Genomic DNA, 57,671 nt, shown 5'->3' with positions numbered 1-57,671 from the left:
GAAGATATACATCAAGTCTTGTCTTTTCACCATCCGGTGAAATCTCAACACTATAACCGGTCTCTTCATTTTCTGTAGATGTTATAGTTCCATTGCTACCATCTATCTGACCTGTATAAAGCTTAACAGAAGCCTCATCAAGTGAAAGATCAGCTCCTAAAGTATCTCTTATAATAAGATTAGAAGGGAGTATTTGCTTATTACCGTTAAAATAGACAGTATAAGAGATTTTTTTAGTTTCTTCATCAACTGATGCTATTTTTTCAATTATTTTATTAGTCCATTTTGTTGTGGCACTTACCTGTACCTCACTTACTGTATCACTCGTTGTTAAAGCAGCTGTATTTGTAACCGAGACCACTCCTCCATTTGTAGATGTAAATATTTCTCCATCATCTACTTTGGCTGAAAAAGTAATTGTTTCAGTAGCACTTTCTGAGCCTACATCAGTAATATCATCAAGATAAAACTTTATTACTCCATCTGAATATTCATAATATGGTTCATTAGAAGAATCCGCATAAAGCGTAATAGCTTCTGCACTTCCTTTGGCAAGTGTAACGGAACCATCTACAAGTGACAAACCTAAACTGCCGATATCATCAGTAACAATTACTTCTTTCATAGCCATTTTGTTTCTATTTACAGTAATTGTGTACTCTATTTCATGGGTATCATAATTAAAGGCGGATGCTATTTTCTCTATAACTGTACTCTTATATGTGCAGCTGGCAGTATCAGTAACGTTTGTCTGCTGATCAGAGTCTAATTGCACTGTATTTTTATATGTTGTACCATCGTTGTTTTCGGACCAGACTCCGCTCTGATCATCTTTAAGTATTGTTACAACTGTAAATGATGCACTTACTCCTTTTAACTTATCACCAAAATACACTTCCACATTTCCATCTGAATTAATAAAGTATTCACCTTCAGATAAAATATCTGTACTACTCTTTTGTGTCAAATTTAGTAAAGAGGTAGTTTCATTACTATCTGTCAAGGTCACATCACTGATAGAATCAAATTCCTGTCCATCTCCTATTAGCTCAGTTACTTTTGAGCTTGTAAGCTCCTGATAGTTTTTATTTACTACGATTTTCCATGTTATCTTATGTGTCGAAGCATCATAGGTCGAACAACTCTTTTCTATGGCAGCCTTAGTAACTACTCCTGCTCCTGATACAGCAACTTTATCTAATGTGGGTCCGGAAAGAAGTTTATATTCACCATTTCCTGTGTAATCATATTCATACTCAAGGAAAGCAATATTTCCCGGAATAACAGTATGGTTCGTCTGTAAAAATGATATATAGTCCTCTATTTTAGTTTTGTACGTAATTGTATATATATGGTTCCCTGAAAGCTTGTAATCATAATTGCCGTCAGTTTCAGTTCCTTTAAATCTTAAATACCAATTATAAGATTTGCCATTTTCAGAAGTGGATGCAGACGTATTGATTTCATAATCATCCGAAGTCAATGTAGTATTTGTTACTGTATCTACAACAACTACGCTTTTTTCATCCAAAGTCATTGTCGTAGAACTATCAGTAGAAAAAACATCATATACAGTTAATTTCTTCAGATTATAACCATTAGTATTAACAGTAATAGTCCAAGAAGCCACGCCGTCAGAATTCAGGATTCCACCTTCCTTTTGAACCCAGTTTGCAAGTTCTTTTGATACAGTTTCAGTTACTGCTTTAGAAACTATAGGACTTGAAGTATCATCTGCATCATATAGTTCAGCATTATTTTCGACATCTAAACTGATTGTTCCATTTTGCGTAGAACCACTGGATAAAAAATCAACATGGGTCTTGTATGTTATACATGTAGTCGCATCAGCCCCATTATCTGTAAAGTTATATGTTATTGTTCCATCTGATACGCTTGGTGTTGCTGCAGAACTATTTACCTTAAAAGAATCTGTCACATAGCTTTGATTAGAACTAAATGAATCTTTAAAAATATATCCATTAGTATATTCAATGGGATTTGAATCATTTTTAATTGTAACAGTCCATGTGATGTCATCATTCTCATCCAGGTTGCCGGCTTTTTTTGTGATAGTCGGGGTCTTGGGTTGATTTTCATTTATTAAAGGCATTACCGTTGTTGTGCCATTGGCGGTTGGTATTGTAAACTCATATTTTGTGTTACTACCTATCAAATCAGCATTTAAGCCAAACTCTATTTCAATGTAAACATCATATACTTCTTTATTTGATTCGTATGTTACATTTAAATCTACACTTCCACCACTTCCAACAGTAACCTGCCCAAATTCAACCTCCTTTCCATTATCATTTACATACACACTAAAAGTTTCGATTGATTCCAAATCAAAAGATGAATCACTTAAAGATGGTAACTTGTATGTATTTCCTTGACTTATATAGATCTTACCGGCATCATCTTGAAATTCTTCACTATAATTCAAAGACAAAGGACTCTTTAGTAAGTATTTAATTTTAAATTTATCTGAAAGCGAAATAGTACTATCTGATGTAACTTCATTTCCGTTTAATAAAAATTTTACCGAATCAACTAAATCATACTCATTTACCGGATTTTCATCTGTCGCAGTTTCATATGACACAATGGCATACGTAGAAAAATGGGTAGTATACAAGTATATACCATCTTCCTTTTTTTCATAATCAATCTCTTCGATTTTACTGGCATCATCAGAAATATAGAAAATTTTAAAATTTGAATTGGAATCAATAACTTCTGTGCTAAGTCTGACTGCAATAGTTTGACCATCAAAACTACTTATGGCTTCATCGTCCAATAACAAAGAAAAATCAAACGCTTTAATACCTGTAATCGATTCAAGCCTTTCGTTTTCATTATTTGTTTTAATTACTTCATCCAGTTTTTCTTTTAAAACATCAGAATCCGCTAATTGGGCAGCATCTCTTGAAGCAACGATAAATTCAGCATTTTCCGGTAATTCATACTCTCCGGCAACAAACTTAAATTCTACGCCATCAACTTCAGCTATTTTTTCTTCGGTAACTTCAGAGGCAATATTAACTGTTACTTCCTGCTCATTTTCTGAAGCCTCAGTTTTATCAGTTTCTTCTTTTTTGTTCTCAATAACCTGATCACCTACCTCTTCAGACTCTTTATCTGTTATGTTTTCTGCTTTCAAACGGTCATCCGATTCAATAACAGTTTCTGTATTTTCTCCCCTTTTTTTATCTTCTGTTTCATCTTCTTTATCAAGCTCTATATTTTCTTCTTTATCTTCTATCTCTTCTGTGTTTTCTCCAATGTTTTCTTCTCTATTTTCCGTCTCTTCTGTTTTATCTTCTGTGTTTTCTTTTCTATCTTCTGTTTCTTCTGTATTTTCTTGTTTTTCTTCTGTATTTTCTATATTATCTGTGTTTTCTTCTTTATCCCCTTCAGTATCTTCAGTCTGAATATATTTATTAGAATCAACAGTACTATCTGCATGTGATATTATGCCGGTTCCGAATAGATTCACGCATAAAGTAAGACATAAAATAATCTTTAAAAAATTCTTTTTCATTAACACAACCTCATAATTAATTTAAATTGCACGCTATCTATTATGGAAACTTAAAATGAAAAATAAGTGTTTGAATTGTGTAAATTGTGTGAAGTAATTCGGTGTACCGTCCACAAGTCGAATAATAAAAGCCGTTCCTATAACAAAAACGCTACTTTTATGAATAAATTTCAAGAACAAACCAACACCTAAGCACAAAATGATAGAAATTGAGCAATAAAAAACCATCAATGTTATTAAAAAAGTGGTAAAATATTTTACATATGCAAAAACTATTTTTCTAAAAGGAGTTACAGGTATGAAATTCTTTATTGACACAGCAAACATTGAAGAAATTAAAAAAGCAAATGACATGGGTGTTATTTGTGGTGTTACTACTAACCCTTCACTTATAGCAAAAGAAGGCCGTGACGTATATGAAGTTGTTAAAGAGATTGCTTCTATCGTTGATGGACCTATAAGCGGAGAAGTTAAAGCTACAACTACAGATGCGGAGGGAATGATTGCAGAGGGAAGAGAAATTGCCAAGCTTCACAAGAACATGGTAGTTAAAATTCCCATGACTGTTGAGGGACTTAAGGCATGCAAGGTTCTGTCAAGTGAAGGAATCAAGGTTAACATGACTCTTATCTTTACAGCTAACCAGGCTCTTCTTTGTGCAAGAGCAGGCGCCGCATTCGTAAGCCCATTCCTTGGAAGACTTGATGATATCAGTGTTCGCGGAACAGATCTTATTTCAGAGGTTGCAGAAATCTTCAACATTCACAACATCCAGACAGAGATCATTGCTGCATCAATTCGTCATCCTATGCACGTAACAGACTGTGCTCTTGCCGGTGCTGATATCGCTACAGTTCCTTACAAGGTTATTGAGCAGATGACTCATCACCCTCTTACAGATGCAGGAATTGAGAAATTCCAAAAGGATTATCTTGCAGTATTCGGTGAGTAATACTCTGCAATAATTAAGGCGACGCGTTATGCGTCGCCTTTTTCATACCTGATCCATTCTGTCAATGTTAGTGGTGTGTAATCGGATCGTTTACAAAAACAATTGATCATATTACAAGGAATAAAATCCTCTTTTTCACTTCCGATAGGAATATAGGAACTATTTCTTATCATATCAATAATCTTTTGCATAAGCATCTCATCTCTTGACTCATGAACATGACCGTAAAGCATATATGTTTTGGGATCACCGTTGTGACGTTTCCTGTACTGTCCTTCATAAAAAGGCATAGGATAATGACAGCATATTACTTTCTTTTGTGAATCTGTAATCTCCCTGTAATTATCTATCCATTCAAATCTTCCGGCATCAAATCCCGGCTTTCCTACATACTTATCGTGATTTCCAATAATCAGACATAGTTTCCCTTTAAGCCTATGTATAAGATCATTGGTCTCTTCTACATTTCCAAGAGACAAATCTCCCAGTATAACAACTGTATCCGCATTTGTAACTTTTTCATTCCATTTGCGGATCATATATTCATTCATTTCATTAACATCTAAAAAGCCGCGCTTATCCATTTTGGTATTAAGCGCAGCGTGATAAAAATGACAATCCGCAATATAATAAATCATCTAAGATCACCACCATCATCGTGTTTTAGGAGTTCTTTGGGCTGATCTGCCGCTGTGGTTGCGAGTTCGTCGCATCTTTCATTTTCCGGATGTCCGTTATGTCCTTTTACCCATTTCCATGTAATGTTATGTGGTTTTGTTGCTTCCAGCAGTCTCTTCCATAGCTCCACATTTTTTACAGGCTTGTTACCGGAGGTTTTCCAGCCTTTTTTTATCCAATTATCAAGCCAGTGGTCAGTAAAAGGTTTAAGAACATACTGAGAGTCTGAAATAACAACAACATCACAGGGCCTGTTGAGACATTCAAGTCCTGTGATAACACCTAAAAGTTCCATTCGGTTATTAGTAGTTTTATCAAAGCCTGCACTAAGCTCTTTTTCATGCTTAACACCTTTGGTGTCAATATATCTGAGTATAGTTCCAAAGCCACCCGGGCCATCCGGGTTTCCCCTGGCTGATCCATCTGAATACAATTCAACTTTCAAAATATTACCTCTTTTGCTTGTTTATAATATCGAAATACATATCCTGCCGAAGTTTAACTCCAGGTTCCATCCTTTAAAAACTTATCAGCAAGTGCCTGAGCTTTGTCTACTATATTTTCATCATAGCCAAGTACTCCCAGAAGTTTTATGGCATTTCTGTTAGTAGCAGGTCCCGGCTTTATCTTATAATCAAAATGAACGTCTCTTTCAGAAACATTTCCTTCAAAATGATATATACCAAGATAGTCACTTAAAAGAGTAGTCAACTCAATATCATGAGTTGCTGCAAAACAAGTAACATTACAAGTTACAAAGGTCTTAAGAATCTCTGTTGAAGCAGCAATTCTCTCTATGGTATTGGTTCCTCTTAAAACTTCATCTACAAAGCAAAGAACTTTATGTTTGGAAATGGCGGCAGCATCAAGAATTCTCTTGATTGACTTAATCTCAACAATGTAATAGCTGTCGCCCTCAAAAATATCATCCTTAAGTGCCATAGATGAATAAACTTCATATAAAGGAGCCCTGTACTCTTTTCCCAGAACTGTATGAATAGTCTGTGCAAGAACCGTATTAATAGCGCAGGTTTTAAGAAATGTTGATTTACCTGATGCATTTGAACCGGTGATCAAAATCCCCTCTTTTGTAGAAATATCATTGGCAACAGCGTTTTCTATGAGAGGATGAATCAGCTCTTTTGCATCATATGTTTCACCTTCAAATGAAGGGATGCAAAAGTTTCCTTTATAAGACTCTCTAAAGCAGGCAACAGAAATATATGCCTCAATTCTTCCTGTAATAGTAAGAATCTCATCAAGATCATCCCTGTGAAGGCTTATTTCTTTATACATCTGATTAAACTTTATCAGGTCAATATGTGTGGCTATACGAATATAATCCAGAATAAGCTCCGCAGGGTTACCGCCGGAATTCATTCTGCTCTGCGACATAAGTATGTATGAACCCTTTGTAAATCCCTTAAGCCCGGACGCAGCCTTTTTTAGTTTTTTAATATCTTCTCCTAATTCCGGATAAGTAATCTTCTCAAAAAAACTAACAGATCTGATTACTCTTAAAATATATCTGTAAGAAGCAAGATATGGCTCAATATCACCTTTAACAGCAAAATATCTGATAAGATTAATAACAACAAGTACAACCAATGCCAAAAATCCAACAGTAAAATTAACAAAACAAATGCAAATAGAAAGTGCCATAAGTATAAGCATCAAGTAGTGTTCTTTATTACTGAACTTTGCAGCATCTTCAAGATAATCTATGTAATCATAAATTGAATATCTGATGTTTCTTCCAATTTTGGAAAATAATAGCTGCAGCCCTATTCTGGCATCTTCATCTTTTTGAAAAAAAGAAACCTTTTTTTCAAGATCCTCAAAATCATCATCGGTAAGAGGAGTCCTTAGCATATGATACAAGTACTCTTCGCCTGTTGCACTAAGGCAATAATTCATTCTGGCAAAAACGCCGTCCATATTAAGGTCATTCCATGTCGTATCGTCAATCTGATAATCGGCCTTGTGATTTTTAAAGTATCCTGCAATGTGATCAAGATCATCAGACTTATAGTTTCTTTTTGGTGCTTCTCCAAAATTCTTTTTAAGCCTGGTTAAAAGAATCCTCTCAGAAGTTTTCTGATCCCTGACTCCCAGTAAATACGCAACCAAAGATATGCCCACAAGAAAAGATAAAAAAATTATGCTCTCCATAGATGTATATTTATCCTTTTATTTTACTTGAACTTTCTGATAGATTCTGTAACAAGCTTTGTAAATAACGGAGCTGTTTTATCAGCTGCCTCCTGAACTTCCTCATGTGAAAGAGGATTCTCTGAAAGTCCTGAAGCAAGATTACTGATACATGAAACGCCGCAAACTTTAAGACCCATGTGATTGGCTGCAATAGCCTCATTAACTGTACTCATGCCGACTGCAGAAACTCCAAGTCCCTGAAGAAGTCTGATCTCTGCAGGTGATTCAAATGATGGACCTGTAAGCTGACAGTATACGCCTTCCTTAAGATCAATACCATTTTCTTTTGCGGTATTTCTGATAATATCCTGAAGGTCCTTCTTATATACCTCTGACATATCGGGGAATCTCGGTCCAAGTTCATCAAGATTTGGTCCGATAAGCGGATTGGGCGCAAAAATCGAAACGTGATCCGTTATAAGCATAAGGTCGCCTGCCTTAAATCCCTGTCCGAGACCGCCTGCGGCATTAGTAAGGAATAAAATTCTGGCTCCAAGAAGCCCCATAAGTCTTGCAGGAAGAACCACATCTCCTATATCGTATCCCTCGTAAAAATGCACTCTTCCCTTCATGCAGACAATCTTTACATCACCAAGATATCCAAAAATAAATTTGCCGGCATGGCCCGGTACTGTTGAAACAGGAAATCCCGGAATATCCTTATACTCAATCTCAGTTTCAATTTTTATATTATCTGCAAATCCGCCAAGTCCTGATCCCAAAACAAGCGCTACATCAGGAACAAAATCTGTCTTTTTTCTAACTGCATCTTTGCAAGCCAATAATTTTTCATAATTCATAGATTTTACCTCGCATTTTCTTTTTATAAAACACTAAATCAGTATATCATACCAGGGAACTGTAGCGCTACAATACCGGCGCAGTTGTCTTCATATTAACTTGACCGGAGCTTTATCGGGTATCCGTCAGGCATAAAGTCCCCTTGACAACCGGTTGCATAGTGTTTTTTATGGCTTCGTTAAGAATCCCCTTCATGCCACCTTTAAGAAATCTGTTATAAATCATTCCTGTCATCCCTCCGAATGTATCAGGAGCAAGATTATCTAAAGTAGTCATAAGCATATCTGTTCCCGGGATTTCTCTGAATCTGATCTCGATTGATGAAGGCACCGAAGGATGAATAAATGTACCCTTACGATCATCTCTGTCAATGGCATCATCTTCAAAATAAATATTAAATACTCTGGTACATGCTTCTTCAAGAAAATAAATTTCATTACGCAGAACAAATCTGTTATACTCATCTCTTTTGCAAAAAGAAGCCAGCGAAACAATATATTTTTCGCCATGCATATTGATAAGACTATTATATCTGTGACCGCCAAAGCCGCATCGCAGACTAAAAATAGTCTCGCCCTCATATACTTCAATATAAAATGAGTTATTGTCTCCCCTTCTAAACCCAACCTTATGTATGCCATCTGTAAAGTTATTATGTACAATCTGCATCATAAGAGGGAAAATACCGATTCCTGTAACATCAAGATCATATGTCTTCCCATCAAGCTTTGAAAGCCATCTGTCTATAAGAAGATTTTCAGTGACATTATTGTAAGAATATAACGATGATTTAAAGGATGCTCTCTTTGTAGTGACAAAAACCTCTCTTTTTCTGGTGTTTCCTGTTGTCATGGCTATACTCTTTTTCTTGTAACCGCCATTTAAAATAACAGGAAAATCAGTAGTTCTTCCGCTAACGGATTTGCAAATTGCTTTAAGCTCTGAAAGAGAAGCAAAATCTTCGGGAAGCGGATGATCAAATGCTTCTATTGAACTCTTCATATATTTTCTTATAGTTACAGCCATAAGACTGGTCTGGAAAATATCACTATTTCCTGCGTTAGTCACAACAACCATATCAATATCAGGATAAACAAATACGTTTTGCCCAAGCATACCGTTAAAAGCATAGGAGCCTTGTCTGTCATCATTTATCCAAATCTGATAACCATAGTGCTCATTGTCATCTTTTCCTGTTTCTATCTGCCAGGAAGTTGACCTGTTAACCCAACTTTCCGGAATTATCTGCTGTCCATTCCATCTACCCTTTTGAAGATAAAGAACACCGAGCTTAGCCATGTCCTCAGTCCTCATAAAAAGTCCCCATCCACCTTTTGTAATGCTTTGAGGACAACTTTCCCAATATACCCTTTTTATTCCAAGAGGCTCAAATATCCTCTCTTTACAGAATTCAAAAAGAGACTTACCTGTAATCTCGGTAACAATAGCTGACAGCATGTATGTATTCATACTGTTATACTCAAAAGCTGTTCCGGGTTCAAATTTAAAACCGGAATTTAAAAACTCTTTTCTCCAGTCATTGCCACTTATAGCTCCGGCTTCATTAAACTCAACCCCACTGGACATATTAAGAAGATTTTCTACAGTTACATTCTTTTTAAGAAACCCCAGAGGTCCCATTCTCGTACTGAATATGTCATTTAATTTCGTATCTGTTGAGAGCTTTCCTTCTTCAACCAAAAGACCTATTGCCATCCCCACAATACTTTTACACATTGAATAGGACACATGCCATATATCCATCTCATAGGGTTCAAAAGCGCATTCCGCAATAACAAAGCCATGCCTTACAAACATCAGCTTGTGCATGTTGCATTCTTTGTTCTCTGATAAAACTCTGATTAAATCCGTAAAAAAAGCAGAACTTACGCCTTGAGACTCCGGTGTTTTTCTGACTAAAAACTGTTCTCCACGCACAAAGCTGTTAATAAATTCAGGCTTTTGAGGTGCATAGTCAACCTTGCTGATCTCACCGGTCTCCCGGGTCATCAGCTTCACTAGAAGTTCTCCAACGTCAAGTCCTGCTCTCGCCATATATTTAATTACCTCACTTATCTATTTTCATTGCCCTCATTGAGTTAAGAATCGCAAGAACCGCAACTCCGACATCTCCGAAAACAGCAAGCCACATGGATGCTATTCCAATGGCTCCAAGAATAAGTATCAAGATTTTTACTCCCAAAGCAAAAACAATGTTCTCTTTTACAATAGTAATTGTCTTACGGGCAATCTTTATAACTGACGAAATCTTGCGAATATCATCATCCATAATAACAATATCAGCAGCCTCTATTGCGGCATCGCTTCCAAGAGATCCCATAGCAATACCTACATCTGCTCGCATAAGAACCGGGGCATCATTGATACCATCTCCAACGAAGGCTAAATTACTTCTATTATCCGCTTCGCTTAGCATTTTTTCAACCCTGTCAACTTTATCCGCAGGAAGAAGCTCTGAATATATCTCATCAATGCCAACCTGAGCAGCCACATAATCAGCTGTGTATTTCCTGTCTCCCGTAAGCATAACAGCCTTTTTGACACCAACTTTTTTCATGGCGGAAATTGCGTCTTTGGCTTCAGGCTTAATAACATCGGATATAACGATGGAGCCTATGAATTTGCCGTCAAGGGAAACATATATAACTGTTCCATACTCATTCGGAGCCATAAAAGAAATATTCTTTTCCTCCAGAAGACCTGCATTTCCCAGAAGAAGCTCTTTTCCCTCATAAATTGCAGAAATACCATGTCCGGCAATCTCTTTGGCATTTGCATTTGATGCGTCAATCAATGCATCACCGTTTTTTTCTTTATATGCCGTAATGATAGATTTTGCAATCGGATGATTTGATACACTCTCTCCAATTGCAGCAATCTTCAAAAGCTCATCTTCAGTAATACCGTTAAACGGATTGACACTTGCCACCTTAAATTCACCAAGAGTAAGGGTTCCTGTCTTGTCAAATACAACTTTGTCAACATAGGATGCTGCCTCAAGATAGTTGCTGCCCTTTATAAGTACACCAATCTTGGATGCAGCACCGATTCCTCCAAAAAATCCCAGAGGTACTGAAATGACAAGCGCACAAGGACAAGATACAATAAGAAAAACGCATGCTCTTCTGATGCTGTCTGAAATTGCAATCTGTCCCAAAAGCGGAGGAAGAAAAGCAAGAAGTACAGCACCTATCGTAACTACAGGTGTGTAGTAACGGGCAAATCTTGTAATAAAATTTTCCATTCTGGACTTTTTGTTGCTTGCATTTTCGACAAGTTCTAAAATCTTGGCAACAGTTGAGTCTTCATAGGCCTTTGTTGCCTTGATTTTAAGCACACCTTCTCCATTTACACAGCCGCTTATAATATCATCGCCTACTGTAACCTTTCTTGGAACAGATTCACCTGTAAGTGCAGCTGTATCAACAAACGACTCTCCTTCACAGACAACGGAATCAACAGGAATCTTTTCTCCTGCCTTTATAAGGAGCATGTCTCCGACAGATACCTCTTCCGGATCTACTTCCTCTGTGCTTCCGTCATCTCTTATAACAACAGCTACTTCCGGAGCAATACTCATCATATCCGAAATTGACTGCCTTGATTTACCTACAGCAACACTCTGGAAAAGCTCTCCAACCTGATAAAAAAGCATAACTGCCAAAGCTTCAGAATACTCCCTTATACCAAATGCTCCAAATGTTGCAATCATCATAAGAAAGTTTTCATCAAAAACTTGTCCGTGGCTGATATTTATTGCAGCTTTTCTTATAACATCATATCCAATAATAATGTATGGAATCAGGTAGATAAAAAATACTACAAGTTCCGGAATGTTTTCAAAAAGTCCTGTTTTATCTGCTATCAGCAAAATGATAAAAAGTGAAAGTACTACAAGTATTCTGTTTCTGGTTTTCTTTTGTTTTTTAGTCATAACTTATCCTGCCGTTTCATAAAAACTAAATTTATAAAGGAGCCATATTGCTATGACTCCTTTATAAGTTTACGCTGTCTCAATCTCACAATCAGGCTCAACCTTCTTGCAAGCTTTAATTGCCTCATCAAGAACTTTTTCATATACATCATCAGCTGCCTCAAGCATAAGCTTCTGAGTCATGAAATTAACTCTTGCATTTAATACTCCATCAATTTTCTTAATAGCTTCTTCCATCTTGGCTGCACAGTTTGCACAATCAACTTCGCATTTGTATGTTTTCTTCATAATTTAACCCCTTTCACTTCTTGGAATATTTTTTACCAATCATTCCTCAATATGATTAAGTCCTTGATCGATAATAGTTCTAACATGGTCATCTGCCAGAAAATATATAACTGATTTTCCTTCCCGTCTGTTTCCTACGAGCTTACTCTGTTTTAAAATCCTAAGCTGATGAGATATTGCCGACTGAGTCATGTTAAGAGTATCAGCTATATCACAAACACACATTTCTTCTTCAAACAGAGCAAATAAAATCTTTATTCTTGTTGAATCGCCAAATATTTTAAAAAGCTCCGCCAAATCATATAGCTCATCTTCACCTGGCATGTCTTTTTTAGCTTTATCGGTGATATCAGTATGTACATGTTGTTCTTCACAACACTCAACATCAGTAATTGCCAACGCTTTCCTCCTTTCAAAATATAATAGAATACAGAAACATAATCTATAAAATATAATCAATAAATCCAATGAACATATGAATGATTGTTCATATGTTAAATATAAAACCTGTACCTATGCTTGTCAATATATTTTTACTGATAACTGCGTAAAAAATGAAAAGAGCGTTCCACAATACAGTGAAACACTCTTTTACCAATCAAAGCAGCTTGATCAGCTTATCAATTATGCCTTTCATGCGTTCATCAGAAAGTCCAAAGTCCATTTCTTTATAGCTCCACGCAGCACGTCCGATTCCATATTTATCAAAGCAGCCGCAGATATCAGTGTACCATTTGAGGGCATCTTCCGGAGTTGCTCTGTCAATAACTCCATACTCTCCGCAATACAGCATCACATCCCTGTCTTCTGCAATTTTTACTGCTTCAGACAGATAATCATCAAAATATGCGGCACTTATATGTTCTTCTTTATCGTAGGATGACATATCTCCTGTTATATGATCAAGTTCTCTGTCATTGTTCTCGATATATGTAGCGTATGAAGAATCATATGGCATTCTGAAAGATGTATCCATTGTATCAATCCAGTTAGCACCCTGATGAGTAAAAATAAGCGGTTCATAACAATGGAAGTTATAAACAACATTCTCGTCAAAAGGCGCAGCCAGATCCTTTAGCGCTTCAATACTGTTATTGTAATATCCACCCACAAGAATCTTCACATCAGGCGAATATTTTCTGATTCTCCTGATACATTCGTAAGATATCTCATTCCATTTATCACAGTATTCTTTCTTGGTAACTTCATTAAGAAGTTCGAAAGCAACTATATCGGAATCTTTTCCAAATCTTTTCGCAAACTCTTCCCACAACTTATAAAATCTGTTCTGATAATCGGCATTATCAAAAAAGCCCGATTCGTTTTCACCGGCATCAAAACTGTAGCCATAGGTCTTGTGAAGATCAAGAACAACGTTAAGCCCAAGCTCCCTGCAGATGTCAATAGCTCTTTGAATATATCCAAAACCACTTTCTATATAATTGCCTGCATCATCTTCTACAAGATTGTAGTCTACTGGAATTCTGATATGATCAAGCCCCCAGGACTTAATTACTTTAAAATCCTCTTCCTTAATAAAATTGTCATAACGTTCTTTTGTGTGATTGCACTGAGAAAGCCAACCGCCAAGATTAACCCCGTGCATATAGCCATTAAATCTTTTCATAAAAAATCCCTCCACCTTGTGTAATGTCTCACTTATCTTTCTGAGTCAGTACACTGATATATTATCATAGGTGGAGGGGTATTTCACACTATATATTGCTCAAATCATGTCATTTATAGAGTCAACAACATATGCTTCCTCAACAGTATCAAAATATCCATCTTTTACAGATAATGTAAATACAGCATATGCAAAGGCATCTCCCTCATCTTCATCATACTGTGCAACAAATATCTTTGTTACACCATCTTTAATGATAGGAAGATTTGACGCATAATACACGCCTTCTTCTGCATCTGTAGCGCAAATTTCAACATCATCTACATATACAATTTCTTCACACCAAAGATCAGTTCTGTAAGGAGCTGTAATATATGCAACACCGTCAACGATATTGCAGTTGATATCATTATTATATTCTACATACTCTTCTGAACTTGAGAACTCTCCGTTTGCATATTCAGAACTATAGTTATATTCTGTTGTGCCCTCATCTGTAGTTGTTGTCACATTAAATGTTGTTGTAGATGTAGACTCTGTTGCACAAGCTGTAAGAGATACTGCTAAAACAACACCTGCCATAAGTAAACCGATCTTCTTCATAATATTTTTTCCTCCGAAATGTCATATTTTTGATTACAGTAATTTATACGAAGTGAAAAAATATGTGGCAAAAAAAATTTCAAATTTTTTCGTCTGTTCATTTTTTTACAGTATCTCTTGCATTCTTGAATTGTTGATTCAAGAAGTCATACTAATTCTGATCATAATTTATTTTTTTCAATATTTCTTTTATTTCAATATCGGATACCAAATCATCTGCTCCCAAAATCCATGAGTTTTCAGAATGCTTCCTCGGCGTTATAAGCCCGCGAACATAACACTGTGCAAGAGAATTGGCACAAACTTTGCAATCATAAATATCCGGAAACTTTCCGGCATCCTGCCAGTCGAGGTCTTCCATTTGAAGAATATTTTTATAGAATTCATGCAGTATTCTTGCCATTGTATTTTTACGGAGAGGCATCTTATAGGCACCTGCATCACTTTCAATAATTTCACACAAATACGGACCGAGAGCTTCATATGTAAGCTCCCGGTCATTTTCCTTCTGATATAAAGAAATAAGTTTCTGTGCAAACTCCTGACTATTCATTGAAAAAATCCCATAAAACAACTTGTAAAAGTCCATCAGTTCAGATAGATGAAATAATATAAGTCTTATTATCGAATGCCTTAAGGCCTTTGGCTTCAAAGCATCCATCCATAACCTTTACTGTATCTGTACTATAAACATCCTCACATTCAAAGCAAGTCACCTCATCAAGCCTTTTTAGTTCTTTTAAACTATCGCTTCCTTCAAAGGCTTTAAGTATATCAGCAAAAGATATTTTTAAGGTATCGTCTATATCCTTATCGGAAAGATTAATAAAGCTAATTGCAAACCTGCCATCTGAAAGAGGCTTAACAAGAATATCTATTCTGTCATTATCTCTTATATACTCTTTTGAAGGATCGAAAGCTTCAATACTTGAGTAAACACGCTTTGCCTGTATTCCAAGTGCATCCTGATTTAATGAAATAAGTTTCTTATTGGTGATGATGTTATAAATCCAATCATCTTTAGTAACTCTCCTAAGATCAAGGCCCAGCATAAGAGGAGAGTTCATCATACACCACATAGCCATGTGGGTTTTGCACTGAGTTTCATTAAGACCATCCATACCAATCATTAGCATATCCGGATCATTCCAGCCCTTTTGAAATCCCGCAAACTCATCCATAATTACAGCTTTGTTATACTGCGCTGTCACGCTCGTTGTATAATCAGATGTCCAGTCACCGTGACCGGGATTTCCATCACTTCCGACTCTGAAAGTAATGTCATTTAAAATTCTCCAGGAATCACAAACCTTTTTAGCCCAGTTCTGAGGCTGAGTTTTTCCCCATTCACAGGCAGAATAATATATATCTCTATCAGGAGCAATCTTCTTAAGCTCTTTTAGGAGACGCCCATATGAATTAAGCGTATTCTCCTGCCTTCTATGGTTCATGATTTTAATCTCATTGATTCCCTTGCATAGTTTTACATTCCACATTTTGGATGAAGCAGAATAATCTGCAGAATTATCATTATCTATTGACCAGACAAAGAAATCATTCTTTTCGGTCTCCTTTAAGAAGCCATCAAAAATCATCTCGCCACCGGCCATCAGCTGCAGCCATTCTCCAACGCCTTCTTCCTTGTCGGTTGCATACTCTACTGCAACAAAATAGTCACCATCACTTGGCACATCAACATTAAAAATAAGCTCACTGCTCTGAATCCCAACAGGTGTTGCATCAGGACCTGTTCCGTCAAAGGTTCCTATGCCTGTAACATAACCGCCAATTTCATATTTATTATTTAATGTCTCATCTTTGACGTCAATTTTGGCAGCTCTTTTCCCGACAATAACACCATCCTTAACAGCGCTATATACCTTTTTAAAAGAGCCATTTTTAGCCCATACCTTTATGGCTTTTATATTTGGTGCAAAAACATATCTTGCATTCTCTTTGTTAGAAAACGTCGCATTATCAAATGGATAATAGCAGTTATCGACCTTTAAAAAATCTACTTCCCATTCAATATAGCTTGCTGCATCAAGAGCCTCATATCCACAGGTTCCAACCTGCGCCCCGGCACAAAGATTGGTTCCTATGTCATTGTACATTCCAAACTTAAGGCCCTTTTCATGAATATAAGCAGAAAGAGCCTTAAACCCACTTGGAAACTTTACCTCTTCATTGGAAAGCTTTTCATCGACTCTCTCTGATTTATAACAGCCATCATCCAAAATAATGTACTCATATCCAAGCTTATCCAGCCCAAGTTCAATAAATTTATCAGCCATTTCCCTGGTAAGATTTTCTGTGTTTCCGCTTCCGAAAGCATTCCAGCTGTTCCACCCCATTGCCGGAAGCTTATTTTTCTTTTTACCATACAATACTTTGCCGTTGTCAAAAGACTCAAACCTACCTTCTGCCTGTAGTTTATCCGGACTTAAATTCTCATACCCCATTTTTTACTCCCATAAAAAAACCGTAGCCACAAAATAAAACTATTCATAACTACGGTTTTCTCTTTATTTTTTATATTAGAATGTTACTTTCTTAAATGACTTCTTACCTTTTCTGACCATAACTCCCTCAGCAAAGAAAGCCTTGTCATAAGTAGTCTTAACGTCTGTAACCTTCTCCTCTGCAACTGTTACACCGCCCTGCTCAACGGCACGTCTGCCTTCACTTCTGCTTGCGCACAGACCTGCTGATACAAGAACCTGTAAGATGTCAACGACTCCGTCTCTGAAATCCTCTTCCTTAAGACTGGTTGCAGGTACATTTGCTGAATCTCCGCCTCCTGCAAAAAGAGCTCTTGCTCCATCCTGAGCTTTCTGTGCTTCTTCTTTTCCATGAACAAGTGCTGTAAGCTCAAATGCAAGGATTTCCTTTTTCTCATTGACTCTGCTTGCATCCCATTTTTCCATTTCAAGAATCTCCTCGATAGAAATAAATGTAAGCATCTTGATACACTTATCAACGTCAGCATCATCAACATTTCTCCAGTACTGGTAGAAATCAAACGGTGATGTCTTATTAGGATCAAGCCATACAGCATTTCCTGCTGTCTTACCCATCTTTTTACCCTGAGAATCAGTTAAAAGAGTGATTGTCATAGCATGAGCATCCTTACCAAGCTTTCTGCGGATAAGCTCTGTACCGCCAAGCATGTTGCTCCACTGATCGTCTCCGCCAAACTCAAGATTACAGTTGTACTTCTGGAACATGTAGTAGAAATCATATGACTGCATGATCATGTAGTTGAATTCCAAAAAGCTAAGTCCCTTCTCCATACGCTGCTTGTAGCACTCTGCACGAAGCATGTTGTTAACTGAAAAGCATGCTCCAACCTCTCTTAAGAGCTCAATGTAGTTAAGGTTCATGAGCCAGTCAGCATTGTTTACCATTAAAGCCTTGCCGTCTGAGAAATCAATGAATTTCTCCATCTGACGCTTGAAGCAGGCAGCATTGTGATCAATATCCTCTCTTGTAAGCATCTTTCTCATATCAGTTCTTCCTGAAGGATCACCGATCATTGTTGTACCGCCACCGATAAGAGCGATTGGCTTATTTCCAGCTTCCTGAAGTCTCTTCATAAGCGTAAGAGCCATGAAGTGACCGGCTGTAAGAGAGTCGGCTGTGCAGTCAAATCCAATGTAAAATGTTGCCTTACCGTTGTTTACCAGGTCTCTGATATGCTCTTCATCTGTGACCTGAGCAATAAGACCTCTTGCCTTAAGTTCTTCAAAAATCTGCATAATGCACCTCCAAATGATTGTCGTTGCAAAGAAATATTGGGATTCTCACTAAACTCAAAAGACCTCGTTAAGTGTTCACCCATGGCTCGCACTAGCTTCAAAAAAACTTCAGCAAGTGCTCTGCTCAAAAAAATCCTCCGCAACAATATTAGTTGCGAAGGACGAATTAATCGTGATACCACCTTCATTCACATATAGCTCACACTATATGCCTCAATAAGTACGATCCGGATAAACCAAATGATACTCTACCGATATAACGGTCAGTCCCCGTCTGAAACTACTAATCACCTGCATGATATTCGTCCCAGCAGCTCACGGAGGTATTCATCATCGATCTTAACCCACGCTTCTCACCAACCAGCAATTCTCTGTTGTCAGTTTTCGATTCTTACTTATTCCGGTCACAGCTTTTTAAATATTAAATTCAATAAATGAAATTTTAATTATTTAGAAATATTATGTCAATAGTTTATTAGTTTTTTTTATATCAATTTTGTAGTAAAATAAGACCACAAATAAAATCAAGAACATTAGGAGTAATGCACTTGAAACTATTTCAGACAACCTTTAATCCAAGATTTATACCTACTATCAGAGAATGGGCGCAAAGCACCAGCCTTAGAGAGCATGGCGCTATTATTCATATCTATGCTCCATATACTGATAAATCCATATACTATAAATTAGACAGAATCCAGAAAATTCTTAATATAGAGTTACCGGGTGTTCCTGTTGTCGGATGCAGTGCTATTGGTGAAATAATAAACGGCAGCATTGATTACAACGAGTGTGTTATCACACTTACTGTATTTGATGAGCCATCTACAAATGTACATGTTCTGTCCTTCTATGATTTGCGCAAGAATTGCTCTGACGTTTTCTTTAACACCATAAAAGACATTCCGGATTTAAAAGGAATCGAAATCATATGTGCAAATTCCGACATAATGCTTGAAAAAGTCAGTAATAAAGCCGATGAACTTCCGGAAGATATCGAGGTTTTCGGAGCTGTTGCTGTAGGTGATGATGATAACAAGCCTTTCATCTTTACAGATGATAACGACTATCATACAGAGGGCATTTTTCTTGTTCTGTATAGCGGCAAGGATCTTCACATCCAGACAAACAGAATGTTTGGCTGGAAAGCTATCGGCTACCCTCTCCATGTAACAAAGGCTGAGGGCTCTGTTGTTTACGAGCTTGACGGAAAGCCTGCTTACGACGTTTACAGTCATTATCTGAACATAAAAAAAGGTCCTAACTTTTTCTATGATGCTCTCGAATTTCCCTGGGAAGTTCAGGTTGATGACGAAACCTTTTATATAAGGCATGCAAAATCCGTAAATCCTGATGGTTCTATTGTTATGTCTACAAGCATTCCTGTCGGAAGCAGCATTCGTCTTAGCTATGGTGACCCCCTTAGAATAATGGAACATACAAAACAGGCCGGACTTCTGATTCGGGATTTTGCCCCTGAGGCAATTACAATATATAACTGTTTTGGACGAAAGCTCTTTTGGGATGAACAGGACAATATAGAAATTGTAGAAATATCCAAGCATATGAATGCAGCCGGTTTTAGTGCTCTTGGTGAGATTATGCGTTATAAAGGAAAAACCATACTAAATAACCTCTCCATAGTTACTGCTTCCATGCGCGAAGGCGAAAAAAAAGAATTGACCGGAATTGACGAAGACCAAAATATAGCTTCACCAAGCATGCCTATCACTGCAAGGCTTGCTGTTTTTATCAATACTATTACTGAAGAACTTATGGAAAAAAACAGTCAGCTCAATGACATGCTTTACAAGGCTTCCCATGATGCTCTTACAGGTCTTTTAAACAGAGGAGCCATTGAAAGAATCATCTATGAAACAGATAACTCTTCAGACTGGTTTCTTATAATGTTTGACATAGATAATTTCAAACAGATTAATGACACCTACGGACATATAGAAGGTGATAATGCACTTAAAACCATAGCAAAATATATTACCGACAAGATTACTGTCAACGAAAACATTGAATGTGGTCGTTGGGGCGGTGAAGAATTTATTATGCTTGTAACCAATAAAACATCGTATTATGTTAAAACAAATGCCGAAGACATGATAAAAAAAGTAAATCAGCTTTTAAGCATAGGCTATGAGCTTACAATAAGTGCCGGAGCAACCAAGCATAAAAAGGATGAATCTATACTTCAGACCATAACCCGCGTTGATGAACTTATGTATAAAGCCAAGAATAATGGAAAAAATCAACTTTGTTGCGACTTATAAACAAGATAACTATTAAAAAATGACTGTGAGATTTTTTCACAGTCATTTTTGCTATTACAGATATTTTAGTTTTCTCTGGCTCTTTTAATATTTTCAAGAATATCCTCAGGAACAAACATCTTGCCATAGCCAACACCCAGATCAATCTTTGGCTTATTGGCTCCATGGAAATCAGAGCCTCCACTTATCAAAAGATCATATTTAGCTGCAAGATTTCTTATCTGCCTTTCTTCTGACGGCTCATAAGTTGAATAAATCGCTTCTATTCCCTTTAGTCCTGCTTTAATAAGCCTTACCACCAAAGCCTCAAGTTTTTCTTCACTCATATGATAAAGAATCGGATGAGCAAGTATCGGAACTCCACCTGATAAAAGAATAAGCTCTATGGCATCCTCCGGTGAAATATTCTCTCTTGGAACATAATACTTACAGTGGTCACCTATATACTTATCAAATACTTCCTGCCTTGATTGTACATATCCCTTATCAAGCATAAGTTTTGCATAATGTGCTCTTGTTATCACTGCATTTGGGAACGCTCTTAAAAGCTCATCGTATGTAATTGAAAGCCCGGCTTCCTCTGTGAGCTTTTTACACATCTTTTCGTTACGCTCTCTTCTTGAGTCTGCAAAAGCCTTGAGTCTCTTTACAAATTCAGGATTGTGATGATCAATATAAAGCCCCACCACATGAACATCTTTTCCCTCATTAACAGTAGAAAACTCAATTCCGGGGATAAACTCAATATCACTATATGTTTTTCCTGTGTATTCTATTGCTTCATCAAGCCCTACAACAGTATCGTGATCTGTTAGCGCAATTGCCGCCAGATTCTTTTCATGAGCATAGTCTATGAGCTCTTTTACGCTTACTGTTCCATCAGAACAATTTGAATGAGTATGTAGATCAATTCCTCTCATTTACACGTTTTCCGCCTTCCTGCATTCTTAATATTCCCCGGCATATCAAAAACACTTTATCCGCATCAGTCAAAATAAGGTTTAATAACCTTTTTAACAACCTGAAGCATAAGATACATGATGATTGTATCAACAGGGAGCATTACTGCATTTGAAACAAGTCTTCCCGGGAGAATAACTGCTATAGCCTTGCCATAAAGAAGATTGAGCCACAAAGTATTAAGAATAATATTGCAGACAATCTTAACAGAAACCTGCGCTGCTATAACACGCCACAGCTTTAACGGCTTATTATAGATAAATATTCCGTAAAGAATCGCTCCTACCATTGCTGTAATGGTAAATCCAAGAAAAAAGTCTCCGTCTCCCGAAGCGAACCACTTGATAATATCCATTGTTCCGCCAAAAATTGCTCCAACCCAGGGGCCAAAAAGATAGTCAACAATCTGGTTAGGAAGTCCTGAAAATCCAATCCTGATGTACTGACCAAATTTAATGGTGGCAACATATCCCAAAATAACCGAAAGGGCTCCCATCATGCCACAGAAAGTAAGGACTTTTGTTTCTTTAAGCCTACTGACCGATGAAAAAATTGACTTGCCTGTAACTGTGTGTTTTAGTGTACTGTTTAACATAAAAATATCCTCCTTTGCAGCTTCCTTTACCACATCGGAGGACATTAAAATTCCTGAATATTCCATTGATGTAGCAGCGGGATGCGAAACCTAAACCGCGGATAATCCTTCGTCCCGATGACAACTCCCTGTTCACCCGGCACTTAACGCTTAAGTTCCTACTCTGCATTTATTATTTGCATACATAATACATCATAACCCAAGACAGGTCAAAACTTTTTTACCAGTCAAGTGAATTATTTTCTATTTTTTTATCTCTTAGCATCAGATCGTTTAATGCATCTCCCGGTGCCTTATTATTGAATAAAATATCGTTTACAGCTTGAACTATCGGCATTTCTACTTCATACTTCAAAGCAAGCTTAAGGGCAGCTTTCGCACTGAAAACTCCTTCTACTACCATGTGTACTTCATCCATGGCCTCCTGATAGGATTTACCCTGACCGATGAGTATTCCCGCTCTTCTGTTTCTGGAATGCATGGAAGCACAGGTAACAACAAGATCTCCAATTCCCGAAAGACCACTAAAGGTTTCAAATTTGCCCCCCATTGCCATTCCAAGACGTCCAATCTCTGCTATTCCTCTTGTAATAAGAGCCGCTTTCGCATTATCACCAAGCCCATAGCCATCTGCCATACCGGCCGCAAGAGCAATTACGTTTTTCAGGGCTGCACCAATCTCTATTCCAAGCATATCAGGACTTATATAAACCCTGAAAACATTATTCATAAATACATTCTGAACATACCTAGCTGTGTCTTTTTCAAAGGCTCCGACTACAATTGAAGTCGGCAATCCCTTACCGACCTCTTCAGCGTGTGAAGGACCTGACAAAACGCAAACTTCACATCCGGGTATTTCATCAAGGATGACATCCGACATTACCATAAGCGTGTCGTCCTCAATCCCCTTAGTACAGTTGACTATAATCTGCTTGTGCTCCTGGTCATTTGTCATGTAAGGTTTCATAAGCCTTACAGTTTCTCTTAAATGTGCAGATGGAACAACTAATACCAAAAGATCCTTATTCTCAACTGCAGATTTCATATCTGAAGTGTAGCTAACGCTTTCCGGAAGTTTTACTCCAGGAAGCTTCTCTTCATTTCCATGATAGTTTTTAAGCTTTTCTACTGTAGATTCACTTCGTGACCACACAGTAACATTATGTCCATTATTTGATAAAAGATACGCAAGAGCTATTCCCCAGCTTCCTGCGCCAATGACGCCAATTTCCTGATTGTCCAAGTCTTATCTCCCGTTAAGTCTTAAATTAATCCACTTTATTCTTTTTAAAAATATAAGTTTTTCGTTCCTGACCATTTAAAAGCTTTTTGATATTGCCCCGGTGCTGATAAATTGCAAGCACTGTCAAAAATGCAACAATTATGTAAACCTCAACAAGAGCACCCTGTGGCGCAAAGAAAAGCCCCATCTGTCCATAAATTATAATAGTCGCCAAAAGAAGTACATAATAAAACATACTGCACACTGAAACAATATGAAAAAGGTTAAAGGGAAGGAAAAAAGAAATAATTCCCATTATCAAAAACAGCACATTATACCGGATACTTAAATAAATTGTATATCCTGCTGTACATGCAATACCTTTTCCGCCCTTGAATTTAAGAAAAAACGGAAAATCATGGCCAAGTACTGCTCCGGCAAATGTATATGTCATAAACAAAATACTATAATCCGGATTAGATCTTCCAAAAATAAGATATGTAACAAATATGGCAGCCATGCATTTTAGCATATCTCCAAAAAGAACTATACCTCCGGCTTTTGGACCAAGAACCCTTAAAGTGTTAGTTGTTCCTGCGTTTCCGGAACCCACTTTTCTGATGTCAATTCCCTTAAGCCTTCCATAGAATACAGCTGTCTGGATCATGCCAAAAACATATCCGATCAGAATACATATTATTCTGGCCCCTAACAATCCCATACCAGTCATTTATTTATCCTCTTTTCTCTCCCTAATAATAAATCTCAAAGGAGTCCCCTTAAATCCGAAGGCTTCTCTGATCTGGTTTTCTATATATCTTGTGTAACTAAAGTGCATCAGCTTTTTATCATTTACAAAAATGACAAATGTCGGCGGTTTAACAGATGCCTGAGTAATATAATAGAGTTTTAAAATCTTGCCCTTGTCACTTGGCGGCTGCTGCATAACGACTGCCTGTGTCATGATTTCATTAAGCACACCTGTGGCAACTCTGAGCGAATGATTCTCACTTACTATATCTATAAGGTCATAAAGCTTAACAAGTCTCTGACCGGTTTCGGCAGATATGAATATAATCTCAGCATAGTTCATAAACGCAAGTGTATTTCTGATATTTTTAGTAAACTCTTTTACTGAATGATTATCCTTTTCAATAAGATCCCACTTATTTACAGCAATGATAACTGCTTTTCCGCTTTCATGCGCGATTCCGGCAATCTTGGCATCCTGCTCTGTTACACCTTCCTCAGCGTTTATAACTAAAATCGCAATATCCGCCCTCTCTACAGCTCCTACAGTTCTGACGATCATATAATGCTCAAGCTCGTCTTTAACCTTGTTTTTTCTGCGAAGTCCTGCAGTATCAATAAATGTATACTTTTTGCCGTTATATTTTACTTCTGTATCAATGGCATCACGGGTTGTTCCTGCCACATCTGATACAATAAGTCTGTTCTCACCTATAAGTCTGTTGATAATGGAAGATTTACCTACGTTTGGCTTACCTATAATTGCAATCTTGGTTGAATCATCTTCCTCTTCATCAGTTGAATTCTTGTTGAAATGACTTACGACTTCTTCCAAAAGATCACCGATTCCCTGTTTATTGACTGCTGAAATCGGGAAAGGCTCGCCGATTCCCAGATTGTAAAACTCATATACATCAAGGGAGTCTCTGTTGTAATTATCAACCTTATTTACACACAAAACAACAGGCTTTGCCGATCTTCTCAGCATGTCTGCAACCTTGGAATCCGAATCGGTAAGTCCCTGCTTTACATCAACCATAAATATAATAACATCTGCTGTATCTATGGCAATCTGCGCCTGCTCTCTCATCTGCGAAAGAATAACATCCTTGGAGTCAGGCTCGATACCTCCTGTATCAATAAGGGTAAAGCTGTGATTAAGCCACTCCACATCCTGATAGATTCTGTCTCTCGTAACACCGGGCGTATCCTGAACAATAGCAATTCTACTGCCCGCAAGAGCATTGAAAAGTGTTGATTTTCCTACGTTAGGGCGGCCAACAACCGCAACAATATTTTTCTTACTCATAATTATCCTTTATGTTAATTCATCTTCCGGAATATCAAATAACAGTGAAACGAGATTATGTCCATCACACCCAGATATTCCAACTTTAATGTTTAATTCCTTCTCGATATCGCAGATTCTCACGTCATCAAGAAGATAGTCTTCTCCGCTGCGAAGAAGATTCTCCGGAAGGAAAAGCTCACTTCCAAGTTCTTTATCCTTTAGCTGATTTATGATATCTGTTCCGGTAAGAAGTCCTGAAACAGTAATCCTCTCGCCAAAAAACTCGTTAATTATCTCATAAACATGTACCTTTAGTCCAGTACAAATACTCATAGCCTTCTCAGCCATCTGCTTTATACAAGGATAAACAAGCCTTCCGGTGGCTATTGAGATTTCTCTGTTCAGGGTGCCCAGGTAATCTTTATTATATGAAACAGCCCTTTCAAATGCCTCTTCAAACTCATCAATAAGAAGCCTCATCATTCCAACACCGTTTTCAAGCTGAATGTACCCGTCGTATCTGTCAGCCTCGGGAAAATCTCTTCCTGCCAGGAAATACCACTCATCACTTGCATGAATGAAATGCATTCCGTGTTCATTATAAATCTTCTTTTGCCAGCTTTCTATAAGGTCAATGACCTCGCCTGCATCCTGACTGTTAAAGGGCTCAAGCGGATAAAGCCCGTCTCTGTATTTAGAAAGTCCAACCGGAACCACAGATACGCTTTGAAGGTTCGGTATATATTTGGCCATATCAGAAATTGATCTTTCGAGTTCTTTTCCGTCGTTAACCCCCTTACAAAGAACAATCTGTCCATTTATCTCAATTCCTGTTCCGGGAGCACATAGTCTGTCAACTTTTTTCAGTGCTTCACCGGCAAATCTGTTTCCAAGCATTTTACATCTTAGTTCCGGGTTGGTCGTCTGAAAAGAAATATTGATAGGAGAAAGATGATATTTCAAAATCCTGTCTATATCTGCATCAGACATATTTGTAAGAGTTACATAATTGCCCTGAAGAAAAGAAAGCCTTGAATCATCATCCTTAAAATACAAGGTCTTTCTCATGCCCTTAGGCATCTGATCTATGAAACAAAATATACATTTATTACTACAGGATCTGTAATCATCCATAAGTCCGTTTTCGAACTCGATTCCAAGATCCTCATCAAATTCCTTGTCAATATCAAGCAGCCACTGCTCGCCATCCGGCTTCTCAATCAGCACATCCAGATGTTCATCCTGAACGAGATACTGATAATCAAAAATATCTTCAATTACCTGATCATTGATTTTTATGAGTTTATCTCCGGGTTCAATATTAAGTTCTTCTGCAATACTTCCCGCATCGATTCGACCGATAAGGTGTCCAATTTTTTTCTTCATGCCCTGTATTATACCATCTTGTCCTTGACGTGTCAGCACCATAGATGTTAAAACAGTATTTGTAAAACTATGTTTATTATTAAATAATTCATAAAAAGGAAGCGAACAATATGCCAGATTTTAGAAAGCTGGAAGGTACTATTCCGGTTGCACCTCTTAATCTTATTGTAATGGATTCAGCCAAGGAACTTGGAGAAAGCGTAAACCATTACATCTCAGAATTCAGACATGATCTTTATAAGATGCCTGAAAGTGATCCTGCTTTTCATGGATATGTAAAAGACAATTACAAAATTGATTACAGCCTTGACAGATTTAACAGTGGTGAAGCTAAGGCTACCATCAAAGAAAGTGTGCGTGGAAACGACGTATACATTTTAACTGATGTCTGCAACTACAGCATCACCTATAAAATGTACAATTATGTAAACCATAAATCTCCTGATGATCATTATCAGGATCTTAAGCGTGTTATTGGTGCAATCACTGGTAAAGCAAAGAGAATAAATGTCATTATGCCATTCCTCTATGAAGGACGTCAGCATAAAAGAAATGGTATGGAATCTTTAGATGCTGCTCAGATGTTTGCCGAACTCCACGAAATGGGCATTTCAAACTTTATTACTTTTGATGCTCATGATCCCAGAATATCCAATGCAAAACCTCTTGGCGGTTTCGATAACTTCCTTGCTTCATACCAGTTTATGAAAGCTTTATTGTCCCATATTGATGATCTTATTGTTGATAAGGATCATCTCACAGTTATAAGTCCTGATGAAGGAGCCCTTGACAGAGCTGTCTACTTTGCAAACGTTATCGGCGCAGACACCGGTATGTTCTATAAGAGACGTGATTACGCTCACGTAGTTAACGGAACAAATCCTATTGTTGCTCACGAATTCCTCGGTTCTGATATTTTAGGCCGTGACGTTATAATAATAGACGACATGATTTCTTCAGGTTCAAGTATGATCGATACAGCCAAGCAGCTTAAAAATATGGGTGCAAAGCGAGTATTTATCTGCACAACTTTTGGACTGTTCACAGATGGAATGTCAAAATTTGATGACGGTTATGAAAAAGGATACTTTGATGCTGTCATCACCACAAATCTTACCTACATGAATGAAGAAGTTACAAGCAGGGAATATATCTTCATAGCTGATATGGGAAAATTCCTTGCAACAATCATCGACTTCTTAAACCATGACGCTTCAATGGCAACCGTCAACATGCCTACCGACAAAATTCACGAAATTGTTGGCAAATACAATTCAGGCTGCAAAACTCCTGCTGAGCTGTTTGATTAAAAATAAAGAGTCTTCCTATGATATTAAAAAAACATGCATTCTTGAATTGTTGATTCAAGAATGCATGTTTTTTATTATTCTGCCACATCAAATGCAATTATTACTTTGAAAAGATCTCCATCAAGCCTTATGTCGAAGGTGCCACCCTGAGCCAATGTCAGATTTTTGGCAATTGAAAGACCAAGTCCGCTTCCCTCGGTTGTTCTCGACTCATCTCCTCTTATGAATTTCTTTGTAAGTTCCTCAGCGCTTACATTAAGCTCTTTTGCAGAAATATTTTTTATGGAAAAGAAAGCCTTTTTTACACCCTCTTCATTTTCATCCACATACATTTCAAGATATACTCTGGTGCCTGACAGGGCATACTTGCAGGCATTACCGAAAAGATTTTCAAGCACTCGCCAGAGATGTCTTGCATCTGCAACTATAGATATATTCTTTTCCTCTGCTTTAAAAATCGGTGTAAGTCCACTTGCTTCAAACTTTTCAAAAAACTCCCCGATTGTCTGGTTTACAAGCTCTACAAAATCAATCTTTGACAGCTCAATGCTGATATTTCCGGAACTGATTTTGGATGCTTCAACCAGATCCTCTGTGAGTTTTTTTAGTTTTTGAGATTTCTGATCAAGAATTTTTACGTATTCTATCACTCTCTCATTTCCAATATCTTCTCTCTTTATGAGGTCCACATAATTGATTATGGAAGTAAGCGGGGTTTTGATGTCATGCGAAACATTGGTGATCAGGTCAGCCTTTAGTTTTTCATCCTTCATACTGGTATCCACAGCTTTTTCTATTCCCTCACCGATAGAATTAACTGCATCTGCAAGTGCAATATTATCTGAATGTAGTGATCCGATATCTACCTTTGACTTTACATCCCCATTTTTAATTTTATCTATAACCTTGATTATTTTATCTCTGTCAAGATTCTGCCTGTAGAGATAAATTCCAACCAGAATATCCATAAATGCAGCTATAACTATTCCGGCCAGGCCTATTTTAAAAAGGCACAAATTCAAAACAATAAAGGAAACATACGGTATCCAGGTTCTTATTATTACATTTCCATTATCGGTTGTTGTAAGAATAAGATTTCTTGCTCCCAAAATAAGTTTTCTAAAAAGGCTGTCTTTCCAAAGAGCTTTCTCTTTTATCTTGCCTGCAATTCCATAAACAAGTCCCAAAAATCCCATGTTGAAAACACATGCTCCGATTGCAGCGTAAAATGGGAAATTCTCAAGTCTTACAATTTTCAGATAACTTGTATCGGTAAAAAATGCAACTGCAATAAATAGTGCCACAGGAAGTGCCATAATAAGCAGATTTTTAATTCCTACAATCTCTGTGTTAAGAGTCCTTCCACTTATGGCAACCGGACTTTTCAAAGTTATTATAAACAGTAATATATAAATAAACGCTGCTACAAAACACAAAATAAGAATCTGCGTCCTGTATGGCATATATTTTGTAAAGCTTGCCTTGCCCTGAGTGAAATCGTCAATGCATGGATACCCATTGGTATCAACAGCAACATATACCTTTATCTGATCGGGATATGCATAGCTGTAGGTCTTTAATAAGCTTCTCACCACATTTTCTTTTATGAGGGTATTAGTCTCATAATTTAACTCATAAGGGCAATAGTATATGTATCTTCCATAGTTTTCAAAAACATTTTTTATATCTATACCTGTAGTCTCACCTGAAAGTTCAGTAACATTCGTAAACACAGATGTAGAGCCATTAATAGTCCTTGTAACATAATATCTTAAGTTACTGTTCTGATATCCATAGTAAGAAAGAAGGTTTCCATATTCCTCAAAGTTGGATAAAAGATTTCTGGCAGCTTCTTCCACATTACTGCAAAGAAGGCTGTACTCTTCCCAGCTTGAAACCAGGTCTTCTATATTCTTTCCATCAACTGTCTGATACCTTGATGAAAGTATATTATGTGAACCGCTTCCTTTAACAGAATTGCCTGATACGGTAAATTCAACGCTGTTATCCGCAAGCGAAGAACTTAAATATGAATTCATTCCCCCGGACATCAGATTGTTTTTTAGATGTGTATATGTCGTAGTAGAGCTTAAGAAAGCTGCGCTCTCATCTTCAGTGAAATTTCTTGTCTCATATACAAAGCCGCTCTGAGCCCATTTAAGAAGATCAGACACCGTATATGCAGCCGTTATATAATCCCCCGGAAGTGTTGTGCCTTTATTGACGTAGGCAGTTACGTCAATTTTCTTTTCACTGTCATACTCACCGGAAGTTTCAAGCTGGCTTCTGATGGCAATAAGTCTAATTACATCCGAAAGATTGTTACCCAGGATATTGTTAAAAAGATACGAATCCTCATAGGTTCTGTTTCTGTCAGATTCATATAAAGTATAGGAATAGTCTCCTTTTGCACCCGTGATTATTATGCTGGTTCCGGCAAAAACAAACACAAGTGAAAATGCTATAAATGCGGCAAGAATATGCTGCAAAAAGGTTGTGATTTTAAAATTAACAGGCTTTTTTAACATGGCTCCTCATCTTCAATCTTATATCCAACTCCCCACATTACTTTAAGGTATCTTGGATCTCTTGGATTGATTTCTATTTTTTCTCTGATATGTCTGATATGGACAGCTATAGTGTTGTCTGCGGCAAAAGAACCTGCATCTTTCCAGATATTCTGATATATCTGTTCAATAGAAAATACCTTGCCCTTATTTTTCACAAGGAAAATAAGAATGTTATATTCTATTGGAGTCAGTCTTATACTTACTCCATCTACAAAGCACTCTTTTGAATTATCATCTACCACAAGACCGCCGGTCTTATATATATTTTCCTCTTCCTGAGTACTTCCAAGAACCGTATAACGTCTGATATTGGACTTTACTCTCGCAACAAGTTCAAGGGGATTAAAAGGCTTTGTGACATAATCATCAGCCCCGATATTAAGCCCCAGAATCTTGTCAGAATCCTCAGATTTGGCGGACAAAAATATTACGGGAATTGAACTGAATTTTCTAAGTTCCATGACCATGCGTATTCCGTCCATTTTGGGCATCATTATATCGACAATTGCCAACGAAATTTTGGTTTTCTTAATTATTTCGAGGGCTTCAATGCCATCATATGCCTTGTAGACTCTGAAATCTTCCTGTGATAAATAAATTTCAATAGCATCAACTATTTCCTTGTCATCATCGCAAACTAATATATTTTCCATTTTCTGCTCCATATCCTATATATATTAAATCAGATAATTCTTAAGATTTACCTACGAAAATTCTTAAGATTTCTTAAGAATTTGACGTTTTATCGTTAATACTTAAAAAAGCCATGAGATTTCCCCTCTTTTCTCCGTGAACCCTGTGTGAAAAAAGAAGATCCGGATTACATTTCGTACAGATATCCGTGACAATTATATTTTCTTCCATAACCCCCGCATTTTTTAGAGACAGCTTAATGGCGTTCCAAAGAAAGAGCCTGTATTTCCCGTTTGGATATGGAATCAGGATTTTTTCATTATCAAGCTCTTCTTTAGTAAAAGCCTTGGAAAATTCCAAAGCAACATCTTCTCCTATTTCATAACAGTCACCGCAAATGGAAGGACCAATGGCACAAACACAGTCACTTGCTCTGGTTCCATATTCCAGCCCCATCTTTTCTACTGCTTTTTTGCCAATCTGTCCCTGTGTCCCTTTCCAGCCTGAGTGAACAAGTCCGATAGCTTTTTTTACGGGATCAATTATGTATACGGGCGGACAATCAGCGTGGAATGTTCCAAGTATTATTCCGGGAACATTTGTTATAAGCCCGTCTATATCTGTATAATCCCTTACCCTTTTAGGTCCTTTTCCTCTGTCATCTTCTGTAACGGTGCGGATATTTGTTGTGTGCGTCTGAAATGTACACACAAAGTCATCCAGTGTTCTGCCATGTCCAAGCACATCGGCTATTCTCCTGTAATTTTCATTGACGCATGCAGCGTCATCTCCTCTTGTGTAGCTTAAATTCATTGTGGAATAATGCCCGCCGGAGACTCCGCCAAGCCTTGTGCTAAACAAATGATCTATAAAACCAAGTTTTTCAATACCCGGAAAAACAATGTATGTCACACCGTTTTTCTCTCTGACTTCAGTTGTCTTAATATCACTACATCTTTTTATCGAAATATTGTTATTCATATAAAAGTTCACTTTCTTTTTATAATTACCGTATTTACACACTTTATCATAATTTGTTAAACTGTACCATAGACAGCTTATTTGGAGGAAATATGAAAAAAATAAAAAACAATTGGTACTGGGGAGTCGTTGTTTTTATCTCAATTTTGGAACTGATAGTATTTATGATTGCAGGTAGTGATAATACAATCATAGGTGTACATGATAATCTTGATATACATATAGCCGATTACCAAATTCTAAGCCTTAATAAAGCTTTCTTTGGACACAACATAACTGTCCCTCTTCTTGGTGGCATTGACAGAAATTTCCTTTTATCGGAGTTCTATCTATATTCCGTTTTATATATGATATTTCCAAATTTCGTTGCATATATAATCGGATACTTTATAAAAACCTTCCTGGCTTTATTTTCAGGAATTCTTTTAGGCAGAGATATTTTAAAAGAAAAATATAAAGACTATGAGTGGGCTATTGTACTTGGAAGCTTTATTTACGGACTTCTTCCGCTTTATCCCGCTTTTTCTTTTGCATTCGCTTCTATTCCGCTACTCATATATTTGTTAAGAAAAGCTGTAGAGAAAAATGAATTAAAATATTATATCTTATTATTCCTTTATCCTACTCTGTCCTACTTTACATTCTTTGGACCATTTATCATTGGGTATATTTTTATTTACTTCATCTATATATCCATTAAGGACAAAAGAATCAATATACCGCTGATACTTAGTATGATCCTGATCTCAATCTCTTTTATTCTTATTGAATACAGGCTGTTTCTTTTAATATTTGCAACAAAAGAACCGACTATAAGAGATCAAATGGTAATTGATAATCTTTCTTTTAGTCAGATTATTTTGACCGTAAAAGATGTATTTATCAACAATATGTTTCATTGCAACGACCATCACAGGTTCGTTGTTATGCCTATTGTTTTGCTTTGTTTTGTCATAATAAATATCAGACATATATTAAACAGAGAATATAAAAAACTATTATCTGATCCTTTTAACCTTGTACTATATTTTATTATATTTAACTGCATTATTTACGGATTGTATTATTGCTATCCTGTAAGAACCTTATTTGAAACTATATTTCCTCCATTAAAGGGATGGCAGTTTAACAGAACAGTTTTCTTTAATCCATTCCTTTGGTATTTGGAAATAATAATCGTTGCCATCAGAATGTCCAGGCTCTACAAAGTACTTCCCAAAATCATGCTTATCATTGTTATGTTTATGGTTATTGGAACTCAATCTCTGTACAATGATTTTTATAATACTGTATATGTTAATACCTGGGAGCTTATCAATAATGAAAAGTCAGAGACAATCTCCTACGGAGATTTCTTTTCAGAGTCTTTATTCGATGAGATAAAAAAAGATATAGATTATAACGGCGAATACTCTGTAGCATATGGTTTTCATCCATCAGTTCTCTCCTACAGCGGAATATCAACTTTAGATGGATGTCTCAGCTACTACTATCAATCCTACAAGGATGCATTCCGCAAAGTCATCGCTCCGGCGCTTGATGAATCGGAAGTTGCCAGAGAATACTATGACGAATGGGGTGCAAGAGCCTATATATACTCAGGAACAGTTGACTCTATCTGGTCTCCTACAAGGTCAAAAGATGTAGATGATAAGCGCCTTCTCATAGATACTAATGCTTTCAAAAGTTTAAATGGAAAATATATCTTTTCAAGAATAGAAATAAGTAATGCTAAAGAACTTGGTCTAAAACTGGTTGGACAATATCAAAACGAAAAATCACCATACACAATATGGTTATACAGTATTTGACTTTTTTTACTAATACTCAGGTTCAAAGCATGTACTGGAATGCATCTTTATACCATTTTATTGTTGACGCTCCCTCTTCTCCCGAAATAGCTATAACATCATAGCGAATGGGAGCTGATTCAGATATCTGATTGAAGGCAAGATAGAATCTTGATACATTACAAATCTGTTTTTGTTTAGACAAAGTAACGGCGGCCTCCGGGCCGCCATATTTTGTGTTTTTTCGATATTTAACTTCTATAAAGCAGTAATACTTGCCATCGAATGCAACTATATCTATCTCACCGCTTCTTACTCTGAAATTTCTCTTTAAAATCTTAATATTCTGCTCTTTTAAGTATATACATGCAAGTGTCTCATACCATGAGCCAATGTCCCGTTTATTCAATTCTTATTATTCCTTCTATATCTACTTAAGGCTACGGTCTTTGGCTTTTATTTTATCCATTGCATCAACGAAAACAAGTATTTCAGCGACAACTTCATATAACTCCGGCGGTATCATCTCACCAATCTCAAGCTTGGAAAGAGTTTCAGCCAGTTTATCATCTTCATGCACCGGAATCTTATTTTCTTTTGCCTGTTCAATTATTTTTTCTGCCAGAACGCCTTTTCCCGAAGCAATGACTTTAGGTGCGCCGTCTTCATTAGGATCATATGAAAGCGCCACGGCGGTTTTTGGTTTTTCTTTCTTTTCCTCAGCCATACCTATGCCCTCGCATCAAAAGAAGTTGTTGATATTAAAGGTGTTTTTGCAACCTCAAACATCTCATCTACAGCAGCATCGTCTCCATCAATGTCATCATGAAGTTTTAATGATACATTCATGGTATATCCTCTTTTCTGAAGTCTCTCATCCAAAATATGAATATTATCATTTATAAGATCAAGAACCATCTCATCTGCTACGTAGAAGTTAGTCGTAACCTTTTTTTCCAGGAGCTTAACATATACATCAATAGGCCCCAGATTATCCATATCAAGGTGAAGAACAGCACTCACAGAGCCATCTTCACTCATTCTTTTATTTTTATTTCTGTATACATAAAGATCGCCATGAACATTCTGCCCAGCCATTTGTAGCGGAAGCTGAACATATTGAAACAAATGATTCAGCTGATTCATAAAATCAAGATTATTAGAAAGACTATTTAGTGACTGACCAAGCTTTGAATCATTATGCCCAACATTATTTACAGCCTCTGCCAGATGCTTTACCTGATTGCCAAGCCTCTGATATAGATTATTTATATTTTCCTTATCTTCAACTTCATCCGGTTTTAGAAGCCACTGTCCCTCTATATTTTCTTTTAGTATCTTTCCAAACTCTTCGCTTGAAAAGAGCTTTTTCCATGAAGCACTCTCAGGAATCAATTGTAAATCTGAATTTTCAAATCTTACTGCAAGCTCCCTGAAAAGTTCCTTGGAATCAGATGTATTTAGCTTATTTATTATTTCTTCAGACACGCCAAGATTACGTAAAGTATCTATAAATTCGGAAGAATAGGCTCTGTTTGAATTTACATTTTTCCCTGCGCTTTCTAAAATCACACCATCTTCCTGAGCAGTCAGTTCAAAAGTCATTGTTTCAACTTCCTGCCCTAATTCTTTAACCGGAGTCTGAGCATTAATCTGAGCAGGAGTCTGGGCCGTAGTTTGAGCTTTTACATTAGGATTATTTAATCCTTCAGTAATCTCCGGAGAATTTGCAGAAACAGCCGGACTGTTATATGTAAACTCTCCGGTGTTTTTACTGATTTCGCCGCCGAATGCTTTAAGAACTGCACCATATAAATTAAGAGCTTTGGTTTCTTCACCATTTGAAATCAGTGTATTATATGAATCAGGAAGTGAATCCATTATATCTTCCATTTCAGCCACTACCTGATGCTCATAGTTTTTGTAACTTTCAAAACTCTTTATATTGTTATCTGTAATTGGAATATTAAGGCTTTTCATTTCAACCAATGTAGAAATCGGAGACTCAGGAAATAAATTCATATTTCTATTCATTTCCTGCAAAGAGCCTTTATCGATAGGAAGCTGTGCCTCCATCATTTCACGAACCATATTAAGGTTCTCGGGAGTATTTTCAAGACCTGCTTCAGAAAGTGCTTTCATAGCACTACTAAAAGTTGCTGTATTTTCAAATAAAGGCATAATGGAAATAGCTTTTGCAGTCTGCCCCTTAACCGCAAACTGCATAGTCTGTCCTTCTCTTAAATTCATTTCATCACGCAAGAAGGCAGCTATCTCATTACCGGAGACATTTATATTTACCATTTTCCCATTATCAGTATCTAAAATTGACACAATAGTACCCTGAATGACAGAACCGTTTTTCAGGTTGAGAGGCTGCTCACTAACCTCTTTTCCCTGAATCAGACTGCCATTTTGAATAGTAACAAGATTAGATTGTGATACATTAGAAATACCACTCATACAAAGTTACCTATAAAAGATCTTCGATGTATCGGACAAGGACCATATTTTTTTATAGCTTCAATATGATCCTGACTTCCATAGCCTTTATTAGAATCAAAGTGATACTCAGGATACTTATAAGCTTCCTCTTTCATAATCCTATCTCTTGTAACCTTCGCAACTATACTTGCTGCAGCAATTGATATACTCTTGGCATCACCTTTTATAATTGAAACCTGATTATAATCATCCATTCCTTCAAGATGAACAGCATCTATTAAAAGAGTTGCCGGCTTAACGGATAAACTCTTAACAACCTTTATCATAGCCTCTTTAGTGGCATTAAGAATATTTATCTCATCTATTCTTTCAGGAGGATTACATCCGATGCCAACAGCAAGAGCTTTTTCCATAATAACATCATAAAGCTCCTCTCTTTTTTTTTCGGATAATTTTTTAGAATCATTAACATAAAGAATGCTACAATCCGGTGGAAGTACAACCGCAGCTGTATAGACAGGACCTGCAAGAGGTCCCCTTCCGACTTCATCAATTCCGCATATAAGTCCCAGATGGGCATACTCTCGCTCGTATTTTTTCATATCTTCAATTCGAGCAATTTCCTTTTCAAGAGCATTTAATTTTTTGCCGGCTGATTCCACAAGCTTTTTAACGCCGCTTCTTTCATCATCAGAATATTCGTTGATAAAAGAAATATACTCTTCCCTGGTGGTCGCAAGTTGCAATGCAGCCTTAATATCTATCATTGATGTCATTATCTTATGCTCCCAAATTTGGAAAATGGATATATTCTGACAAAAGCTCTGCCTATTATATCAGATTTATGTATACTTCCTACAGAAATGTCCCTGCTATCCATGCTGTGATTTCTATTATCTCCCATGACGAAGAACTCATCTTCTCCAAGTACTACTTCTGTTTCAGCCCTTCCTGGATCAATAATTATCTCTGCTCCATAGTTTTCTTCCAAAAGCTCTCCATCAACGTAGATATTACCATCATAATCTATTCGTATGCTCTCGCCCGGAAGACCAATGATTCTTTTGATAAAGAACTGATCATTCCCATACTGATACGGGAACACAATAATATCGAATCTTTTGGGCGAACTGAATCTATAGGAAACTTTTTCTATCAAAAGCGAATCTCCATCCTGAAGAGTCGGCTCCATAGACTGTCCGCTGACCTCTGTTCTTTGCATTACAAAGGTAATAAAAAGAAATGTTAAAAGAAAAATGACAACTAAATATATTACTGTACTGAGCAGTTCTTTAAGAAACTTTTTCATAACTATTGTCCCATCACTTTTATGTTTATTGTAATTCTGGTCTTTCAAGGGATATCTTACCAAGTCTTCCATTTCGAAAATCATCTAAAAGAAGGGAGGCAGCTCTTGAAATGTCAGGGTTTCCACCTGCAAGAAGACACTTTCTGTTTATGGCTATTGCTGATAAAACTCTGCTTGAAGGTGTTGAATACTGATCTTCTTCAAGACTAATAAGCTGATCATCCGTTATATCATATTTTTCCGAAATGACCTTTGAATAAAATCTATCAAGATATTTAATAAGCTCACATGCAAGCTCAGCGGTGTCAATATTTTCGTCATTCATTGATCCTATGAGTGCAAGCTTAAGTCCCACTTCCTGATCTTCAAACTTAGGCCAAAGAATCCCCGGTGTATCAAGAAGCTGCATGCTTTTACTTAAAGTAATCCATTGTTTACCCTTAGTAACACCCGGTTTATTACCGGTCTTGGCAGAAGCTTTTCCTGCCAGTTTATTTATAAAAGTTGACTTACCGACATTTGGAATACCTGCAACCATCGCTCTTATAGGCCGTCCGATAATACCTCTTTTTTTATCTCTCTCTATCTTTTCAGCGCAGGCTTTCTGAACCAGCTCTTTAACTTTATCTGCCTCGTTGCCTGTTTTGGAATTCATCTCCATAACAAACAGGCCATTTTTTTCATAATACTCTTTCCACTGTTTAGTGACAGATGAATCTGCCAGATCAGCTTTATTAAGAATAATAAGTCTGAATTTATTTTTCCCCAGTTCATCTATATCGGGATTTCTGGATGAAGCCGGAATTCTAGCGTCTACAACTTCAATTATAATATCAATCAGCTTGATGTTCTCCTGCATCATTCTGATTGCTTTAGTCATATGACCGGGATACCACTGTAAATTCATTCTAGAACAAAACCTCCGCTAAAATCACTGGAACCTAGTTTAAACCACACCTTACCAACTATCATATTGGATTTTACGATACCAATATTGGCGCTGCGGGAGTCTTCACTGCTGTTTCTGTTATCTCCAAGGACAAAGTATTCTCCGCTCCCAAGTTTTATTTCGTTTACGGCTATCCCTGCATCTTCCATTTTATCATATATTTCATCGGTATCTTCAGTTTTTTCACCATTTACATATAAATAGCCATCAATAATCTGCAGCTTATCCCCCGGAGTAGCCACAACTCTCTTCACGTAATAATGTGAATTGGAATTACCATTTGGTAAAAATGCAATAATGTCTCCTGCAGAGGGTCTCAGAATTTTATACTTTAACCTGTCCACAAGTACTACCTGACCACTTTCAAGGGACGGACTCATGGAATCTCCAATGTTAGTTACCTGCATTCCAAGCGCAATCACAAAGACTGTAGCAAGAAATATCGAAATTGCAGTAACAATCAACCACGAAAAAATTTCGTGGAGAACTTTCGGTGTTATTATTTTTTTCTTGGGATTAAGGTAAAGATTTCTTTTCTTTTTCCTAAACATGTTCATCCTCTACGCCGTATTAAAAGTGCAATATCCATTAGATAGAAAAAGAAAAGGCAATTACTAAAAAGTAACTGCCTTTTAACTAACAACTTATCTGGTAACAAGTTCCTTAACTTTTGCCTTCTTACCTGTGAGACCCTTAAGGTAGTTAAGCTTAGCTCTTCTAACCTTACCTCTTCTGATTACCTCAACCTTCTCAACGATAGGTGAGTGAAGTGGCCAAGTCTTTTCAACACCAACACCATAAGACTCTTTTCTTACTGTGAATGTTGTACGGTTGCTGCCACCCTGGATCTTCTTAACAGTTCCTTCAAAAACCTGTACTCTTTCACGGTTTCCTTCCTTGATCTTAGCGTGTACTCTTACAGTATCGCCTGTGTGGAACTGAGGTGCGTTAGCATTAAGCTGCTCCTTCTCGAGCTCTTCGATAATTGTACTCATATCTTTTCTCCTATTCTATGGACGTTCTTAACACGACTGCCGTGACAGAGGACCGTCTGATTTTCACAACGTACTATAATATAACATAAACCCTGCAGGTACGTCAACAAAAACATTATTTTGCCTTTATCAGATTTGAAGGTCCAAATCTGTCAGGCAAAATTTCAGGTAAAGTGTATACCCTGTACTCAGCTACCGACTTGGCAACGATTACTAAAAATGAATCGTCACAAAACTCGCTCATAACCTGCCTGCAGACTCCGCACGGAGGGCAAAATTCAAGTTCAGAAGCCCCGGCAGGACCTCCGACAATCGCTATAGCCTTAAAAGTAAGTACTCCTTCGCTAACTGCCTTAAAGAATGCAGTTCTTTCAGCACAGTTTGTAGGTGTATAAGAAGCATTTTCAATATTGCAGCCTGTATAAATCTTATCATCTGTACTGAGAAGTGCCGCACCTACATTAAAATGAGAATATGGAGTATATGAATAATTCCTCATATCAAGAGCCTTCTCAATAAGCTCTTTTATCTGTGTTTCGTTCATCATTATCACCTTGATCCCTTATCGTAAGGAATTCCTTCTGCCTTAGGAGCTCTTGAATTAGCTGATGTAAACGCCAGTACCGCAAGAGAAATAATATAAGGCATCATATTGTATACAGAACTCGGGATATTGAGTGCTGCAAGGAAATCAAAACCGGAGTATACATTGGAAAGGGCTCTGAAGAATCCGAAAAGTAAAGCCGCAAGTCCGATATTAACCGGCTTCCACTGCCCAAAAATCATAACGGCAAGAGCAAGGAATCCAAAGCCTGCCACACCGTTTTCAAACTTCCATTCGCTTACACCGGCTGTAATATAGACAATTCCGCCGATTCCGGCAAGCATGCCTGAAATAAGGACTCCTGCCCAACGCATAGTATAAACATTGATTCCTACACTATCAGCTGCCTGAGGATGTTCACCACAAGCCATAAGTCTTAAACCGAATCTTGTCTTATAAAGAATCACATATGCTGCGATGAGTGCCAAAAGTGCCACAAGCATAAACCAGTTAAACTGGAAACTGCCTATACTTACAACAAGCGCTTTTTTAGAAGCAACATATTGAACAGTTGAAGACACATTATCAGGATTCTCAGCAATGTTTATAGTCTTAACAATTACTGTTGCAGCAGCCGCAGCAAGCATATTAAGAGCAGTTCCAACCAGTGTCTGATCCGCCTTAAAATTGATGCAGGCAAATGCCAAAAGCATTGAATAAACAACACCGCAAACCGTTGATGCAAGTAAAACCGCAAGAACAATAACAATAGCAGGAAGTTCAGGAGAAATAACTTTTAAGGTTAAAGCTCCGCCCAATGCTCCCATAACCATAATTCCTTCAAGTCCAAGGTTAATTACACCTGAGTGTTCAGAAAAGCATCCACCAAGAGCAACCAAAATAAGAACCGAAGCAAAAAGTAATGTGTATTGAAGAAGTAATACCATTATTTATTACCTCCTTCTTTTCTTTCTTTGTTTGCTCTTATCCTGCCATTCAAGAAGAACTTAAAGAAAAGAACAAATCCGCAAAGATAAATTATTATTGAAGATATAAAGTCTGAAATCTGTGATGGGTAAACATTTTTATCAAGGTATGATCCACCACTTGTAATGTGCTGAATAAAGTACGATGCAAAAATTGTTCCAATAGGATCAAGTCCGCCAAGGAACGTCGCAGCAATACCGTTAAAGCCCATTCCAGGAACAGATGACTGTGTTACAGACCACTGCTCATAGCCTGTAAGGAAAAGGAACGCAGCACCAAGACCTGCAAGAGCTCCACCAATAAAAAGAGTAACGATAACGTTCTTCTTCTCTTTCATTCCACTGTATTTTGCGGCATCCTTTGCAATACCTGTCGCCTTTATCTCATATCCGAAAACAGTCTTACTTAAAACAATCTTAAGAATTATTGCAATTATTACAGATAGAGGAATTGCAATAGTAACGTACTTATTATTTGAAAAGAGCTTTTCAAGTCCAAGTGACGGGATCAAAGCACCTGGATTTGTGTTTGCAATTGACAGTGTATAGGGACTTGAAACCTCTTTTACACCGCCCAAAAGCATGTTTACCGTATAAAGACCTATCCAGTTGAGCATGATTCCCGAAATAACTTCATTAACATTGAGATAAGCCTTTAAAAGACCTACAATAACGCCAAAGATCCCACCTGCCAAAAGTGCAGCAACAAGACAAACATACCAGGGAAGACCAAGGCTTAGCGCACAAAAAAGTGATGCACCTGCACCGGCAACATACTGTCCCGCTGCTCCTATGTTAAACAGGCCTGCCTGATAACAAAACTGAATTGATAAAGCACACATAAGAAGCGGAGAAGCCTTAACAAGTGTATTTCCAAGGTACTTAAGCGCAGCGGCTTTAGAAGGATAAGTAAAATAATTTTTGATAATTGTGATAATGGCTTCAGTAGCACCAACCGGATTTATAATAAGAAGCGCTATATATCCAATAAGCAGTCCTATAACTATACAAAGAAGTGACGCCATAATAGACTGGATTGCAGGCTTTGACAAAAAGCTTTCTTTTTCTATTTTATTATTTCTTGCCATTTAAGCTCCAGCCTCCTTTCTCTTAGCTCCGGCCATGTAAAGACCAAGCTCTTCGGGAGTTGTCTTTTTAGGATCAAACTCCCCTACTATCTGTCCTTCATACATAACAAGAATTCTGTCGGAAATACTCATAACCTCTTCAAGTTCAAGAGATACCAGCAAAACAGCGTGTCCTTCATCTCTCCTGGCTATAAGCTGTTTGTGTATATACTCAATAGCACCTACATCCAAACCTCTTGTAGGCTGAACCGCAATCAAAAGATCGGGATCTTTATCAATTTCTCTTGCGATAATAGCCTTCTGCTGGTTACCGCCTGACATACTCCTTGCTATCGTAGGGGCTCCCTGACTTGATCTGATATCATACTGATCAATAAGCTTTTCAGCATAATTATTGATTTCTTTCTTTTTCAAAAATCCATACTTTGTACTAAACTGTGGTTCAAAGTATCTCTGAAGTACAAGATTATAGGCAAGAGAATAATCCATTACAAGACCATGTTTATGCCTGTCCTCAGGAATATGACTCATTCCGCTAAGAGACCTCTCCCTTATGGAAGCATGAGAAATATCCTTGCCTGACAATGTAATCTTGCCGGAAGTAATATTCTCAAGTCCCGAAAGGCCATAAACAAGCTCAGTCTGACCATTTCCATCAATTCCTGCTATACAAACGATCTCTCCCGATCTGACATCAAAAGACACATTCTTAACAGCATTATTATGATGAAGCTTTGATGGAACAGTCATGTTTTCAACATGTAAAATTACATCTCCGGGAGTCTTATCTTCCTTGGTAGCAACAAGTTGGACATCTCTTCCAATCATCATACGGCTGAGCTCTTCCTGATTAGTGTCAGCAATATTAACCGTTCCAATATACTTACCACGCCTAAGTACACTACATCTGTCAGCAACAGCCATAATCTCTGCAAGCTTATGGGAAATAAAAAGAATGGATTTTCCCTCTTTAGAGAGATTTTTCATAATCTGCATAAGTTCATCTATTTCTGCAGGAGTCAGAACAGCTGTCGGCTCATCAAAAATAAGAATCTCATTATCCCTATAGAGCATCTTGAGAATTTCAGTTCTCTGCTGCATTCCTACAGTAATATCCTCTACTTTTGCGTCAGGATCTACTTTAAGACCATACTTGTCAGAAAGCTCCATAATCTTCTTTCTGGCAACATCCTTCTGCAAAAAGCCATGTTTTGTAGTCTCAACACCAAGAATAATATTATCAAGAACAGAAAAACACTGAACCAACTTAAAGTGCTGATGCACCATTCCTATTCCCAGATCATTAGCATCATTAGGGTTATTGATTTTAACTACTTTGCCATCCTTTTTTATAACGCCTTCTTCTGCCTGATAAAGGCCAAACAAAACGCTCATAAGTGTTGACTTACCAGCACCGTTTTCCCCTAAAAGAGCGTGTATTTCACCTTTTTTCAGCTGAATAGTAACATTGTCGTTCGCAATTATTCCAGGGAAACGCTTTGTAATACCCAGCATTTCAATAGCATACGCGCTTTCTAAAGCCACCTTTTTTTCCTCCTACATATTTTTATAACCATCCAAGTGGTAAAAAGAGACCGAAAGTTTTGAGGCTTCCGGTCCCTGAACTTCATAAAAGAAGTAAATATTACTTAATATTGCCCTGGAAGTTGATCTTTACTGTTTCTGCTGTAGGCTCTGCAGCTGTTGTATCATTAGATACTGTTATAGCTCCGCTTACCATATCAGCAACAAGCTTTTTGTAATCATCAACTGTAAAGGAATCTGTCCAAACAGTTGTGTCTTCAGGAAGACCAACATAGTTAAGAGATGTATCATCACCTGAAACAAGACCAAGGTTAAGAATCTTGCCGGCATAAGAATCCCACTGACCATCTCTGATAGCAGCAAGAAGTGTATTAACAGTAGCCTGAAGTCCCTTCATAGCTGATGTAACTGTCATACCTGCTTCAAACATTCCATCGATAGTCTTGGACTGATCAACATCAACACCGATAACCTTACCGCCTACTTTAGCAGCAGCTTCTCCTGCTGATGTAAAGATACCGCCGCCACAAGCAAATACAACCTGTGTACCGCCCTGATACCATGTATCCATAGCAGCTGTGATATCTGAATCACCATAGAACTGGTTACCATATGCATAGTTGATAGAAACGTCAGCGCCAAGCTCCTTTGCAGCAGCGTCAGCACCCTGAACGAAACCGTAGCCATAACGGATAACAGCAGGAACAGCCATACCGCCAAGGAAACCAAGCTGTGTATATCCCATCTTTACTGCTGCATATCCTGCCATGTATCCAGGAAGCTCTTCCTGATATACTGCAGAAAATACGTTAGCATATGTCTCTGAATTAAAATCAGATCCATCACCTTCAAGATCATACTCTGAAACGTCAAGTGCTACAAACTGTGCATCCGGGTACATATCAGCTGTTTCGTTAATAGCTTCTGCAAAAGCATAACCCGGCATTACAATTATTCTGTAGCCATCAGCATATGCCTTATCGATCATAGCAACTCTTTCAGCTGTTGAATCACCTTCCGGCTTGTAATATGTAAACTCAGCATTATTTGCTTCAGCAAATGCCTTACAAGCCTCATAAGTAGACTGGTTGAAAGACTGGTCTGTGATATCACCGTAGTCTGTAACCATAGCAATCATCATCTTGTCACCTGTTGCCTCTGTTGTTTCAGGAGCTGCCTCAGCTGTGGTTTCAATAGTTTCTGTAGCCTGAGTTTCCTCAGTAGCCTCAGTAGTTTCTGTTGTTGTAGCGCTCTGTCCGCAAGCTACAAGTGAAGAAACCATAGTTGCAGCCATAAGTACTGCTAAAAATTTCTTTTTCATAATCGTCCTCCATTTTTGATTGATGAAAACATTTATTGATAAACCCATTTCAGGCTTTATCCGAAGCAATTAGCCTTCTGATGGCTTCAATTGTGGTACTGTATACCTTATCCATTTCATGAACCTGTGGATTGGAAAGACCTTTTTTGGCTCTTTCCTGATTGGCAACAACCAGTAAAACAGCACCTGTGCGAAGTCTTAAATAACTTCCGACTATAAATAATGTTGAACTCTCCATCTCAGAACAAAGAGCTCCGCACTTGATCCATGCGTCCCATTTATATAAAAGCTCAGGTCCGACAGGCTTTGTCTCAGGCTCATGCTGTCCAAAAAATGAATCCTTGCACTGAGCAACTCCTACATGATAGTTGGCCCCGGCTTTTTTTGCACCCTCAACAAGCGCATTAACGACTTCAAAAGAAGCTACTGCCGGATATTCGATTGGAGCATATTCCTTAGATGTGCCTTCAGCTCTGATAGCTCCTGACGCGATAACTATATCTCCTCCGATTACATCATCCTGCATTCCACCGGATGTACCCATTCTGATAAATGTATCGGCACCGCACTTCGCAAGTTCCTCGATACATATAGCTGTAGAAGCTCCACCTATACCATGAGAAATTACACTGACCTTCTCACCGTCCAGAGTTCCTGTATAGCAGTTATATTCTCTGTTATAAGCAATAAATTTGGGATTATCCAATAACTTGGAAATAGATTCACATCTTCCCGGGTCTCCTGTAAGAATAACATATCTTCCGACATCACCGGGAGCAACATGTGTATGATATTGATACCCCGCACCTTCTGTATAATCAACCATTACTTTTCCTCACATTCCTTGTAAAAACTAACACCTATAATTATAGTTTATTTGATAATAAAAGTCATCAAGATTTACATAAGTCCATCCATCACGTGGATTACAATTTTATTGTTTTCAATGTCAATTTCTTTTATACAGTCCTTAATAGCGGGAATATAGACGTTTTCTCCACCGTCTGCCCTTTTCATCTCATATACATCATTAGCTCCCGTCTGAATAATATCAGAAACAGTTCCAAGTGTATTGCCATCATCATCAACTATATCAAGACCTATAAGATCGGCACAGTAATACTCGCCGGGATTAAGCTTTAGAGCATCCTTTCTCTCAATCGTAAGTTCACACCCTTTAAATTTTTCAACTTCGTTAATATTATTAAACTGTTTGAATTTAACAATGACAAACTTCTTGAAAAATCTTGCACTCTGCACATCGAGTTCTATCTCTTCGCCTCTCCCAGTATGAAGAGTAACTTTCTTAAGTTTCTTAAATCTGTTTGGATCTTCTGTTGTAGGAAATACATTAACTTCACCCATAAGGCCATGTGTAGATGCTATTACACCAACCTGAAATGTTTCTGTCATATCATTCTCCATCTTTTAAATCAAAATCACTATCAATTGCAGCATTCTCAGATACTACTGGTTCTTCTGCAGTTTTACGCCTTCTTCTTTTCTTTTTCTCAGGCTTTGGCGGATTTTCTAAAAGCCATTTTTCATAAAGATCCGGTCGCCTTTCCTTAGTTCTTATGATAGACTGCTCAAGTCTCCATTCATCAACTTTTTTGTGATCACCTGATAAAAGAATAGGTGGCACCTTTTTGCCCATCCATTCCTCAGGCCTTGAATACTGAGGATATTCCAAAAGGTTATTGTGAAAACTTTCAGTAAGAGCTGACTCATCATTATTTAAAACTCCGGGCACAAGCCTTGCAATGGCATCGATCATAACCATAGCAGGAAGTTCTCCTCCTGTTAAAACATAATCTCCTATGGAAATATAATCAGTAACTATTTCTTCAAGGACTCTTTCATCAACTCCCTCATAATGTCCGCACAAAAAAACAAGATCATCCTCTTTGGAAAGCTCTCTGGCCTTTTCCTGATTAAATACGCTTCCCTGTGGGGTAACATAAATAACTCTTGGAATTTTCCCTCCGTTTTGGATAATCTTGTCTCTGATATCTATAAAGCAATCATAAATAGGCTGTGCCTGCATAAGCATACCTGCACCGCCGCCATATGTATAATCGTCAACCTTGTGATGTTTGAGATCACCTGAATAATCTCTTATATTAACTGCGTTAAAACTAATAATTCCTTTATTTTCAGCTCTTCCTGTTATACTGTTTGAAAGAGAGCCCGAAACCATCTCGGGAAACAATGTCATGATGTGAAAATTCATCTTATATCCTACATAAATTAAAGCAAAATGCTTATTTTAAATTTGAGCCGAATCGGAAATCCAATTCGACTCAAACTTTTTGGCTTAAACTATCTCTACATCCACCTTGAGGTTTTCTCTTGTAGAAGCAGCCTTTACAACGGCTCTGATTGCCTTAGCAATACGTCCCTGTTTGCCAATTACCTTGCCCATGTCTGAAGGTGCAACATGAAGCTCGATCATAATATTGCGCCCATCTGCCTTCTGTGTCACAACGACCTCTTCAGGATTATCAACGAGCGATTTTGCGATTACTTCAACTAACTCTTTCATTGATTAACCTCCGGCACAAGTAATTTAAATGTAAAAAACCAAGTTTAATTACTTGATACCAGCCTGCTTAAGAAGCTTAGCAACAGACTCTGTAGGCTGAGCACCGTTAGCAAGCCACTTCTTTGCAAGTTCTTCGTTAACCTTTACTGTGCTGGGATCTGTGTTAGGATCGTATGTTCCGATTTCCTCGATGAATTTACCCTGTACAGGGAACTTTGAATCAGAAACGATGATTCTGTAGAAAGGAACCTTCTTCTTACCAATTCTCTTTAATCTGATCTTTACTGCCATTTTAAATTTCCTCCGTTTAATAAATAAGATAGATAATTATATTGTATTTATATGCTTAAACCAGCTATTTGCTGAATCACATATCGTCATATCAAATGAAAGGCTTCTGCTCAAAAGAACTTATTTCCGCCAAATCCGCCAAACATATTGCCAAGCTTGCCAAATCCTCTTTTTCCACCCATAAGTCCGGGCATCTGCTTCATCATCTTCTGCATCTGTTCGAACTGTTTAATAAAGCGGTTAACATCGGCTATATCATTGCCCGAGCCCTTGGCTATCCTGAATTTCCTCTGGGGACTCATAAGCTTTGGGTTCTTCCTCTCTTCAGGTGTCATGGAAAGAACTATTGCTTCAATCCTTGCAAGCTGTTTTTCATCAGGGAGCTGATCGTCACTTATCTTGCCCATTCCCGGGAGCATTCCCATTATGGAAGCAAGTCCTCCCATATTACGCATCTGCTTCATGCTCTCAAGATACATTTCGAAGTCAATCTTGCCCTTCTTCATCTTGGAGACCATTTCACGGTCTTTTTCAGCATCACGCTCTGCGTTGGCCTCAACAGCCTTATCAATAAGGCTTAGCACATCTCCCATTCCAAGGATACGGCTCGCCATACGATCCGGATAGAACTGTTCAAGGTCAGATAACTTCTCGCCCATACCAACAAAAAGTATAGGCTTGCCTGTAACTGCCTTGGTTGATAGAGCCGCACCACCTCGTGAATCACCGTCCATCTTGGAAAGGATGATGCCATTAATACCTACTTTTTCGTTGAACTGTTCTGCTACGTTAACAGCTTCCTGTCCGGTCATGGCATCAACTACAAGGAGTGTGTGATGCACAGTTACAGCATCCTTAATATCACGCAGTTCCTTCATCATCGCTTCATCTATCTGAAGTCGACCTGCTGTATCTAAAATTACAACGTTGTGACCATGCTCTTTTGCATAGTCCATTGCGGATTTAGCAATCTTAACAGGGCTAACATCTGTGCCCATTGAAAAGAAATCAACTTCCTGCTTTTTAGCATTAACCTCAAGCTGATCAATAGCTGCAGGTCTGTAAACGTCACAAGCAACAAGAAGAGGTTTTCTTTTGCCCTTAAGTTTACCGGCAAGTTTAGCTGCGGTAGTTGTTTTACCTGCACCCTGAAGACCACACATCATGATAACAGTAATATACTTGCTATCCTGCAGTAAAAGCTCTGTGGTTTCGCTTCCCATGAGCTTTGTCATCTCTTCATTAACAATCTTGATGACCATCTGAGCAGGGTTAAGTCCGTTTAAGACTTCCTCTCCGACAGCCCTCTCCTGAACAGAAGAAATAAACTGTTTAACAACCTTAAAGTTAACATCTGCCTCTAAAAGAGCCATCTTAACTTCTTTCAAAGCTGCTTTTACATCATCTTCAGTTAACGCACCCTTGCTGCGAAGCCCCTTAAAGGCATCCTGCAATTTATCAGTAAGACTTTCAAAAGCCATTAGTTATTAAGCTCCTCTAAAATTCTGTCGGAAATACTGCCCAGCCTCTTTCGAAGCTCCTCATCTGACATATCTCCATTATAATCAGAAACGCTTTTTAGCTCTTTAGCACTCTCCTTGATAGCTTCAAACCTTCGAATCATGTGAAGTTTATCCTCGTATCCCTGCAAAGTCTTGGTACATCTCTTGATAAGATCATGTACTCCCTGTTTGCTGATACCGTGCTCATCTGCTATTTCAGTAAGTGACATATCATCATACACAGCAGCTTCATAGACCTGTCTCTGATGCTCTGTCAGAAGCTCGCCATAAAAATCATATAGAAGACCCTGCTCTACGATTTTCTCCATGATATACCTCTTCCTAAAAATCAACAATGTCTATAATATATAAAAAGAAAAGAGGTGTCAAGTATTTTTTCTTGACACCTACATTTTTACATCTGACGGTAACATCCCCAGTTGCAATTTAAATGCCCTGCTAAATGATGAATAGTCATTAAACCCCGCTTCAAGGCAGGCACTGGTTGCCGGAGTTCCTGACATTATCAGCGTCCTGGCAAAAAGAATCCTCTTTTCAGAAACATACTGATGTACTGAATAGCCTGTCTCCTGCTTAAACACTCTCATCATGTGGTACTTACTCATATAGAAATTATCCGCAAGTCTGTCAATTGTAAGATCCCTGGAAAGGTTTTTATTGATATACTCTATGATATCAATTACTTTTCGGTTGTATCTGGCTTCCTGAGTAAAGCCAAGTTCTTCTGATATACAGGCTTTGTTAAATTCAATCAAAGCTCTCAAAACATCTATCCCTGTAGACAGCTTACCTGCATATTCCCTATCTTCCACTTTCAGATCTTCTTCTATTTTGCAAAAAGCATCATATATATTAGTGCTGATATCAGCTGGGAATCTGACAACGCAGCTCTCCATTTCTTTTGCCTTACAAAAAGCATCTAAAAGCCCATATTTTTCTAGAAAATCGTGATTAAGATAAAGAATTATCCTGTCATATTTCTTTTTTCCATCATCAGCCAGGGAAACCGGTCTATGAATATCAAACCTGTTTACAAGCACAAAATCGAAGGGCAAAAGTTCATACTCTCGCCCTTCGATAATATATTTTACATTTCCGCTTAATATCAGAATAAGCTTATCAAAATCGTGATAATGAAACGGGATATCTATGTTCTCGCTATCACAGATATGAAAAAACTTGTAATCCTCGTTAAGATAGCCCTTCTGTTCGTAGTCTTTTGTATCCATATGATCAATAATCAGTAATGCAAATATTCAGGTCAACGTTACCAGAGATTCCGTCTACAGTTCCCGTAGATGTGTACTGCCAAATGTCAAAATGATAAGGATAATACAGCGGCGTTCCGTAATAAGCAATCCAAATATCATAATCATCAACATCTGCCGCATCCATTAAAAGTGTAAAGGATTTCACATTTCCGTATATCATCGGCTTGTAGCCGGCTTTTTTAACAGCTTCACAGAAAACCTTGGCAACTTCCTCATAGACATCAGATGAAAGATTGGCTGTCCTTGCAGAATCAGATTCAGCAGATTCTATATCAATAACAACAGGAAACTCAATGTTATATGGCTCGATCATATCAAGCATCATCTGTACTTCTTCCATGGCTTCCTCTTCATTTACAGCCTGTGAATAGAAGTAAACACCAACATCAATACCATTTTCAGAGGCACCTTTTATGTTATCTTCAAAATAGTCATCCTGAAGAAGCTTACCTTCTGTAGTACCTCTAAAGCCGGTTCTTATAATAGCAAACTCAATTCCGGCATCCGCAACCTTTTCCCAGTCTATATCACCTTGGAATCTGGAAACGTCAACACCTGTTCTGGTTTTGATGCTGTCATCAGTCCCAACATACTGAAGGAATCCCTTATCATCAAATTCAAAGTCGTCTTCGGAAAAGGGATGATGTTCAACCTCGTCAGTAATAGGAAAGAAATAATATCTTCCGCCACTTGCCACAACTATCTGTTCAGGAAAAAGAGACCTTATAGTCTGCGTTGTTCCATCACCGGCCTCAAGTTTTTTCTGAATGGTATCCTTAATGGATTTTTCTGTCTCATCTGCAGCAGTCTTTTTGGCTTCATCTATAAGAATCTGAGTTTCTACTTCTGTATAATAGCCTTCATTATTCAAAGCTTCAAGCTCACTTCTTACTGCCTCTTCTTCTCTTTTTAGCATGGCGTTCTTAATAAGAAGCGCGATGCTAAAAGAAAGTGCCAAAAGCGCCACAAGGCTCAAAAATATTATTGAAATTATATTGTGAGTGTTTCTAACACCTTTTCTTTCGCGAAAATCCCCGGATGAACTGTTCATAATTAAATTCTCTCGTCGAAATAACTTTTATAGCCCTCGCCATATATCTCACTTGCACTTGAGATGATCATAAATGCGTTAGGATCCTCATCTCTTACAATGTCCTCTGCAAGAGGAGATAATCTCTTTTTAATGGCACACATAATAACCTTTTTGTCTTCCCCGCTGTATGCTCCCTTGGCAAACACATGGGTAGCACCTATATCAAGCTCATCAAGAAGTCTCTTGGTTATAATGTCCGGCTTATCAGAAATAATATAAATAAGTTTAGCTTCGTCTCTTCCGTACAAAACAAGATCAAGAACATATGAAGTAACCATTACCGACATAAAGGAATATAAAGAAGCTGCAAAATCTCCAAACACAATACCTGCAATCAAGAGCACAATAATATCTGTCAAAAGATAAAGCATTCCCGTTTTAATATGTGGGTACTTGATCCTTAATAATTTAATTATAACATCGGTGCCGCCGGTTGTGGCATGACATTTAAAAATAAGTCCAATGGCAACACCAAGAGCAGCACTACCAAATGATGCTCCCAAAAACACGTCATGAATAATAGAACCTGAAAAGAATGTTGTGCAAATATCAGTAACCCATGAAATAACAGCCGTGGCATATATAGTTGAAATCGTAAATCTGATTCCAAACTTCCATATGGAAAGAATCAAAATAGGTATGTTCATAACAAGAAACCACATACCAGTTCCCATGGGAACAACTCTGTTAAGAACAATAGCAAGACCGGTAAGTCCTCCCGGTGCTATATTGTTAGGATCAATAAGTAGTGCCGTGGTTGCTCCATATATGATTGATCCTATTGTTATCAGTATATATTCTGCTATTCTTCTTAATCTTTTTGATTTGATTCTATTCATTACTTAAATATTTGTCCTTACTATTCTGGGTTTATAACCATTATCATTAAGAGCGTCAATAATCTGCTGTTTGTGCTCACTTCCAAAGGCTTCCAGAGTGATTCTTAGTTCAACAGCGGCATTTCTGTTTATTGACACAAACTGATTATGCTCAAGTTTGATAACATTTCCTTTTACATCAGCAATAACACCGGAAACTCTTGAAAGTTCGCCAGGCTTATCCGGAAGAAGTACAGAAACAGTAAATATTCTGTCTCTCATAATAAGTCCCTGCTGTACTACAGATGACATTGTAATAATGTCCATATTGCCGCCTGACAGAACACAGGCGATCTTTTTGTCCTTTACATCAAGCTGCTTCAATGCAGCAACAGACAAAAGTCCTGAGTTTTCTACTACCATCTTGTGGTTTTCAACCATATCAAGGAAAGCAACAACAAGATCCTCATCCGGAACTGTGATGATTTCATCAATATTCTGACTTAAATATGGAAAAATGTTTTCACCCGGAGTTTTTACAGCTGTGCCGTCTGCAATAGTATTTACAGTAGGAAGTGTAACTACATGGCCTGCTTTAATAGACTCCTGCATGCAATTCGCACCTGCAGGCTCAACTCCAATTACTTTAACCTTTGGATTAAGGAGCTTGGCAAGAGTAGAAACGCCGGTTGCAAGTCCGCCTCCACCAATAGGAACAAGGATGTAATCAACTGTCGGAAGCTCTTTAATGATCTCCATTGCGATGGTTCCCTGTCCTGTAGCAACATCAAGATCATCAAAAGGATGAACCATGGTATAGCCATTTTCATCAGCAAGTTTTTTGGCATGCTCATAAGCTTCATCATAGACATTTCCATGAAGCACCACTTCGGCACCAAGAGCTTTTGTTCTGTTAACCTTAATAAGAGGTGTAGAAGTTGGCATTACGATTGTAGCCTTAACTCCATAACACTTTGCAGCATAAGCAACACCCTGGGCGTGATTACCTGCAGAAGCAGTAATAAGACCTTTCTTTCTCTCTTCATCAGAAAGAGTTGTTATTTTGTAATAGGCACCTCTAACCTTGTAAGCACCTGTTCTCTGAAGATTTTCAGGTTTTAAATATACTTTATTACCTGTTGCAGAGCTCCAATAATCACTATAGATAAGCTTGGTCTCCAATGTGACTTTCTTTACGTCTTCATACGCTTCTTCAAATTTTTCAAGTGTCATCTTTTCCCCGTTTCCCATGGTTCCTCCTAGATATTGCTTACTTTATGTTTGTTTTACATCAGGGCATCAACGAACTCGTCCGAGTTAAATCTCTCAAGATCGTCAATTCCCTCTCCTACTCCCACATACTTAACCGGAATATTAAGCTCCGAAACAATGGCCACCGCAATGCCTCCCTTTGCAGTACCGTCAAGTTTGGTAAGCACAATACCTGTAAGGTCTGCTGCTTCGCCAAATTCTCTGGCCTGCATAATTGCATTCTGACCTGTTGTTCCGTCTAAAACAATGAAGTTTTCACGCCAAATTCCTGGCAACTCTTTATCTATTATCCTGTTCATTTTTGCCAGTTCATCCATAAGATTCTTTTTGTTATGGAGACGCCCTGCAGTATCAACTATCAGGATATCACAACCACGAGCTTTGAAGCTGGATGCTGCATCGTATATAACGCTTGCAGGATCCGCCCCTTCTTTCCCGGCTATCAAAGGAGTGTCGGCTCTTTTTGCCCACTCCGCCAGCTGTTCAGTAGCAGCTGCTCTATATGTATCCGCAGCAGCAATAAGTACTTTTTTACCTTTATTTTTGAAAATCGAAGCTAGTTTTCCAACCGATGTAGTTTTCCCTACTCCATTGACACCAATTACAAAAATAATTGTTTTCTTGTCTTCAAAATCATATGCATGTTCATCAGTACTCATCTGCTTTCTCAAAATCTCATTCAGAAGATTCCTGCACGCATTTGGTTCTGAAATATGTTTTTCTTTTACCTGCCTTCTAAGTTCATCCATGACACGACTTGTTGCATTGACACCAATATCAGCCATAATAAGCGTCTCTTCAAGTTCTTCATAGAAATCTTCATCTATACTTGAGAATCCTGAAAAGACATTGTCAAAACCTCTGGCAATATTGTCTCTTGTCTTGGTCAGCCCCTGTTGCAGTTTAGCAAAAAAATTATTGGCCATTAATTAGTAAGCTCCTTATCAATGAGGTTTACACTTACAAGAGTAGATACGCCCTTCTCCTGCATGGTAATACCATATAATCTGTCAGCACTTTCCATTGTACCACGACGATGAGTAATTACAATAAACTGTGTACTTGAAAGCTTGTGGAGATATTTGGCAAAACGAACGACGTTATTCTCGTCGAGGGCAGCTTCAATCTCATCAAGAAGGCAAAATGGAGAAGGTTTCAGGTTCTGAATAGCAAAAAGCAGTGCTATAGCTGTAAGAGCCTTTTCTCCACCGGACATCTGCATCATATTTACAAGCTTTTTTCCCGGTGGCTGCGCATTGATCCTGATTCCTGCCTCTAAAACATCCTCATCCTCTGCAAGTTCAAGAGAACCCTTACCACCTCCGAACATTTCCTTAAATACCTGATCGAACTCGGCATTTATCTTGTGGAACTGCTCAATAAACTGTTTGCGCATCGATTCATCAAGGTCTTTAATGATTTCTTTGAGCTGTCTTTCCGCTTCAACGAGATCATCATGCTGTGTTTTCATAAAGGTGTATCTTTCCATGAGATTTTTATAATCCTCAATGGCATTAACATTGACATCACCCAGTTTTCTGATGGAATCCTTAAGAGAATTGGTTTCTTTTCTCATGGCCGGAACATCCGTCATATTCTCATCACGAAGCTTTGCTGCGTCCGAAAGTGTAATCTCATATTCATTCCACATGTAGTTAATATGGGACTCGATTGCTTCCTGACATTTCTCCCTCTTGGATGATAGCCTGATAACCTCTTTTTCAAGATCTGACATCTGCTTATTCAGTTCTTCTGTCTTTCCAAAGAACTCCTTTTGAGCAACAGACAATTCATTCTTTTCTTCTTTTTTCTGCTCAAGTTCTTTGGTCGCATCAGAGGAAGCATCTACAGAAGCTTCAATAGTAAGCCTGATCTGCTCAATGTCTTTCTTATTCTGTTCAAGATTCCTTACATTTTCCTCCATGGAATCCTTGATTTCCTGAAGGCCTTTTTCAAGATCCTCTATATCGGATTCTACTCGATTTAAGTTCTGGTTCTGGAAGTCCAGTTTCTGAGCAATCTTCTCATATTCGATATCAAGCTTTGAAACCTTTTCATTCTCAGTTTCTTCGATTTCGTGAAGTCCTTCCAGTTCTTTCTGATATTTCTCGACTTTTTCCGCAGATTCTTTTTCTGTATTTTCAGAAGCATCAAGCAGTTTTTGGGCCTCATCCTTTTCAGATGCTATTTCCAAAAGCTTATTCTCAATCTCATCACTTTCAGCCTTAAGATCGCTGAATCCGGCCTTCTGCTCTTTTTGCCTTGTCTCTTCATTTTCAACATTAAGTCTGGCAGTGTTCTGGGCTATGAACTTACCCTGAAGTTCAGTTCGAAGCTCTTCGGCAAGAGCTCTGAGCTCATTTCTCTTTGCCCTGCTCTCTTCAATTTCTTTCTGAAGGTCATCTATCTGTAGCTTATACTTCTTGACATTGGCCTCCATTTCATCCATTTCACGCCTTCTGCCAAGAAGATTTGAATTATTCTTGAAAGCGCCACCACTGATAGCACCACCCGGAACAAGAAGCTCACCTTCCAAAGTTACCATACGTACAGTATAGTTGTACTTTCTGGCAATCTTAACAGCATTGTCAATATTATCTACTGCTACAATCCTTCCCAGCATTGCCTTTGCAACCTGTCTGTACTTGGGATCAGTATCAACAAGTTCATCAGCCATACCAAGCACGCCCACTTCATTAAGGGCTTCTTTAGCCTTAAGCTCCGGCGGGTTATCAAGAGAAGTCAGCGGCAAAAATGTCGCTCTGCCGGCTCTTGTTTCCTTCAAATATGCAATCATTTTCTTGGCTGTCTCTTCATCATCAGTTACGATGTTCTGAATATTACCACCAAGAGCTACTTCGATTGCAGTTTCATATTTGGGCTGCGTTTTTATAATATCGGCTACAACACCGATGATTCCCGGTGTAGTATCCTTTTTTTCCATAACTTTCTTTACACTGCCGCCATAACCTTCATAGCGCTCTGTAAGATTGGCCAAAGCTTCAAGTCGTGACTTTTCCTGTTGATATAATACCTGAACTTTTCTAAGTTCGGTATCTTTAAGAGACATAGTCTCCCGGATTTCTTTTACGTCACTTTCTGCCTGCTTCTGCCTCTGATTCATTTCAGATATTTCAGCAGTAATGCGGTCAAACTCATCACGAAGCTTTTTTATTGTCTCTTCCTGCTTGGATTCATCGGATCTGGCTCTCACAAGTTTACCCGTAAGTTCAGCCTTCCTGATGTTTACCTGCTCCTTCATTGTATTAAGTGAACTGAGCTTGGACTTAATGGTGGCTCTCGTGTTCAGAGTTTCAATAATGGCACTCTTGCAGCTTTCTACTTCGTCATTGATGTTTGATATCTGCGTAAGAATTCTTTCCAGTTCCTTTCTGGCAGAATCACGCTTTGTAAGCAATTCGGAAGCATCCTTATCTATACTTTCCTTTTCAGAAAGATATTTTTCTTTTTCTTTTTTCTTTT

Annotated in this window: 53 protein-coding genes, 1 riboswitch and 1 other annotated feature (1 of these 55 running past the window's edge); of the genes, 4 read left to right on the top strand and 49 right to left on the bottom strand. The window is 37.9% G+C overall.

Annotated elements, in window-relative coordinates; translation table 11 throughout:
- Positions 1–3,544 carry the 5' portion of a hypothetical protein gene (locus tag J6O61_RS03825; protein WP_292209817.1) on the bottom strand. 2,069 nt of this gene lie to the left of the window's left edge, so 3,544 of the gene's 5,613 nt are visible here — the first part of the coding sequence; its start codon is at positions 3,542–3,544; the stop codon falls past the left edge of the window.
- Between the two features lie 298 nt (positions 3,545–3,842).
- On the opposite strand from J6O61_RS03825, the gene fsa reads away from it, so the two are divergent.
- Entirely contained in the window at positions 3,843–4,496 is a 654-nt protein-coding gene (gene fsa / locus J6O61_RS03820) for a fructose-6-phosphate aldolase (RefSeq protein WP_022774517.1), read from the top strand.
- Between the two features lie 26 nt (positions 4,497–4,522).
- Here fsa and J6O61_RS03815 read toward each other — a convergent pair whose 3' ends face one another.
- The 13 genes from J6O61_RS03815 to tyrS form a co-directional block, all read right to left on the bottom strand.
- A complete protein-coding gene (locus tag J6O61_RS03815; RefSeq protein WP_292209814.1) occupies positions 4,523–5,134 on the bottom strand; it encodes a metallophosphoesterase in 612 nt (203 codons plus the stop codon).
- Positions 5,131–5,619 carry a ribonuclease HI gene (gene rnhA / locus J6O61_RS03810; protein ID WP_292209811.1) on the bottom strand — a complete coding sequence of 163 codons (489 nt, stop codon included), beginning with the start codon at positions 5,617–5,619 and terminating at the stop codon, positions 5,131–5,133. The genes J6O61_RS03815 and rnhA overlap by 4 nt, the downstream gene beginning before the upstream one ends.
- A 53-nt stretch (positions 5,620–5,672) precedes the next feature.
- Positions 5,673–7,346 (bottom strand): MutS-related protein, encoded by a 1,674-nt coding sequence (locus J6O61_RS03805; protein ID WP_292209809.1) that lies wholly within the window; start codon positions 7,344–7,346, stop codon positions 5,673–5,675.
- A 23-nt stretch (positions 7,347–7,369) separates the two neighbouring features.
- Entirely contained in the window at positions 7,370–8,188 is an 819-nt protein-coding gene (locus J6O61_RS03800) for a purine-nucleoside phosphorylase (RefSeq protein WP_292209806.1), read from the bottom strand.
- Positions 8,189–8,300: 112 nt separating this feature from the next.
- Positions 8,301–10,244, bottom strand: coding sequence for a serine hydrolase domain-containing protein (locus J6O61_RS03795; protein WP_292209802.1), 1,944 nt, complete (start codon positions 10,242–10,244; stop codon positions 8,301–8,303).
- 13 nt (positions 10,245–10,257) lie between these two features.
- The gene (locus tag J6O61_RS03790) at positions 10,258–12,144 is read right to left on the bottom strand and encodes a heavy metal translocating P-type ATPase (protein ID WP_292209800.1); all 1,887 of its coding nucleotides are present in this window, start codon (positions 12,142–12,144) and stop codon (positions 10,258–10,260) included.
- A gap of 69 nt (positions 12,145–12,213) precedes the next feature.
- Positions 12,214–12,432 carry a cation transporter gene (locus tag J6O61_RS03785; protein WP_292209797.1) on the bottom strand — a complete coding sequence of 73 codons (219 nt, stop codon included), beginning with the start codon at positions 12,430–12,432 and terminating at the stop codon, positions 12,214–12,216.
- Between the two features lie 39 nt (positions 12,433–12,471).
- Entirely contained in the window at positions 12,472–12,831 is a 360-nt protein-coding gene (locus J6O61_RS03780) for an ArsR/SmtB family transcription factor (protein ID WP_292209793.1), read from the bottom strand.
- Positions 12,832–13,030: 199 nt separating this feature from the next.
- Positions 13,031–14,059, bottom strand: coding sequence for a glycoside hydrolase family 5 protein (locus J6O61_RS03775; protein ID WP_292209791.1), 1,029 nt, complete (start codon positions 14,057–14,059; stop codon positions 13,031–13,033).
- 99 nt (positions 14,060–14,158) lie between these two features.
- Positions 14,159–14,662 carry a hypothetical protein gene (locus tag J6O61_RS03770; protein WP_292209788.1) on the bottom strand — a complete coding sequence of 168 codons (504 nt, stop codon included), beginning with the start codon at positions 14,660–14,662 and terminating at the stop codon, positions 14,159–14,161.
- Between the two features lie 151 nt (positions 14,663–14,813).
- Positions 14,814–15,215 (bottom strand): hypothetical protein, encoded by a 402-nt coding sequence (locus J6O61_RS03765; RefSeq protein ID WP_292209786.1) that lies wholly within the window; start codon positions 15,213–15,215, stop codon positions 14,814–14,816.
- Between the two features lie 40 nt (positions 15,216–15,255).
- A complete protein-coding gene (locus J6O61_RS03760; RefSeq protein ID WP_292209783.1) occupies positions 15,256–17,124 on the bottom strand; it encodes a glycoside hydrolase family 27 protein in 1,869 nt (622 codons plus the stop codon).
- A 75-nt stretch (positions 17,125–17,199) separates the two neighbouring features.
- A complete protein-coding gene (tyrS, locus tag J6O61_RS03755) occupies positions 17,200–18,420 on the bottom strand; it encodes a tyrosine--tRNA ligase (protein ID WP_292209780.1) in 1,221 nt (406 codons plus the stop codon).
- A 154-nt stretch (positions 18,421–18,574) separates the two neighbouring features.
- Positions 18,575–18,837: a binding site (T-box leader), on the bottom strand.
- Positions 18,838–18,968: 131 nt separating this feature from the next.
- Here tyrS and J6O61_RS03750 point away from each other — a divergent pair.
- Positions 18,969–20,702, top strand: coding sequence for a sensor domain-containing diguanylate cyclase (locus J6O61_RS03750; protein ID WP_292209777.1), 1,734 nt, complete (start codon positions 18,969–18,971; stop codon positions 20,700–20,702).
- A 65-nt stretch (positions 20,703–20,767) separates the two neighbouring features.
- Here the strand turns inward: J6O61_RS03750 and J6O61_RS03745 are convergent, their stop codons facing one another.
- The 6 genes from J6O61_RS03745 to J6O61_RS03720 all read right to left on the bottom strand — a co-directional run bounded on the left by J6O61_RS03745 (position 20,768) and on the right by J6O61_RS03720 (position 26,909).
- Complete coding sequence (locus tag J6O61_RS03745) at positions 20,768–21,622, bottom strand: PHP domain-containing protein (protein ID WP_292209775.1); 855 nt, start codon at positions 21,620–21,622, stop codon at positions 20,768–20,770.
- 65 nt (positions 21,623–21,687) lie between these two features.
- Positions 21,688–22,257, bottom strand: a complete 570-nt coding sequence (locus tag J6O61_RS03740; RefSeq protein WP_292209773.1) for a folate family ECF transporter S component — start codon at positions 22,255–22,257, stop codon at positions 21,688–21,690.
- Positions 22,258–22,329: 72 nt separating this feature from the next.
- Positions 22,330–22,425, bottom strand: a riboswitch (THF riboswitch).
- A 52-nt stretch (positions 22,426–22,477) separates the two neighbouring features.
- Positions 22,478–23,503: an NAD(P)H-dependent glycerol-3-phosphate dehydrogenase gene (locus J6O61_RS03735; protein ID WP_292209770.1), complete on the bottom strand. Its 1,026-nt coding sequence runs from the start codon at positions 23,501–23,503 to the stop codon at positions 22,478–22,480.
- A gap of 25 nt (positions 23,504–23,528) precedes the next feature.
- The gene (plsY, locus tag J6O61_RS03730) at positions 23,529–24,203 is read right to left on the bottom strand and encodes a glycerol-3-phosphate 1-O-acyltransferase PlsY (RefSeq protein ID WP_292209768.1); all 675 of its coding nucleotides are present in this window, start codon (positions 24,201–24,203) and stop codon (positions 23,529–23,531) included.
- Positions 24,204–24,212: 9 nt separating this feature from the next.
- Entirely contained in the window at positions 24,213–25,541 is a 1,329-nt protein-coding gene (gene der, locus J6O61_RS03725; protein ID WP_292209765.1) for a ribosome biogenesis GTPase Der, read from the bottom strand.
- A gap of 9 nt (positions 25,542–25,550) precedes the next feature.
- The gene (locus J6O61_RS03720; protein WP_292209762.1) at positions 25,551–26,909 is read right to left on the bottom strand and encodes a DUF512 domain-containing protein; all 1,359 of its coding nucleotides are present in this window, start codon (positions 26,907–26,909) and stop codon (positions 25,551–25,553) included.
- Between the two features lie 110 nt (positions 26,910–27,019).
- On the opposite strand from J6O61_RS03720, the gene J6O61_RS03715 reads away from it, so the two are divergent.
- The gene (locus tag J6O61_RS03715) at positions 27,020–28,219 is read left to right on the top strand and encodes a ribose-phosphate pyrophosphokinase (protein WP_292209759.1); all 1,200 of its coding nucleotides are present in this window, start codon (positions 27,020–27,022) and stop codon (positions 28,217–28,219) included.
- A 74-nt stretch (positions 28,220–28,293) separates the two neighbouring features.
- On the opposite strand, the gene J6O61_RS03710 is transcribed toward J6O61_RS03715, so the two are convergent.
- The 3 genes from J6O61_RS03710 to pgeF all read right to left on the bottom strand — a co-directional run bounded on the left by J6O61_RS03710 (position 28,294) and on the right by pgeF (position 32,403).
- Entirely contained in the window at positions 28,294–30,747 is a 2,454-nt protein-coding gene (locus J6O61_RS03710) for a sensor histidine kinase (protein ID WP_292209757.1), read from the bottom strand.
- Positions 30,741–31,442 carry a response regulator transcription factor gene (locus J6O61_RS03705; protein WP_292209755.1) on the bottom strand — a complete coding sequence of 234 codons (702 nt, stop codon included), beginning with the start codon at positions 31,440–31,442 and terminating at the stop codon, positions 30,741–30,743. Before J6O61_RS03705 ends, J6O61_RS03710 begins: the two co-directional genes overlap by 7 nt.
- 73 nt (positions 31,443–31,515) lie before the next feature.
- Positions 31,516–32,403 (bottom strand): peptidoglycan editing factor PgeF, encoded by an 888-nt coding sequence (gene pgeF / locus J6O61_RS03700; protein WP_292209752.1) that lies wholly within the window; start codon positions 32,401–32,403, stop codon positions 31,516–31,518.
- Positions 32,404–32,495: 92 nt separating this feature from the next.
- Between pgeF and J6O61_RS03695 the strand changes: the two genes are divergently transcribed.
- On the top strand, positions 32,496–34,214 hold the full coding sequence (locus J6O61_RS03695) for a DUF6044 family protein (RefSeq protein ID WP_292209750.1): 1,719 nt from the start codon (positions 32,496–32,498) through the stop codon (positions 34,212–34,214).
- A gap of 22 nt (positions 34,215–34,236) precedes the next feature.
- Here J6O61_RS03695 and J6O61_RS03690 read toward each other — a convergent pair whose 3' ends face one another.
- The 26 genes from J6O61_RS03690 to smc all read right to left on the bottom strand — a co-directional run.
- On the bottom strand, positions 34,237–34,602 hold the full coding sequence (locus J6O61_RS03690; protein ID WP_292209747.1) for a YraN family protein: 366 nt from the start codon (positions 34,600–34,602) through the stop codon (positions 34,237–34,239).
- 21 nt (positions 34,603–34,623) lie between these two features.
- The gene (locus J6O61_RS03685) at positions 34,624–34,920 is read right to left on the bottom strand and encodes an EscU/YscU/HrcU family type III secretion system export apparatus switch protein (RefSeq protein ID WP_292209744.1); all 297 of its coding nucleotides are present in this window, start codon (positions 34,918–34,920) and stop codon (positions 34,624–34,626) included.
- 2 nt (positions 34,921–34,922) lie between these two features.
- A complete protein-coding gene (gene fliK, locus J6O61_RS03680; protein ID WP_292209741.1) occupies positions 34,923–36,656 on the bottom strand; it encodes a flagellar hook-length control protein FliK in 1,734 nt (577 codons plus the stop codon).
- Entirely contained in the window at positions 36,653–37,414 is a 762-nt protein-coding gene (locus tag J6O61_RS03675; protein WP_292209739.1) for a ribonuclease HII, read from the bottom strand. The genes fliK and J6O61_RS03675 overlap by 4 nt, the downstream gene beginning before the upstream one ends.
- Entirely contained in the window at positions 37,414–37,947 is a 534-nt protein-coding gene (gene lepB / locus J6O61_RS03670; protein WP_292209736.1) for a signal peptidase I, read from the bottom strand. The genes J6O61_RS03675 and lepB (J6O61_RS03670) overlap by 1 nt, the downstream gene beginning before the upstream one ends.
- Positions 37,948–37,972: 25 nt before the next feature.
- The gene (gene ylqF, locus J6O61_RS03665) at positions 37,973–38,854 is read right to left on the bottom strand and encodes a ribosome biogenesis GTPase YlqF (RefSeq protein ID WP_292209735.1); all 882 of its coding nucleotides are present in this window, start codon (positions 38,852–38,854) and stop codon (positions 37,973–37,975) included.
- Positions 38,851–39,447 carry a signal peptidase I gene (lepB, locus tag J6O61_RS03660; RefSeq protein ID WP_292209733.1) on the bottom strand — a complete coding sequence of 199 codons (597 nt, stop codon included), beginning with the start codon at positions 39,445–39,447 and terminating at the stop codon, positions 38,851–38,853. Before lepB (J6O61_RS03660) ends, ylqF begins: the two co-directional genes overlap by 4 nt.
- A gap of 93 nt (positions 39,448–39,540) precedes the next feature.
- Positions 39,541–39,891 carry a 50S ribosomal protein L19 gene (rplS, locus tag J6O61_RS03655; protein ID WP_013280946.1) on the bottom strand — a complete coding sequence of 117 codons (351 nt, stop codon included), beginning with the start codon at positions 39,889–39,891 and terminating at the stop codon, positions 39,541–39,543.
- A 115-nt stretch (positions 39,892–40,006) separates the two neighbouring features.
- Positions 40,007–40,435, bottom strand: a complete 429-nt coding sequence (locus J6O61_RS03650; RefSeq protein ID WP_292209935.1) for a cytidine deaminase — start codon at positions 40,433–40,435, stop codon at positions 40,007–40,009.
- Between the two features lie 5 nt (positions 40,436–40,440).
- A complete protein-coding gene (locus J6O61_RS03645; RefSeq protein WP_292209728.1) occupies positions 40,441–41,382 on the bottom strand; it encodes an ABC transporter permease in 942 nt (313 codons plus the stop codon).
- Complete coding sequence (locus tag J6O61_RS03640; protein WP_292209725.1) at positions 41,382–42,509, bottom strand: ABC transporter permease; 1,128 nt, start codon at positions 42,507–42,509, stop codon at positions 41,382–41,384. Before J6O61_RS03640 ends, J6O61_RS03645 begins: the two co-directional genes overlap by 1 nt.
- On the bottom strand, positions 42,510–44,024 hold the full coding sequence (locus J6O61_RS03635) for an ABC transporter ATP-binding protein (RefSeq protein ID WP_292209934.1): 1,515 nt from the start codon (positions 44,022–44,024) through the stop codon (positions 42,510–42,512).
- Positions 44,025–44,154: 130 nt separating this feature from the next.
- Positions 44,155–45,375 (bottom strand): BMP family lipoprotein, encoded by a 1,221-nt coding sequence (locus J6O61_RS03630; protein WP_292209722.1) that lies wholly within the window; start codon positions 45,373–45,375, stop codon positions 44,155–44,157.
- A 49-nt stretch (positions 45,376–45,424) separates the two neighbouring features.
- Positions 45,425–46,201 carry a uridine phosphorylase gene (udp, locus tag J6O61_RS03625; RefSeq protein ID WP_292209719.1) on the bottom strand — a complete coding sequence of 259 codons (777 nt, stop codon included), beginning with the start codon at positions 46,199–46,201 and terminating at the stop codon, positions 45,425–45,427.
- Positions 46,202–46,275: 74 nt separating this feature from the next.
- Entirely contained in the window at positions 46,276–46,788 is a 513-nt protein-coding gene (rimM, locus tag J6O61_RS03620) for a ribosome maturation factor RimM (RefSeq protein WP_292209716.1), read from the bottom strand.
- Position 46,789: 1 nt separating this feature from the next.
- A complete protein-coding gene (trmD, locus tag J6O61_RS03615; protein WP_292209714.1) occupies positions 46,790–47,608 on the bottom strand; it encodes a tRNA (guanosine(37)-N1)-methyltransferase TrmD in 819 nt (272 codons plus the stop codon).
- An 84-nt stretch (positions 47,609–47,692) separates the two neighbouring features.
- Positions 47,693–47,920 carry a KH domain-containing protein gene (locus J6O61_RS03610; RefSeq protein ID WP_292209712.1) on the bottom strand — a complete coding sequence of 76 codons (228 nt, stop codon included), beginning with the start codon at positions 47,918–47,920 and terminating at the stop codon, positions 47,693–47,695.
- Between the two features lie 48 nt (positions 47,921–47,968).
- Positions 47,969–48,211, bottom strand: a complete 243-nt coding sequence (gene rpsP / locus J6O61_RS03605) for a 30S ribosomal protein S16 (RefSeq protein WP_292209709.1) — start codon at positions 48,209–48,211, stop codon at positions 47,969–47,971.
- A 110-nt stretch (positions 48,212–48,321) separates the two neighbouring features.
- Positions 48,322–49,692 carry a signal recognition particle protein gene (gene ffh / locus J6O61_RS03600; RefSeq protein WP_292209708.1) on the bottom strand — a complete coding sequence of 457 codons (1,371 nt, stop codon included), beginning with the start codon at positions 49,690–49,692 and terminating at the stop codon, positions 48,322–48,324.
- Entirely contained in the window at positions 49,692–50,042 is a 351-nt protein-coding gene (gene ylxM, locus J6O61_RS03595) for a YlxM family DNA-binding protein (RefSeq protein ID WP_292197638.1), read from the bottom strand. The genes ffh and ylxM overlap by 1 nt, the downstream gene beginning before the upstream one ends.
- A 78-nt stretch (positions 50,043–50,120) precedes the next feature.
- A complete protein-coding gene (locus tag J6O61_RS03590) occupies positions 50,121–50,963 on the bottom strand; it encodes an AraC family transcriptional regulator (RefSeq protein WP_292209705.1) in 843 nt (280 codons plus the stop codon).
- A 4-nt stretch (positions 50,964–50,967) separates the two neighbouring features.
- On the bottom strand, positions 50,968–52,056 hold the full coding sequence (locus J6O61_RS03585; RefSeq protein WP_292209703.1) for a glycoside hydrolase family 25 protein: 1,089 nt from the start codon (positions 52,054–52,056) through the stop codon (positions 50,968–50,970).
- A gap of 2 nt (positions 52,057–52,058) precedes the next feature.
- Complete coding sequence (locus J6O61_RS03580) at positions 52,059–52,937, bottom strand: YitT family protein (RefSeq protein ID WP_292209701.1); 879 nt, start codon at positions 52,935–52,937, stop codon at positions 52,059–52,061.
- A gap of 3 nt (positions 52,938–52,940) precedes the next feature.
- Positions 52,941–54,167: a threonine ammonia-lyase gene (ilvA, locus tag J6O61_RS03575; protein WP_292209699.1), complete on the bottom strand. Its 1,227-nt coding sequence runs from the start codon at positions 54,165–54,167 to the stop codon at positions 52,941–52,943.
- 35 nt (positions 54,168–54,202) lie between these two features.
- Positions 54,203–55,114, bottom strand: coding sequence for a signal recognition particle-docking protein FtsY (gene ftsY / locus J6O61_RS03570; RefSeq protein ID WP_292209697.1), 912 nt, complete (start codon positions 55,112–55,114; stop codon positions 54,203–54,205).
- Positions 55,114–57,671: chromosome segregation protein SMC (gene smc, locus J6O61_RS03565; protein WP_292209695.1), on the bottom strand; the 2,558-nt coding region annotated here is incomplete at its 5' end. The genes ftsY and smc, both read right to left, overlap by 1 nt.

Origin of the sequence: Butyrivibrio sp. (genome assembly GCF_017635265.1) — a bacterium.
In the GTDB taxonomy this organism is placed as follows: Bacteria; Bacillota; Clostridia; order Lachnospirales; family Lachnospiraceae; genus Butyrivibrio.
This window is presented reverse-complemented; position numbering and strand designations above follow the sequence as displayed.

Coding starts and splice junctions, on each gene's coding strand:
- fsa (WP_022774517.1), top strand. CDS start 3,843: ATGAAATTCTTTATTGACACAGCAAACATTGAAGAAATTAAAAAAGCA.
- J6O61_RS03815 (WP_292209814.1), bottom strand. CDS start 5,134: ATGATTTATTATATTGCGGATTGTCATTTTTATCACGCTGCGCTTAAT.
- J6O61_RS03805 (WP_292209809.1), bottom strand. CDS start 7,346: ATGGAGAGCATAATTTTTTTATCTTTTCTTGTGGGCATATCTTTGGTT.
- J6O61_RS03800 (WP_292209806.1), bottom strand. CDS start 8,188: ATGAATTATGAAAAATTATTGGCTTGCAAAGATGCAGTTAGAAAAAAG.
- J6O61_RS03795 (WP_292209802.1), bottom strand. CDS start 10,244: ATGGCGAGAGCAGGACTTGACGTTGGAGAACTTCTAGTGAAGCTGATG.
- J6O61_RS03790 (WP_292209800.1), bottom strand. CDS start 12,144: ATGACTAAAAAACAAAAGAAAACCAGAAACAGAATACTTGTAGTACTT.
- J6O61_RS03785 (WP_292209797.1), bottom strand. CDS start 12,432: ATGAAGAAAACATACAAATGCGAAGTTGATTGTGCAAACTGTGCAGCC.
- J6O61_RS03775 (WP_292209791.1), bottom strand. CDS start 14,059: ATGAAAAGATTTAATGGCTATATGCACGGGGTTAATCTTGGCGGTTGG.
- J6O61_RS03770 (WP_292209788.1), bottom strand. CDS start 14,662: ATGAAGAAGATCGGTTTACTTATGGCAGGTGTTGTTTTAGCAGTATCT.
- J6O61_RS03765 (WP_292209786.1), bottom strand. CDS start 15,215: ATGAATAGTCAGGAGTTTGCACAGAAACTTATTTCTTTATATCAGAAG.
- J6O61_RS03760 (WP_292209783.1), bottom strand. CDS start 17,124: ATGGGGTATGAGAATTTAAGTCCGGATAAACTACAGGCAGAAGGTAGG.
- tyrS (WP_292209780.1), bottom strand. CDS start 18,420: ATGCAGATTTTTGAAGAACTTAAGGCAAGAGGTCTTATTGCTCAGGTC.
- J6O61_RS03745 (WP_292209775.1), bottom strand. CDS start 21,622: ATGAGAGGAATTGATCTACATACTCATTCAAATTGTTCTGATGGAACA.
- J6O61_RS03740 (WP_292209773.1), bottom strand. CDS start 22,257: ATGTTAAACAGTACACTAAAACACACAGTTACAGGCAAGTCAATTTTT.
- plsY (WP_292209768.1), bottom strand. CDS start 24,203: ATGGGATTGTTAGGGGCCAGAATAATATGTATTCTGATCGGATATGTT.
- der (WP_292209765.1), bottom strand. CDS start 25,541: ATGAGTAAGAAAAATATTGTTGCGGTTGTTGGCCGCCCTAACGTAGGA.
- J6O61_RS03720 (WP_292209762.1), bottom strand. CDS start 26,909: ATGAAGAAAAAAATTGGACACCTTATCGGTCGAATCGATGCGGGAAGT.
- J6O61_RS03715 (WP_292209759.1), top strand. CDS start 27,020: ATGCCAGATTTTAGAAAGCTGGAAGGTACTATTCCGGTTGCACCTCTT.
- J6O61_RS03710 (WP_292209757.1), bottom strand. CDS start 30,747: ATGTTAAAAAAGCCTGTTAATTTTAAAATCACAACCTTTTTGCAGCAT.
- J6O61_RS03705 (WP_292209755.1), bottom strand. CDS start 31,442: ATGGAAAATATATTAGTTTGCGATGATGACAAGGAAATAGTTGATGCT.
- pgeF (WP_292209752.1), bottom strand. CDS start 32,403: ATGAATAACAATATTTCGATAAAAAGATGTAGTGATATTAAGACAACT.
- J6O61_RS03695 (WP_292209750.1), top strand. CDS start 32,496: ATGAAAAAAATAAAAAACAATTGGTACTGGGGAGTCGTTGTTTTTATC.
- J6O61_RS03685 (WP_292209744.1), bottom strand. CDS start 34,920: ATGGCTGAGGAAAAGAAAGAAAAACCAAAAACCGCCGTGGCGCTTTCA.
- fliK (WP_292209741.1), bottom strand. CDS start 36,656: ATGAGTGGTATTTCTAATGTATCACAATCTAATCTTGTTACTATTCAA.
- J6O61_RS03675 (WP_292209739.1), bottom strand. CDS start 37,414: ATGACATCAATGATAGATATTAAGGCTGCATTGCAACTTGCGACCACC.
- lepB (WP_292209736.1), bottom strand. CDS start 37,947: ATGAAAAAGTTTCTTAAAGAACTGCTCAGTACAGTAATATATTTAGTT.
- ylqF (WP_292209735.1), bottom strand. CDS start 38,854: ATGAATTTACAGTGGTATCCCGGTCATATGACTAAAGCAATCAGAATG.
- lepB (WP_292209733.1), bottom strand. CDS start 39,447: ATGTTTAGGAAAAAGAAAAGAAATCTTTACCTTAATCCCAAGAAAAAA.
- rplS (WP_013280946.1), bottom strand. CDS start 39,891: ATGAGTACAATTATCGAAGAGCTCGAGAAGGAGCAGCTTAATGCTAAC.
- J6O61_RS03650 (WP_292209935.1), bottom strand. CDS start 40,435: ATGAACGAAACACAGATAAAAGAGCTTATTGAGAAGGCTCTTGATATG.
- J6O61_RS03645 (WP_292209728.1), bottom strand. CDS start 41,382: ATGGTATTACTTCTTCAATACACATTACTTTTTGCTTCGGTTCTTATT.
- J6O61_RS03640 (WP_292209725.1), bottom strand. CDS start 42,509: ATGGCAAGAAATAATAAAATAGAAAAAGAAAGCTTTTTGTCAAAGCCT.
- J6O61_RS03635 (WP_292209934.1), bottom strand. CDS start 44,024: ATGCTGGGTATTACAAAGCGTTTCCCTGGAATAATTGCGAACGACAAT.
- J6O61_RS03630 (WP_292209722.1), bottom strand. CDS start 45,375: ATGAAAAAGAAATTTTTAGCAGTACTTATGGCTGCAACTATGGTTTCT.
- udp (WP_292209719.1), bottom strand. CDS start 46,201: ATGGTTGATTATACAGAAGGTGCGGGGTATCAATATCATACACATGTT.
- rimM (WP_292209716.1), bottom strand. CDS start 46,788: ATGACAGAAACATTTCAGGTTGGTGTAATAGCATCTACACATGGCCTT.
- trmD (WP_292209714.1), bottom strand. CDS start 47,608: ATGAATTTTCACATCATGACATTGTTTCCCGAGATGGTTTCGGGCTCT.
- J6O61_RS03610 (WP_292209712.1), bottom strand. CDS start 47,920: ATGAAAGAGTTAGTTGAAGTAATCGCAAAATCGCTCGTTGATAATCCT.
- rpsP (WP_292209709.1), bottom strand. CDS start 48,211: ATGGCAGTAAAGATCAGATTAAAGAGAATTGGTAAGAAGAAGGTTCCT.
- ffh (WP_292209708.1), bottom strand. CDS start 49,692: ATGGCTTTTGAAAGTCTTACTGATAAATTGCAGGATGCCTTTAAGGGG.
- ylxM (WP_292197638.1), bottom strand. CDS start 50,042: ATGGAGAAAATCGTAGAGCAGGGTCTTCTATATGATTTTTATGGCGAG.
- J6O61_RS03590 (WP_292209705.1), bottom strand. CDS start 50,963: ATGGATACAAAAGACTACGAACAGAAGGGCTATCTTAACGAGGATTAC.
- J6O61_RS03585 (WP_292209703.1), bottom strand. CDS start 52,056: ATGAACAGTTCATCCGGGGATTTTCGCGAAAGAAAAGGTGTTAGAAAC.
- J6O61_RS03580 (WP_292209701.1), bottom strand. CDS start 52,937: ATGAATAGAATCAAATCAAAAAGATTAAGAAGAATAGCAGAATATATA.
- ilvA (WP_292209699.1), bottom strand. CDS start 54,167: ATGGGAAACGGGGAAAAGATGACACTTGAAAAATTTGAAGAAGCGTAT.
- ftsY (WP_292209697.1), bottom strand. CDS start 55,114: ATGGCCAATAATTTTTTTGCTAAACTGCAACAGGGGCTGACCAAGACA.